The following is a 55,443-nucleotide window of genomic DNA, read 5'->3' on the forward strand; positions in this document are numbered from 1 at the left end:
GCGCGGGCGATGCGCGACAGGCTCTCGCCGTAGTCGCAGAGCCACTCCACGAAGCGGTCGGCAACCCATTGATAGCCGTGGCGGGCGAGGTCCGGGCCCACGCGCTTCTCCCAGGCCGCCCGTGCCTGGGCGCCCGCGTGAAACCGGCCCATCCGGCGGCCCCGCTTGTAGGCCCAGCTCGCCGCATCCTGGCTGCCGATGCTCTTGAAGTTCTGTTCCAGGGCGAGGTAGCTCGCCTGCGCGGCGACGTAGTCCCGGGCGATCTCTTCGCCCACCGCGCCGCCGAGCTGGTCCACCCGCATCCGGGTGCCGTTGAGCCAGGCCCCGGCGAAGCGCGCATGGCGCAGGTCGCAGGTGGAAAGATTGAGCCGCACCAGGCTGGTCTCGGACAGGTCGGCCCCGGACAGGTCGGCCCCGTCGAGCTTCACCCCGGTGAGATTGGCCCCTCGCAGGCGTGACCCGCTGAGCTGGGTCTTCTTGAGGCTGGCGCCCTCGAAATCCGCGTAGGTCAGGTTGACGCCCACGAGCTTGACCTCGTCCAGGCGTGCACCGCGGAAATGCGTGTAGTCGGCATCTGCACCAGTGAAGTCGGCCCCCCAGAGGTCTGCGCCGTCGAAATTGGCGCCGTCGAGGAGCGCCCGGCGGAGCTTGGCGAATCGCATCGCAGCGCCCCCGAAATGCGCATCCTCCAGCATGGCGTCGTCGAAATTGGCTTCGCCGCCGGCAATGCCGGTGAAGCGGGCGCCGCTGAGATCGGCACCGGCGAAATTCGCCTCCTCCACCGTGGCGCCGGCGAAGCCCGCGGAGCGTCCGAGGGCCCCGGCGAGATTGGCCCCCGCGAGGTTGGCGCCGGTGAGATCCGTGTCCTCAAGGTGCGCGTCGCTGAGATCGGCACCGGCGAGGGCGAAGCCGGCCTGCTTCGGGTCCCACCAGGCCGGTGGTTGCGGGGTCTCGCCAAGCCGGGCCGCCAGGGCTTCCCGCCCTAGGGGCAAGCCGCCGAGGTCGCGGGCTTCGCCACCGGAAAAGCCGATGAAGGCTGCGGATTCGAGGCGGGCGAGGAGCGCGTCGACCCGTGCGCGCGCTGCGGCAGTCTCCTCGGCGTCAGGCTCCATGACCGACCTCCCGGTGGGCCATGCGGGCACCATTCCGGCCCTGGGACGTTTCGCAACGCTCGGCCACGGCGTGCCGGCGACGGCACGGGAGGTGAAGTGTGGCGGGGACATGGATGGCACTGGGCATGAAGGCCTTCGGCGTGCTCCTCGTGGCGGCGACGCTCCTGCCGTTCGTTCCGAGCAATTCCGGCTTCATCCGCACCTTCGATTTTCCGCGACTGCAGATTGCGGCCCTGATCGTGCCGGTGATCCTGGGCCTGCTTCTCGTTGCCCGCGATCCCCCGGGGCTGATGCTCGCCGTGGGCCTCGTGGCAGCCCTAGCCTACCAAGTGGCTTGCATCTACCCGTTCACGCGTCTGTCCTCGCCGCAGGCCGTGGCCGCGGAGGCCGGCGCCTGCCGCTCCGACGCCGGCGTGTCGATCATGATCGCCAATGTGCTCGAGTCCAACCGTGCCTACGCACCGATCCTCGATCTCATCGCCGCTCAGGACCCCGACCTGCTGCTGCTGGTCGAGACCGACGCAGCCTGGGCGCAGGCGCTCGAACCCCTGCGGGCCCGCTATCCTCACGTGCTGGCCCAGCCGCAGGGCAACACCTACGGGCTGATGTTCTATTCGAAGCTCCCCCTCACCGACCCGCAGGTGCGCTTCCTCCTGGAGGACGACGTCCCCTCCGTCCGCGCCGGCGTGACCCTGCGTTCCGGCGAGACCTTCACGTTCTTCGGCGTGCATCCGCGCCCGCCCCACCCGGGCCAGAGCAGCGCCGCACGCGACGCCGAGCTCGTCCTGGTGGCCCGCGAGGTGAAGGCGGAGGGGCGTCCCGCCGTTGTGGCGGGGGATCTCAACGACGTCGCCTGGTCCAAGACCAACGACCTCTTCCAGCGGATCAGCGGGCTCCTCGATCCGCGCATCGGGCGCGGTCTCTATCCGACCTTCAACGCGAAGTGGCCGCTGCTGCGCTGGCCCCTCGATCATATCTTCTTCAGCGCCGACTTCCTGCTTGGCCGGATCGAGCGCCTGCCCCATATCCAGTCCGACCATTTCCCGATCCTCATCAGCCTGTGCCGCAGCGATCGAGCTCCGGACCTGCAGGAGGCACCGGAGGCTACGGTGGACGATCACGCGGACGCTCGAGAAGCCCTGGAGGCCGCGCCCTGATGTTCGGCGCCGCCTGTAGGCTCAATGCTGGGCGACACCCGCCGCCATGTTGATCGCCAGCGCCAGGACGCTTGTGTTGAAGACATAGGCATAGATCGTCTGCACCGTGGCGACCCGGCGCATCGCCTTGCTGGTGATGTCGGTGTCCGAGGTCTGGGACGTCGCCCCGATCGTCGCGGAAAAGTAGAAGAAGTCCCAGAAGTCTGGGTTCTCGTCGCCGTTGAAGTCGAGGCCGCCGCGGGACGTGTCGGCATCGGCGCCGTAGTAGAGGTGCGCGTAGTGCACCGTGAACACGACCTGCACGAAGAGCCAGGCACAGATCATCGTGGCGGCCGCGAGGGCCAGGTGAGTCAGGCGATAGGCTTCGCTGCCGTTTCCTCCGAGAACCAGCATGGCCACGGCGCCGAAGCTCGCCGCCGCCGCCAGGATCGCGAAGAGCGTGACCGTGAAGGCGCTGTCATCGAGGCGCGAGGCCTCGGCCCGCAGGGAATCCCGTGACTGGCGTGCGGCCTTGCCGACGATGAGCCCGCAATAGACGAGAACCCCGAGACACCAACCGATCGGAAGCCGGACCGACAGGTCGGCGAAGGGCAGGATCAGGGCGAGCACTAGGGTGAGCCCGACGCTGACGAGGAGGCGCGGCCGGAGCCAGAAGGCCTGGATGGGATTGAGCATGCGCCGCCTCGCAGAAGTGAGCTCCGTCCCCGCTCCTGCGCCCACGCGCGCCCTATCCGCAAGCCTTGTCGCAGCGTGGTCCACCGCCCCGAACGCGCCGGGCGATCCAGGGCCGCAACGGCAGAAAGAGGCGGTAGGCGAGCTCGCCCAGACCGAGCACGCCCGGTAGGCGGGCGAGCCACGCGAGGAAGCGCCAGCGCGGCAGCACGGCCCAGAGCGCGACGAATCCGGCGGCCCCCGAGACCAGGGCACCATCGGGGCGCCGAACGTGGAAGCGCGCCCGGGCCGCACCCCGCGTGAGGCCGGGTCCGAGTTCCGCAGGGCCTTCGGCCCCGACATCGACCCAGGCGATGCGCTCGGCCCCCTCGGAGCGCCGGTACAGCCGGATTTCCGCGGCACAGAGAGGACAGGCGCCGTCGTAATAGACGGTCAGCGCGGGGCGCGCGGTCTGGGAGGTGGACATAGACGAGACATAGGGCACGGCCTGCAACGAAACACGGCCGCGAAGGACTTCGCGGCCGTGTCGGATTCACTCAGGCACCTTTGCAGGCGCGCTTGCGAGGCCTTCAGCGGCGTGCGAGCGCCTTCAGGGCGTTGCGGCCGGCATAGAGCGCCTGCGAGCCGAGGCCCTCCTCGATGCGGATCAGCTGGTTGTACTTGGCCAACCGATCCGAGCGGGCGAGCGAGCCGGTCTTGATCTGTCCGCAATTCGTCGCGACCGCGAGGTCGGCGATGGTCGAGTCCTCGGTCTCGCCGGAGCGGTGGGACATCACGGCGGTGTAGCCGGCGCGCTGGGCCATATCGACGGCCGCCAGCGTCTCGGTGAGCGACCCGATCTGGTTGACCTTCACCAGGATCGAGTTGCCGGTCTGCTCGGCGATGCCCCGCGAGAGGCGGGTGACGTTGGTCACGAACAGGTCGTCGCCCACGAGCTGGCAACGGTCGCCGACCCGGTCGGTGAGCAGCTTCCAGCCCTCCCAGTCGTCCTCGGACATGCCGTCCTCGATCGACAGGATCGGATAGGCATCCACGAGGCCGGCGAGGTAGGCGACCTGTGCCTCGATATCGCGGGTCTGCCCCTCGCCCTCATAGTGGTAGGCACCGTCCTTGAAGAATTCCGTCGCGGCGCAGTCCAGGGCCAGGACCATGTCGGTACCGGGCTTGAAGCCGGCGGCCTGGATCGACTGCATCACGAAGTCGAGGGCGGCCTCGGCCGAAGGCAGGTTCGGGGCAAAGCCGCCCTCGTCACCCACGTTGGTGTTGTGGCCGGCCTTCTTCAGGGCGCCCTTCAGAGTGTGGAACACCTCGGCGCCCATGCGAACGGCCTCGGCGAGCGACGATGCGCCCACCGGCATGATCATGAATTCCTGGAAGTCGATCGGATTGTCGGCATGCGCGCCACCGTTGATGATGTTCATCATCGGTACGGGCAGCACCCGACCCTGCGTTCCGCCGATGTAGCGATAAAGCGGCAGTCCGGCCGTCTCGGCAGCAGCCTTGGCGACGGCCAGCGAGACGCCGAGGATCGCGTTGGCGCCGAGGCGGCTCTTGTTCGGGGTGCCGTCGAGCTCGATCATCGCTTCGTCGATGGCGATCTGGTCCTCGGCATCCATGCCGCCGATGGCGTCAAGGATGTCGGACTGCACGGCGTTGACCGCCTTGCGCACGCCCTTGCCGCCGTAGCGGCCCTTGTCGCCGTCGCGCAGCTCCATCGCCTCGTGCGCGCCGGTGGAGGCGCCTGACGGCACGGCTGCGCGGCCGAAGGATCCGTCTTCGAGCAGCACGTCGACCTCGATGGTCGGGTTGCCTCGGCTGTCGAGGATCTCACGGGCGGCGATGTTGGTGATCGCGGTCATGCAGGCGCCTTCCGGACGTTTCGGCTTGTCGAGGCCTCAATCACGTGAGGCCGGGCCCCTCCCGGACGCCGCCATTTGGCCGCATCGGGGATGGGGTGATCCCGCCGAGGCTTATCCGCCAACGCTTCGCGTCCGGCAAGCGCCCTCGGTAACCCGCTGCCTTCGGGCCACAGAATCTGCCGCGTCCCGTCTGGACCGGATCGCGTCAGCGGTCTCCGGCGCCCGACAGAAGCAACTCGATCTGGGCCATCCCGTTCTCGCGCGCCTTGGCTTCGGTGGGATGATTGCGGTCGGATCGCTGAATCAGCTTCCCCTTCCGGCGAATCGCCCACTGGTATGGACTGCCCGGCGCCTTGGGCGGCTGGATCTCCAGGGTGTAGGGGTAGGTAGCCGTGTTTTCGTCGCTCATACGTTCCATATGGCACGCGGACCCCGCGCCTGCCACTCGTCGGTGACACATGACTGGCGAAATGATTGGATTTCGTCATAAGGCCTGACGCCTGCGACGTGGTCCGCTCCTCGTCTTCGGAAGATTTTGCCCATGACGCCACCGCCTTCAGGCGCCGAGAGCCTGCAACTTGGACAGATGACGCCCCCGCCGGGCAGCCCGGACGAGGCTCGACTCGACCGGGTGCCGAACCCACATCCGACCACCGACTATCTGGCCCGCTTCACCGTGCCGGAATTCACCTCCCTGTGCCCGGTCACCGGCCAGCCGGATTTCGCCATCCTGGTGATCGACTACGTACCGGATCAGTGGCTGGTCGAATCGAAGTCGCTGAAGCTCTATCTGACGGCCTTCCGCAATCACGGAGCCTTCCACGAGGATTGCACGGTGGGTATCGGCCTGCGCCTCACCGAGTTGCTGGCGCCCCGCTACCTGCGCATCGGCGGCTTCTGGTACCCACGCGGCGGTATTCCCATCGACGTGTTCTGGCAGACGGGCGAGCCGCCGAAGTCCGTCTGGCTTCCGGATCCCGGCGTGCCACCCTACCGGGCCCGCTGAGAACCGTTCCCTTGAGAGCGGCCTCGGCTCAGGCCGCCATCGTCCGCGTCTCGCTGCAAGGCCAGGCTGCCTGTGCGGCCAGACGCAGGCGCAAGGCGCTGCCGATCCGGCAGCGCGCAGCCTCGACGATCGGACCGTCGAACGCCACCGGACGGCAGCGACCGAACAGCGGACTGGCGGTCCCGTCGACGTCCCTCCACCAGCCCTGCCTGGTGTCGCTGCCGAACCAGGCGCGCGCGCCGCTCTCGAAGTACGATTCGGCCGGCAGGCCTTCCGCCAACAGGATGTCGTGCCGGTCGAGCTCCACATGCCAGTAGGTCACCCGGTCCACAGCCTCCCGGCAGATCGCGATACCATCGATGAGGTTCATGATCGGCACCAGCACGCCGCCCGCGTTCGCCGCATCGGCGCCGATCAGCACCGGGTGTCCGGGCGACAGGCGCAGGTCTCGGGCCGGGACGGCCTGACCGCAGGCATCCGTGCCGAACGCTCCGGCCAGGATGCGTACGGGCCATTGCGTCGCAGGCACGGGATACGTGTCGGGCAGGACGTCTCGTCGGCCGATCCAGCGGATCGAACGGCGGCCGCCCGTGGCAGTCACCGCCACATCGGTCAGGCGCAGATCCTCGATCGACACCTCGCCGACGACGCCGTCCCGGACAACCGCGAGGCGCGTTCCGGTGGTGAAGCAGACGGGATCGACGAAAAAGATGTTATCGATGTTCGTCAGCGTATCGACGGCGCCGGTGGTCTTGTCGGTGACGATGGCACTTGTGGCGCTGGTCCGGTCGATCGTGAAGTTCGCGCTGGAGCCCGTGATCACGAAGGCGTTGTTGCCGCCGCCGCCGTCGATCACGTTGCTGTTGTTGTTGCCATAGATGACGTCGTCTCCGGCACCGGTGACGGCCTTGTCGATCCGCGTGCCGAACGAAATGCTGATGTTGTTGGTGACGGCACTGTTGGCACTGGCAGTGCTGAAGGTGCCGGGATTGAGGTTGATCCGAGTGTCCGTGCTGAAGACGGAGACATCGAGGGTGTTATTGGTGCCACGGTTGTACAAGTTGACGAAGGGGGTACTGTTCTTGGTAAAATCAAAATAGTCCCGCGAAGCGCCAGTGATGTTCGTATTGAAGCCGTAGGTCTGTCCACCGGCGAAGGTGCTGGTCTTCGACTCACCGTAGTAGCGCTGGCTGGCCAGAACATCGATCGCCATCGGCGTCTGGGCCCACCCGCCTTGCCAATCTGCGTTGACGGGAGCTTGCGACGCGAAGGTAGCGTTCGGATCACCCGTTCCGATGTAGGACATCAAGGTCCACAGATTCTGGTCGTATGGTCCCCGCTGCCCTTCGAAGGTGCCGCCATTGTAGTATCCGCCATGGCCCAGACCGAGGACGTGACCGATCTCGTGGGCGGTGTCGCTCATGATCTTGGAGCGACCGAGCTCGAAGCTGCCCCATATGTTGTCCGGCGCCTCGAGGGCGATGCTCGCTTGGCCGCCCCGAGCGAGAGGCGACGTCTGCGAAGGAATATCCCCGCTGCCGATCGGCGTCTTACCGTTGTTTGGTATGAAAGTCGCTGCGCCGCCCTCTCCAAATGTCGTAAACAGGAGATTCGCGGACTTGGCATCAGGGACATATTCGAACTTGATATCCGCAATATCAGACCAGAGCGACAGGGCGGCCGTATAGGCAGGCTGCGCAGCGACCGGCAGACCGGCGCTGAAGGAATAGGTAACCGTTCCGCCCGGTGTCCCGGCTTGGCTCGTGGTGGCGAGAGGAGCGCCTTTACTGTCGTTGTACCACTTGTTCATCCAGACATCGGTCGTGCTGAAATCTTTGTAGTTCCAAGTGTAGTAGGTATCGCCTCCGATCCGCCCATTCTCGTCGAGGCCCGACAGGAAAGTGACCTCGTCGCGCTGTCCCGCGTTTAGGTCCGTCAAGATGGCCATTCCACATTCCTCGCAACCGTGGGGATCGGACGCGAACCCCCTTGCGAAGCTTGTGGGACGAGGCGCAAAAATCGATATGCCCGCGAGCGCGCGAAGCGGAGCGGTTCGCAGTTCCGGGGGGGTCCAAACGCAAGCAGGGGCGGCCAACTTTCGTTAGCCGCCCCTGCTTGCGTTTGCGTATCGGTCTTCGGTGTCAGACGATGAAGAGCTTAGTAGCCATAACCGTAAGCGGGAGCGCCGTAGCCATAGGCAGGACGCGCATAACCGTCGCGATAATAGGAATCCCGCGCGGCGCCCGCAGCGATTGCGCCCGCCGCGAGACCGGCAATGCCGAGACCGACGGCCGCGCCGGTTCCGATCCCACGACGACGACCGCCATACGCGTAGCCGCGACCATAGCCGCGATGGCCGTAGGCATGGCCATGACCGTAGCCCCCATGACCGTAACCATGGCCACGCGGCCCGGCCTCGGCGGAGGTGGCAGCAGCGAGACCGCCGAGCGAAAGGGTAAGGGCAGAAATCAGAGCGAGCTTGCGCATGGTATCCTACAGCATTCGAGAACGAATTGGATATTCCAACGTCAGGATGTCCCGATCGTTCCCGTCCGCTTTCCCAGATGAACAAAGCGCAACATGGTTCATCGTCCTTGGTGAATCGCTTCAGCCGTCCGGAGTTGTCGAGCCCGTGCCTGGACTTGCCGGATCTAGATCGACGGTTTTCCTCGATCTCAGGGGGCCTGGCCGACGATCCGCGCCTTGGCGAGGCGATCGAAGGCCTGCAACTCGGCGAGCAGCGCCGGCATCGCCGTCAGGGGCACCATGTTCGGTCCATCCGAGGGGGCCTGGTCCGGGTCGGGATGCGTCTCGATGAACAGGCCGGCGACGCCCACCGCTACGGCCGCGCGAGCGAGCACGGCGACGAACTCCCGCTGACCGCCCGAGGTCGCGCCCTGACCACCCGGCTGCTGCACCGAGTGGGTGGCGTCGAACACCACTGGGGCGCCGTGGGTCACCTGCGCCATGATCGGTAGGCTGCGCATGTCGGAGACGAGGGTGTTGTAGCCGAACGAGGCGCCGCGCTCGGTCACCAGCACGTTGGGATTGCCTGCCCTGGTCACCTTCTCGGCCACGTGGGCCATGTCCCAGGGTGCGAGGAACTGACCTTTCTTCACATTCACAACTCGGCCGGTGGCGGCGGCCGCGAGAAGGAGGTCGGTCTGCCGGCAGAGGAAGGCCGGGATCTGGAGCACGTCGATCACCTCGGCCGCAGCCGCGCATTGCGCTGCCTCGTGCACGTCGGTCAGGACGGGCAGGCCGAAGCGCTCTTTGATCTCCGAGAAGATCGGCAGGGCCCCGGCGAGGCCGAGGCCGCGCGCGGTGGTGCCGGAGGTCCGGTTGGCCTTGTCGAACGAGGCCTTGAACACGAGGCCGATTCCGAGGCGGTCAGTCATCGCCTTCAGGGCATCGGCGATCTCGACCGCGTGATCGCGACTCTCGAGCTGGCACGGCCCGGCGATCAGCGCGAAGGGTAGGTGGTTCGCGAACGCGACCGAACCGGCCATCACGATGGGAGCGGTGGAAGACGCGGTCTCGGATGAAGCAATCTGAGGCATGGCGCCGGTCTAGCCCGCCTGCGCTGCCACGGGAAGGCCGGCATGGCGGCGAAGCACGCCCCGGGTGCTGGGGATCAGCACGCAGAGGGTCCGCGGCGACACGAACGGGTCGGTATCGGGCGCCGTCTCGCAGCGGAGCGCAGCGCGGCCTACAACGCCCTCCTGGGGGCGTCCCGTGACCAGGGCGCCCTGGTGCAGACTGAGGGCGAGGGTCTCGACAGCCTCGGGTTTCGCGCCGGTGAGCGCCCCGGCGGCGAGGCCGATCAGCGCGTAGTAGCGGCGAGCCGGCTCCCGTTCCAGGGCGGAGAAGACCATACGGTGCGCCCGGCAATCGAGGCTCATCCGCTCGGCATCGGCTGCGCGGAATACGGCGCGCGTCCCCTCGCGACCGGCCAGGGAAGCCCCGGTGGCGCGGCTCATCCGTGCGGCGAGGGCATCGCAGCCATCCGCCGCCGCCGGAGCCGCAGCGTACAGCATCGGGGAAAGCAGGATCGCGGCGAGCCGGAAGGAAAGCGTCATCAGTCCGATCTAGCGCAGGAGACGGACCGCGCCCACCACTTACCGCCGCGGGGTGATCGAACCCGTGGTGTCGCCGTGGCAGGCCTCGTGAGCATGGGAGCGCAGGACCCGCGGCAGGGACACCGCATGTGCGCCCGCCTCGTCCTCGAAGGTGCCGGTGAGAGCATCTGCGCCGGCGACGCCCTGGAAGTGGAGCGGCCCGACCTCCGTCTCAACCGCGAAGCGGATCGCCTTGGTGGCGTCGTCGAGGGTGACGTCGGCGGCAGCGCGGGGGCCACGCTGCTCGGCCCCCTCGTAGGTCAGCCCGTCCCCGTTCGGTGAGTGCCGCAGGGTGATGCGCTGGCCGCTGCGCGTGCCGGTCTGCGGCAGGGTACAAAGGTCGGCGTAGACGAAGGTGCCGGACGCCCAGGCGGTGCGCGCCTGGGCCGGGGCCGCCTCGGCCATGAGGATGCAGAAAGCCAGGCCGGGCAAAACATGAGCGCCGGCGCGTTGCAGCGTTCTCGGGGTCAACGTCCTCAGGGCCACCATCGCGTTGCCTCCCGGATAGCCGCCGCATCATCCGGCGCCGACGTTTCCGGATTGCGTCAGAGGGGTCAGGCCGCCGAGCGCGCGCGGGCCCGGTGCTCGGCCTCCAGGGATGCAAGAAGAATGCAGAGGGCGATGCCCTCGGCTGCCTTCGTCACGTCGCCGAGGCTGGGAAAGGTCGGCGCAAGACGCAGGACGCTGTCCTTCGGGTCGCGGCCATAGGGCGAGGTCGCTCCGGCCGGTGTCAGGGCGATGCCCGCTTCCTTGGCGAGCCGAACCACCTCGGTGGCGGTGCCTTCACGGGCTTCGACGGTGATGAAGTAGCCGCCCTCGGGCCGGGTCCAGCGCGCGGCTCCGGTTCCGGCCAGGTGCCGCTCCAGGGCCTCCTGTACGGCCGCGAACTTCGGCGCGATGAGGGCCCGGTGGGCGTCCATGTGGGCCTGGAGTCCGGCGGCGTCGCGCAGGAAGCGCACGTGGCGGAGCTGGTTCAGCTTGTCGGGGCCGATGGTCTGCTTGGCGGCACGGGCCAGGAACCAGCGCGTGTTCTCGGGCGAGCCGGCAAAGACCGCGAGACCGGCGCCCGCCAGGGTGATCTTCGAGGTCGAAGCGTAGAGAAAGGGCCGGTCCGGATGGCCGGCCTCGGCGCAGGCGGCGAGAATATCGCGTACCGGGTGGCGATCGGTGGTGAGGTGGTGCACCGCGTAGGCGTTGTCCCAGAACAGGCGGAAATCGGGAGCGCCGGTCGTCATCGTGGCGAGGCGCCGGACGGTCTCGTCGGAGAAGATCTCGCCCGACGGGTTCGCGTATTTCGGCACGCACCACATGCCCTTCACGGCGGGGTCGGCGACCAGCTGCTCGACCACGTCCATGTCGGGCCCCTGCCCCGTCATCGGCACGGGGATCATGCGGATCCCAAACTCCTCGCAGAGGGCGAAGTGGCGGTCATAGCCCGGCACCGGGCAGAGGAAGACCGGCGTCTCGCCCTGCGACCACGGCCGCTCGGAGCCGGGCACGCCCTTCAGGAGCGCCCACACGATGGTGTCGTGCATCAGGGCCAGGCTGGAATTGCCGCCGACCACGATCTGATCGGCCGGCGCATCGATGAGGTGGGAGAACAGGGCCCGCAGCTCGGGCAGGCCCTGCTGACCGCCGTAATTGCGCGCATCCTCTTTCGCCGCGGTGGTGTAGTCGCCGTTGCCCGGCAGCGCGAGCATGCCGTTGGAGAGGTCGAGCTGCTCGGGCGCCGGCTTGCCGCGCGTCATATCGAGCTTGAGGCCCCGGGCCTTGAAGGCGTCGTAGGCGTTGCGAGCCTGCGCGTACAGGTCCGCGAGGTCGGCCGTGCTGCGGTCGGCGATCGTCGTCATGGTGGGCTCAGGTCCGGGTGGGGCCGCGCGGGCGTTCAAAAAGCGCGCGCACCATGACGTCTCGCGTCGCCCGCGTCACCCCGCGCGGGCGCGGGGCTCCCGGTCTCAGGGTTGCGTGGCATGCCAGGTGGCTCGGATCCGAGTCCATACCTCCGATGTCGGCTCGGCGCGTCCAGTCCGTGCGCCTGGAAGAACCATAGCGAACGGCGGCCCGCAGGGTGGGCCGCCGTTCGGTCTCGTTCGATCCCCCTCGGAGGAGACCCCGGATCAGCCCGCCTTGCTCAGGGCCACCGCGACGAAGCGGGTGACGCCCTTGGCGCTCTTGACCCGCATCAGTACCGCCTTGCGGCCGCTCGACTCGGCGGAGCGGACGCGCTCGGCCACCTCCGAGGGCTGCGAGACGCTGGAGCCCGCGACATCCAGGATGATGTCACCCTGCTCGATGCCCTTGGCCGCAGCCGGACCGTCGGGATCGACCTCCATCACCGCCACGCCTTCGGAGCCGGCACCGACCTCGGAGGCCGGGGCGAGGCTGAGGCCCAGCCGCGGCTGTCCGTTCGCCGAGGAGCCGCGGTCGGTGCTCGCCACCTTGGTGTCGTTGGGCAGCACGCCGAGTTCCACCGTTGCGGTGTCGGTCTTGCCACCGCGCAGGTAGGTCAGCTCGACCTTGGCCCCCGGCTTGATGCCGGCGATCTTGCGGGACAACTCCTTGGCGTCGTTGATCGGGGCACCGTTGACCGATTCGATCACGTCGCCGGACTTCAGGCCCGCCTTCGCCGCCGGAGTCCCCGCCTCGGCATGATCCACGAGGGCGCCCTTGGCCTTGTCGAGACCGAGGCCGTCGGCGATGTCCTTCGTCACCGGCTGGACCTGTACGCCGAGGTAGCCGCGGGCCACCTTGCCGTCGGCCCGGAGCTGGTCGACCACCGCCTGCACGGTCTCGGCCGGGATAGCGAAGGCCAGGCCGACGCTGCCGCCGGAGGGCGACGCGATGGCAGTGTTCACGCCCACCACCTCACCGCCGACGTTGAAGGTCGGGCCGCCGGAGTTACCTTTGTTGATCGGCGCGTCGATCTGCAGGAAGTCGTCGTAGGGGCCGGCGCCGATGTCACGGCCGCGGGCCGAGACGATGCCCGCCGTCACCGTGCCGCCGAGGCCGAACGGGTTGCCGATCGCCACCACCCAGTCGCCCACGCGGGGCGCCGACTTGCTGAGGGAGACGTAAGGGAAGGTGCCGCCCTCGGTGATCTTGAGGAGGGCGAGGTCGGTCTTGGGATCCTTGCCGATCACCTTCGCATCGAGGGTGCGGTTGTCGTCCAGGGTCACCTGCACCGACTTGGCCTTGTCGACCACGTGGTTGTTGGTGACGACGTAGCCGTCCGCCGAGATGATGAAGCCCGAGCCCATGGCGCCGCGTTGACCCTGGCGCTTGGGCATGCCGAAGCCCTGGCCCTGACCACCCTGACCCGGTCCGCCCTGGCCGAAGCGCTTGAAGAATTCGCGCAGCTGCGGCGGGACCTGCTGTCCCTGGCCGGGGCCGTCCTCGTCGTCGGAATCGGCACTGTCGTCGAGCTTCACTTTCACGGCGACGACGCCCGGTTTCACCTTGTCGACGACGCTGGCGAAGGAGCCCGGCGGATGATCGGGGGTCTCGATCGGGTTCTTGGAAAGGGACTGGGCGTAGGCCGGCGCGGCCGGCTGGGTCAGGCCGACACCGGCCGCGCCGGTCGCCACGAGGGCGGCCACGGCGACGGAGGCGAGGGCGTTGCGGCGCAGACGGTTGGGCTGAGCGGTCATAGGGGTCTCCGGATCGGGGGGCCGCCATTGGCGGGCCGTGATCCGGTTTGTAGAGGGCGCCGCCTGACCCGGGCGTGGCGTGAAGATTACGGTTTGGACAGGTTCGCGGTTGGCGGCTGAGGGGCAAGTCCGGACCGCCAGTGCAGATCGAGGAGGAGGCCCGCCGGGTGGGTATCGAGGACGGGAGTGATGGGTAGGCCTGCGGCGTGCAACAGGCGTGCCGCCCAGTGGTTGCAGACGTTCGCGTAGGAGAAGCGCCCTGCCCCATCGTAGAACAGGCTCGGCCCGTAGAGGCCCGGACCGCCCGCGGCCGGCTGTCCGTCGACGAGGCGGAAGCTTCCTTCCAGGCGAGCGAGAAGGCGCGCGAGGCCGGGCTTCGAGACCCGCAGCGGCACGAGGTCCGAATAGGGAAAGCTATCACGCACCGGCCGCTCGAGGCCGACCACCTGGACCACCCCGGCCCGTCCGCCCGGCGTGAACAGGGCTGCGAGCGCGAGGCCGAGATCGAACTGGGCCAGGGTCGGCGTCGCCCGGTAGAAGCGGGCCTCGCCCCAACCGAACTCGATCTGCGGATAGGCGCGGAATTGCGTTGCGATGCTGGCGAGGGCCGGCCCGCTCCCCGCTCCCGTCAGAGCGGCCCGCGGCAGCACGAGGCCGGAATGCCAGCCGTGCGACACCAGCGCGATGCCGATACTGTCCGCGTCCGCCGGCGGATAAAGGTCCGGGTCGCCCCGCTGCGCCGTCAGCAGCGCTGCGAGGACGACGAGTCCGACCAGGGTGACGATCAGGGCGGCGAGGCCCGCGACAATTCGAGCGAGTCCCCACCGACCCGTGCGCATGGCTGCGCGATCGGTCAGGGCACCTGCCAGACCTGGCCGTGATAGTCGAACCGGTCGGGCTGGCTTGCGAGGGCGGCGAGGCCCGTCAGCGCGGGGTCGTGCACGGCGATGACGCTCGTGGGGATCGCCTCCATCTGCGCCACGAAGGGGGGCTTGTACTCGAAGGCCGCGCGGAAGGCGCCGCGCCGGAGCACGTCGATGATGCGGGGCGCGATCCCGCCGCCGATATAGACGCCTCCGGTGGCCAGGAACGTGAGCGCGAGGTCGCCGCAGACGCGGCCCAGGAGTTTGGCGAACAGGTTGAGGGCGGCCGCCGCGTCCGGGTCGGCGCCGGTGAGCCCCGCCTCCGTGACCGCGGCCGGGTCGAGGCGCGGGCCGTCGGCGCCGGTGCGCAGCCGGTGCAGGCCTGCATGGAGCCGGGTCAGGCCGGGGCCGGAAAGGAGAGTTTCGACGGTGATGCGGCCCTCGACCCGCTCCAGATGCGGCCACAGGGCGAGCTCGGCCGGCGAGCTCGGCCCGAAATCCACGTGGCCGCTCTCGGTCGAGACGATGACGAGGCGCCCGCCCACCGGCAACAGGGCCGCTGCACCGAACCCGGTGCCGGGCCCGAGGACGAGGCGCGCCCCCTGGTCGCCGGCCCGGCCCTCCTCCCGGTTCGGACCGATGGGCGTCAGCTCGGAGGGGCTGATCCCGGCAGCACCTGCCGCCACGGGTACGTAGTCGTTGACCACCACCGAGCGCGACAGGCCGAAATCCTGCCCGATCCGCGCGCCCTCGATCACCCATTGGGCATTGGTGAGTTGCACCGCCGGCCCGTCGACCCGGGCCGCCACCGCCAGGATGGCGGAGCGTGGGGCGGTGCCGTTCCCCTTGGCCAGGGAGGCGCGGATGGCGGCACTGGGATCGGGGTGGCCGGCCGTCTCCTCGTGGGAGAGGAGGACCGGCTTCGCCCCCGCCTCGGGGACCAGGGCAAAGCGGGCGTTGGTGCCGCCGATATCGCCGACGAGGACGGGAAATTCGAACATGCGCGTCGCTTCCGTCTGGGCCCCGGGGAACGGGGATTAGGGATCGGTCGTGGGACGCCGCTCAGGCGGCCGGCAGGGCGTCTGGGTCGATCTGTGCTCCATCGGCCCAGGCGTAGAGCAGACGGCGCACATCCTCCGGATCGATGAGGCGGCGGGACGCGATCGTCTCGGCCCCGCCGATACGGACGCTGACGCCACCGGTCTCGTTGATCACGGCGAAGGCCTTCTCGTCGGTGAGGTCGTCTCCGAGAAAGATCGCCCGGCGGCCGGCATAGGGCGGGTTTTCGGCGAGCGCCCGGATGGCATGGCCCTTGGTGGCGGAGGCGGGCACGATCTCGCCTACCGCCTTGCCGAGCTGGAGCCGATAGGCGGATCCGAGGGCGGTGGCGGCGGCCTTCACGGCCTCCTCGGCCGCGGCGGCATCGCTCGGGGTGGCGAGGCGCCAATGCACCGCCACGGAGGCGCCCTTGTCTTCGATCAGGACGTGCTCGAGGGCGGTGACCGCCGCATGCAGGGTCGGCACCTGGGCCCGTAGGTCAGGGTGATCCTCGGCGGAGCCGCCCGAGACGATGCCGTCGACCCGCCGTTCGACGCCGTGAAGGCCGGCGACATCGAAGCGGGCGGGGACCAGGAAATCGTCGATCACCCCGATGGGCCGGCCCGTGACGATGGCGAGGGCGCCCCCGAGCCGGGCGCGCAGACGCTCCAGGGCCGGAGCGAGGGCGGGATCGACCCGGACCTGGTCGGGCTTGGGCGCGATCTCCACCAGGGTGCCGTCGAAGTCGAGATAGAGGGCGAAGGCGGTCGGGTCGGTCACGCAGGTTGTCCCTTCGTCTGATCCGGGCCTGCGCTAGCATGCCCTGCGCCGGGGGAAAACGCGGGATGGGGAAATCGGGAGGCCGGAAAACAGGGCGGGCGCAATACCCTGCCCTATCTGTCCGACCTTCCGATCCCTGTGAGGCAAGGTCCCGATCGCATGTGGCCCACCCCGATCCCGCCCGGCCCGAACGAGGAGAGCGTCTGGGACTACCCGCGCCCGCCCCGCCTCGAGAGGGTTCCGGAGCGGCTGCGGGTCGTGCTCGACGGCCGGACCATCGCCGAGACTGGTGCCGGATACCGGGTGCTGGAGACCAGCCATCCGCCGACCTACTACTTTCCGCCCGGCGATGTGGTGGCCGGCGTGCTCGGGCCCGCTCGCCGGGCCGGCATCTGCGAGTGGAAGGGGCGCGCCGTCCTGTACGACGTCGCGGCGGGCGGCTTTCGCGCCGAGGGCGCGGCCTGGGCCTACCCCGCCCCCACGCCGGACTTCACCGCGATCGCGGGCTACATCGCCTTCTATGCCGGTCCGATGGAGGCCTGCTTCGTCGGCGACGCGCGTGTGACGCCGCAGCCCGGCGGCTTCTACGGCGGCTGGATCACGCCCGCCATCGTCGGCCCGTTCAAGGGCGGCCCCGGCACCATGGGGTGGTGAAGCGCGGGCTGGGCCGAAAGGCATCGCCGCCGATCCAGGCCCCGTCGGACTGCCTGCGCGACGCCCGGTATCCGTGCCCCCTCAAGACGTGCGGCGCAGGGTGATGCGGGTCAGCTCGGACGGGCGGCCGAGGCGCAGTGCGAAGCCGGCCCACAGGCCCGTCCCGTTGCTGACGTAGAGGGTCATGCCGCCGACCTGGTAGGCGCCGGAGACGAACCCGTTGTTGCCGCGCGCCACGAGCCGGTCCAGTCCGATGATCATGCCGCCGTGTGTATGGCCGGACAGTTGCAGCGCCACGCCGCGCGCGGCTGCCCGAGGGGCATTTGCCGGCTGGTGATCGAGGAGCACGATCGGCGCATCCGTGGGCGCACCCGCCAGGGCACCGTCGAGGTCGGGCCCCGGATGGCCGATGGCGGGCGCCGAGCGATCGGTGACTCCCGCCAGCACCAGCGCGTCGCCGCCGCGGGTCACGACCGCATGGGCGTTGGCGAGGATGTGCATCCCCATGCCGGCGAAGTGGCGCATCCAGGTCTCGACGTCGAAGAAGTATTCGTGGTTGCCGGGGATGGCCCAGACGCCGTCCCGCGCCGTCAGGTCGCGCAGCGGCTCCACGTCGGCCTGCCGGGCCGCGAACGAACCGTCGATGAAATCCCCCGTGACGAGGATCACGTCCGTGCCGAGCCCGTTGGCGCGCGAGACGACCGCCTGTGCCCAGGTCGCGGGGAACAGGCGGCTGATGTGCAGGTCGGTGAGATGGAGGATGGTGTATCCCTCGAAGCCCGGCGGCAGGTCCCTGACCGCGACCGTGACATCCTTCAGGGGCGGCACGCGCACGGCCTGCTGCACCGCGACCACCGCCAGGACCGCGACCGCCAGGGCCGCCCCGATGCGCCAGGCGCTGGAAACCGCCCAACCGCCGCCGGGCAGGGCCAGGGATGCCAGGGCGACGGCGTCGAGCGCGAAGAGCAGCACCGCCAGCAGGATGATCGCACCGAACGCCCCGCTGAACAGCATAACGATGGGCCGCGGAAACTCGGGCGAGAAGACGGACCCGGAGGAGAGGCGGCTCCACAGGTGGTACTGCGAGGCGACCAGCAGGAGGGCGGCGAGACCGAGCTTGAGCGCAAGCGGCCAGGGCAGCGGCCAGACGCCCCGGGTGACGACGTACAGGCAGGGCAGGCTGAACATCAGGTGGATCATGGCTGCTCCATGGACCGTGGCAGGGGCCCAGCGCAAAGTTTTCTGCTCGGCGTTGCGGAGCCCGAGGGACGCTTCGGGGTCGCCACCGACCCGCAAGGGAGGCGTTGGGAGGGAAGCGTTGGGAGGGGAGCGCCGGGCGGCCTTCGAGGCGGGACGGAGCGTCGGGTGATCGCGTCGGCGTTCCGGCGCAGGCCAGGGTTTGCGCCGTCCGGCCGCGCCGCTATGCCAGGGCCGGTCGGCAGGGCTGGTGGCCAGGGACGGAGCAGGTGTGATGCACGGTGAGATCGCAAGCGAGCCGCGGGCCCTCGGGCTCTGCCCGGACCGCCTGGAGCGGATCGACGGCTGGATGCGGCGCCTCGTCGACGACGGCAAGGTCGCGGGCCTGTCGGTGATGCTGGCCCGCGGTGACCGGACGGCCTTCTTCCGCGCCCATGGCCGGGCCGACATCGCGCGCGACGCGCCCTTCGCCCCCGACACCATCGCGCGCATCTACTCGATGACGAAACCGCTGACCTCGGTGGCGGTGATGATGCTTTATGAGGAGGGCCGCTTCCAACTCGACGACCCGATCACCCGCTTCCTGCCGGAATTTTCGGATCTGCGAGTTCTCACCGGCGGCAACCGGGCAAAGTTCGACAGTGAGCCGGCCCGGCGCCCGATCACGATCCGCGACCTTCTCACCCATACCTCCGGCCTGACCTACGGTTTCATGGAGGCGACCCTCGTCGATGCCCTCTATCGCCATAACGGCGTCGATTTCGGCGAGGCCCAGGAGGCGAGCCTCGCCGAGGTGGTGGCCCGGCTCGCCCGGCAGCCCCTCCTCGCCCAGCCCGGCGCCGAGTGGAACTATTCGGTGGCCACCGACGTCCTGGGACACCTCGTGGCCGTCGTCTCCGGCCAGGACTTCGCCGATTTCCTCCGCCAACGCGTGATCGGCCCCCTCGGCATGGTCGACACGGACTTCTCCGTGCCTGCCGACAAGCTGCCGCGCCTGGCAGCCAATTACAGCCTGTTCCGGGACCGGACGCTGAAGCTCTACGACGATGCGGTCGGCAGTCGCTTCGCCCGCCCGCCGGCGGTGGCCTCGGGCGGCGGCGGCCTCGTCTCGACCGCGTCCGACTACATGCGCTTCTGCCGCTTCCTCCTCGGGCGCGGCGAACTCGAGGGCACCCGGCTCCTCGGGCGCAAGACCGTCGACCTCATGCTGATGAATCACCTCGACGGGGACTTGGCGGCGATGGGCCAGCCGCGCTTCTCCGAGACCGCCTATACGGGGATCGGCTTCGGCCTCGGCTTCTCGGTGATGCTCGATCCGGCCCGCGCCCAGATCGTCGGCACGCCGGGCGAGGTGGCCTGGGGCGGACTTGCCAGCACCGCCTTCTGGGTCGACCCGGCCGAGGATCTTGCCGTGGTGCTGCTGACGCAGCTCATCCCCTCCTCGGCCCTGCCGCTGCGACGCGAGTTGCGCGTGCTGACCTACGCGGCCCTGGTGGATTGAGGCCCCTGGACACGTGAAACGCCGCCGGCCCGAGGCGGGACGGCGGCGTTTCACGACCCCTCGCGTGCGGCGCGGGACTACTCGGCCGGTGCCGCCGCCGGAGCGGCACTCGGCTTGGCCGCCGGCTTGGGCGCGGGCGCCTTGGCCGTGCCGGTCGCGGCGGGCGCACCCGCTCCGGCGCTCGGCGCCGCCTTGGGGGCCCATTCCGCATCGGCGCGCGGGCCGCCCGGGCCGTTGGTCGGGCCGGTGAGCTGCCCCGGCACCACGTCGTTGACCCGGTTCCAGGTCTGCGAGCCGCAGAGGAAGCCGAGGAGGCAGCCGCGCACCGACAGCTCCGTCGGCTGGTCCGACCACATCGTCACGTCGTAGAACTTACCCTCGTCGGCGTTGTAGATCTTGCCGCCGTAATGGCCGTCCGGCTGCGGCTTCAGGCCCATGATCAGCTGAAGGCCCAGGGAGGGACGGGACTGCTTCTTCGGATCGGGATTCTTGAAGTCGATGCGGGGCTGACCCTGGTCGTTCAGGGGCACCTTCAGCCAGACGACGTAGCCGCACAGGTTGGTGTTCTGCGGGCCGCACCTCTCGGTGCGGATGCGGGCGCGCCCATCCTCGGTGAGCCAGGTGCCGCTGGCATCGTTGGGGGCGGCAGCCAGTGCGAGGCCCGGCAGAACGGCGGCAACGAGCCCGGCCAGGGGCGCCAGCCGGCGCGCGGCGCCCGCCATGGTGGATCGATTCGTCATGCTTCCAACAACCCTCATGCGCTCGCCCCGTGGCGATCCGCCCTCGTCCGCAGGACGGCAAGCGCTTGTCACGTGATGCCTCGCCATCCGACGTGAAGGTGACGGGATCATGGCCGGCACGCACCGAATCCTGCAGATTCGTCGTGACGACGTGGCCTTATCTTCGTGGCCGAGCCCGGCCGAGGGCGAAGTCTTGATGTTCGCTGGATCGTGCCGGGGTGCCACGGCGAACCGGCCCTTCGGCCTCTGGCGCGGAGACGGACCGCCGGCGCCCGCGATCGCCGGCCGTGCCGCGAACGATCCGCCTGGGACCGCGTTTACGGCCGTGCTTCTCGGGGATGGCGGACGACGTGATGGCGGATGGATCGGTCGGGATGGGTCGGCGCCTCGAAGCGGCGGACATCCGTCTCGGCGTCTCTCTGGCGCGTGCCAAGGACACCCGCCGGGTGCGGGCCCTGGCGGCGGCCAGCGAGGCGGGCGGCTGGAAGTGGCTGCTGGCGCTCTCCAGCGGAACCCTCGCCCTCGGCGTGCTGCGGCGGGACCCGCGTCTGGCCGAGGCCGGCCGGCACATGCTCCTCGCCGGAATCCTGGCGGCGGCCACCAAGACCACCGTGAAGCGGGTCGTGCACCGGACCCGGCCCAACGTGCTGATGGATGAGGGCCTCTACGAGAAGGGCTGGTTCGGGCCGAATGTCGGGCCGTGGCAGTCGTTTCCGTCGGGACACTCGGCCCTGAGCGTCGCGGTGGCGACGGCGGCCGGCCGGGCCTATCCCGAGATCCGCGGCGTCGCGACGGCGGCGGCCCTCGGGGTCGTGGCCGTCCAGGTCCTGCGTGGCGCGCACTTTCCGGTGGACGTCGCCGCCGGGGCGCTGATCGGGCTTTCGGCCGAGGCGGTGGACCACCGGATCGCCCTCGGGCGGGACGGCGTCGCCGGTCTGGCGGTGCGCGGTATACCCGGATGATCGCGGCGAGGTCGCGCGGCATCGCGTGCCGGGAACGCCGCGACGCGACCTCCGGTTGACGCGTCATTCCATCGGAGACGCCGCGTGACCGACAACCCCCTGACGACCTATCCCAGCCCGCCCTTCGCGGGCCAGCCGCAGAGCTTTCCCGGCAAGACCGGCCGGATGGTGCCCGAGCCGGATCACGGCGAGGCGAGCTACCGGGGCTCGGGCAAGCTGACGGGCCAGGCGGCGCTGATCACCGGCGGCGATTCCGGCATCGGCCGGGCGGTGGCCATCGCCTTCGCCCGCGAGGGCGCCGACGTGGCGATCGCCTACCTGCCGGAGGAGCAGGCGGATGCCGAGGCGGTGGCCGGCTGGATCGAGAAGGCGGGCCGGCGCGCCCTGCTGCTGCCGGGCGACCTCAAGGACCCGGCCCATGGCCGCGACCTCGTGGCGCGTACGGTCGCCGCCTTCGGCCGCCTCGACGTGCTGGTGAACAACGGCGCCTTCCAGCAGCCGAACCAGGGGCTCGACGCCATCGAGGACGCGGTCTTCGAGGACCATTTCCGCACCAACGTGTTCGGGCCGTTCTACGTGACCAAGGCCGCCCTGCCCCACCTCAAGCCCGGGGCCTCGGTGATCTTCACCTCCTCGGTGAATTCGAAGCACCCGATGCCCTCGCTGATGGCCTACAGCGCCACCAAGGGGGCGCTCAGCAACATGGTCCTGAGCCTGGCGCAGCTGCTGGCCGAGAAGGGCATCCGGGTGAACGGCGTGCTGCCGGGGCCGATCTGGACGCCGTTCATCCCCGCGGGGATGAGCGAGGACGCGGTCAAGTCCTTCGGCAGCCAGGTCCCGTTCGGGCGCCCGGGCCAGCCGGCGGAGCTCGCCTCCGCCTACGTGATGCTGGCCTCGGCCGAGAGCAGCTACACCTCCGGCGCCCTCGTCACCGTCGCCGGGGCGATGCCGGTCCTCTGAGGGACCCTGCCGACCCCGGCCTCGGCGCCGGGGTCGTTCCGAAGGGTTCGCCCAACGGTTCGCCGAACGGTTCGGCCGGTTCGCGCGTTCCTGTGGCCTCGGAGGGGGAGAAGCAGGATGCGCACCTGGAGGGCGATGGACCGGGCCCCGCATGACGGTCGCTGGATCATCGCGATCCACCGGTCCGACCCGGACCGGCGCGCGGTGATCCGCTGGGACCCGGCGGGCCTGGGCGATCCTCGGCCGTGGCACGTCGCCTCCTGCCAGCACAGCTACCCGGCGGAGGCCTTCACGGACTGGATGGACTTCCCCGAGTGTCCGCCCGCCGCCGCGGGCGTCGAACCCGGCACCGCAGGAGGTCACGATGGCGCGCGAAGCGATGGGTCCCCTCACCCTGGAGGTTGAGAGCTGCCCCGAGGACGCCACCCGGTACCGCTGGACCGTGCGGGAGGCGGACCAGGTAGTGCGGAGCGCCCTCTATTCCCTGCCCGACGCGGAGGCCGCCCTGCGCCAGGGCCGCGAGGCCATGGCCGAGGCGGCCGCCCTCTGCCGCGACACGCGGGGGCGCGCACCGGGGTGATCCGGCTCGACGAGGCCGGGTTCCCCGGGCGTCGGGTGCCCGGGCGCCGTGTGCCCCGTCAGGCGAGGTCCCGATGCTCGGCGAGGCCGTACTGGAGATAATGGGCGAGCGGGTCGATCCCCGCGGCGGCCACGTCCGGGTTGGCGGCGAGGTACGCCTTCGTGTCGAACAGGGCGGAGGGGTTGCGGCCCTCCCGCCAGCCGTAGGCCTCGTAATGGAGCAGCGGATTCAGCCCGGCCTCGGCCACGTCGGGATTGGCCGCCAGATAGCCCGTCGTCGAGAAGTAGGCGTCCGGGTCGCGCCCCTCGGCGGCCCCGTATCGCAGGTAATGCGCGAAGGCGAAGCTGTCCGGATCACCGCCGGCGGCCGCCGCCGCGCGGGCCACGTCCGGGTACTGCGCGAGATAGTAGGTGGCATCGAATGCGCCATCGAGGTGGTGGGGGGCGGGCCCCGCGGGCGGGACGGGCAGGGCCGTGCGGCCCTCGACTTGCCCGTATTCCAGGTAGTGCGCGAGGGGGTCGATCCCCGCCGCCGCGACATCCGGGTTGGCGGCCAGGTACGCCTCCGTATCGAACGCCGCCGAGGGATTGCGTCCCTCCTGCCAGCCGAACCGATCGTAATGGGTGAGCGGATCGACACCGGCCGCGGCCACGTCCGGATTGGCCGCCAGGTAGCCCGATGTCGAGAACTGAGGGTTGGGATCGCGTCCTTCGCGCCAGCCCCATTCGGCATAGTGCCGATCGGGATCGACGCGCGCCTGCCAGACATCGCGGTTCTGGGCGAGGTAGAACAGATCGTCCACGAGGGGGGATCCGTCGGCCTCGTCGATCGTGCCGTCGGTGAAGTGAAGGCGGCCGATGCCGGTCACGTCCTGGACCGTGCCATCCGGCCCCGTCAGCACCGCCGCCCCGTTCTGATAGGTCAGGGTCGCCTGCGTGAAGGCGAAGGCGAAGGTCGCCTCCGCAGCGGGGCCGTGCGCCGCGACGGCGGTGGTGAGGGTGGCCGAGGCGGTGGCGCCGTCGCTGTCGGCGATGGTGTAGGCGAAGGAATCGGCCCCTGGGCTCCGCCCGAGATAGGCGTAGCGCCCGTCGGCGCCGATCGTCAGGGCCCCGTGGGGGCTCGCGAGGGTGACGGTGCCGCCGGCCGGTACGGCGGTGGTCGCGCCGTCCTCCGTGCGCACGGCCGTGACGTGCAGGGCCGCACCGCCGAGATCGACGTCGTTGGCGAGCACGTTCCCCATCGCGAAGGTGTGGGCGTCGAGGGCGGCCGTATCCGCCGCCGCGATCGGGGTGCCAGCCACCGTGAAGCTGAAGCCGACCGGATCGGCGGAATTGCCGGCCGCGTCCGTCGCGGTGGCGGTGAGGGTGTGGGGCCCGAGGCCGAAGGTCTGGCCCGAGGCGACCACCGTCGTGCCCTCGCGAACGGTCACCGGGTCGGTGCCGTCGACCGCATCCGTGGCGGTGGCGGCGAAGGTCACGGCGGCCCCGGCCGCGGAGGTCGCCTGGATGGTGGCCGCCGGGGCGGAAATGGCGATGACGGGTTTGGCGGTGTCGGCCACCGTGAAGCTGAAGGCGACCGGATCGGCGGGATTGCCGGCCGCGTCCGTCGCGGTGGCGGTGAGGGTGTGGGGGCCGAGGCCGAAGGTCTGGCCCGAGGCGACCACCGTCGTGCCCTCGCGAAACGTCACGGGGTCGGTGCCGTCGACCGCATCTGCGGCGGTGGCGGCGAAGGTCACGGCGGCCCCGGCCGCGGAGGTCGCCTGGATCGTCGTCGCCGGGGCCGTGACGGCGATGACGGGTTTGGCGGTGTCGGCCACCGTGAAGCTGAAGCCGACCGGATCGGCGGAATTGCCGGCCGCATCCGTCGCGGTGGCGGTGAGGGTGTGGGGGCCCAGCCCGAAGGTCTGGCCCGAGGCGACCACCGTCGTGCCCTCGCGGAACGTCACCGGGTCGGTGCCGTCGACCGCGTCCGTGGCGGTGGCGGCGAAGGTCACGGCGGCCCCGGCGGCGGAGGTCGCCTGGATGGTGGCCGCCGGAATCTGGGTCAGGGCCAGGGACGGGGCGGTGGTGTCGATGGTGAGGGTGCCGGGCATGGCCGTKGYGAATCCGGCCAGGGTGACGGGGCTGCCGTCGGTCCCGGCCAGGGTGGCGTTGGTCAGGTCGATGCCGGTGACGGCCAGGTCCTGCGCGGTCTGGCCGGTGAATCCGGCCAGGGTGACGGGGCTGCCGTCGGTCCCGGCCAGGGTGGCGTTGGTCAGGTCGATGCCGGTGACGGCCAGGTCCTGCGCGGTCTGGCCGGGGGCCACGGTGTAGGTGAAGCGCAGGGTGCCGGTTCCCGAGCCGCCCGCATAGGCGGCGGTGGCGCCGGTGTTCAGGGTCAGCACGGGCGTGCCCGTCACGGCGACGGCGTCGGTGAACTGGACCGCGAGGGTGACGGCGGCGCCGGCCTTGAGCAGGCCGTTGCCGCTGCCGTCGATGCCGGGCCCGCTGTCCGCGATGGACTGGACCGCGATCGGGCCCGCCTGGGTGACGGCCTGGGAGACGGCGAGGCCGCGGGGGTCGACCCAGAGGGGCAGGTCGTTGTTCAGGGTCAGCACGGGCGTGCCCGTCACGGCGACGGCGTCGGTGAACTGGACCGCGAGGGTGACGGCGGCGCCGGCCTTGAGCAGGCCGTTGCCGCCGCCGTCGATGCCGGGCCCGCTGTCCGCGATGGACTGGACCGCGATCGGGCCCGCCTGGGTGACGGCCTGGGAGACGGCGAGGCCGCGGGGGTCGACCCAGAGGGGCAGGTCGCGGTCGTCGTAGATGGCGGCGCCGATGCCGGGCTGTCCGGGCAGGGCGATGCGGGCGCCGCCCCATCCGTAGAACAGCTCGGTGGCGGCGGGGACGTCGCGGTCGAAGGTGAGGCGCAGATGGCTGGCGTCGACGAGCTCCGCCCTGGTGGCGAGCGCCTGGCTGGCGGCGGCGTTCCAGTCGGCGCGCAGGCTCCAGCCGGTGCCGGCGGCGGCGACGCTGTCGAGGGCCTGGAGGGACGTGGCCTGGTCGAACGCGACGGTGAGCAGGAGCTGGTCGGGGGCGCCGGCCACGCGCTCGGCGCGCACGACCCGGGGGCCGTCGTCGTCGATGTCGCCGGAGGCCAGCGCCAGGGGCGAGCCCGGCAGCGCCGAGGCCCGGAACGTCTCGGCGACCGACAGGGCGATCCGATCGAAGATCTGAGTCGCGTCGGCGCGGCTGAAGTGAACGCTCCCCGGCTGTCGGGTGATGCCGTGGCCATCGACGTCCATGTCGACGTCGCTGGCCTGGCGCGCGGCGTAGCCGGCGTTGAAGTCCTTGTCCTCCGTCAGCTCGGCCTGCCCGACCCGGATGGCCTGGTTCTGGACCGGCTGCGTGGACTGCACCGCGGGCGTCTGCGCCGGGAACGGAATGGCGTTGACGAACAGGTAGGGGACGGTGGCGGCATCCTGGCCGAGCACGCCGCGCACGAGGCCGGCCTCGTAGCGCACGGCGCTCTCCCACATGGCGGGCGTGAGAGCCGCGTTCTGGCTGTCGTTCTCGTTGTGCAGCCAGACGACCGCGGTCGGCGCGGCCTTCTGCGCCGCGGACCATTGCCCGATCGTGCTGAGAAGGCCGATTTCCTGGGCGTTCGCCGTCCATCCGTTGCGGTAGTCGCCGTTGACCGGGCTCAGCCAGTCGGTGAGCATCCCCGTGCCCGGCCATTCCGTGTTGGCGCCGTCGGCGTTGTCGCGCGTGCCGATCACGTTGACCTTCTGGCGGACGCCGTCGAACCCGAGCTGGGCCTCGATGGCCGCCTCGAGCTTCGGCAGGTCGCCGTACAGCGTCGGGAAATAGGTGTTCGACTGGCCGCGCAGGACGACGTTGAGGACCGTGGCCGTCGGAATCGCGCCGGTCTTGTCGAGGACCGGATCCGGCGCGAACCCGACATTCAGCTGCGCGTTCGCGGCCCCGCTGGCGAGACTGCCCGTCGCGAGGGTCGTGGCGGTGGTGCCCTTCAGGCCTTCCGGGGTCGCCACGGTGACGCGGTAGCTCCCGGCCGTCGTCCCGAAGCTGTAATGCCCGGCGGCGTCGGTGACCGTGGTCTTGAGCGCGAATCCGGTGGCCGCATCGCTGAGGAGCACGCTGGTGCCGGCGAGGCCCGCCTCGCCGGGGCCCTGGCGCCCGTTCCCGTCTCCGTCGGCGAAGATCGTCCCGGACAGGCTGACCGTCGGGGGATTGTTCCGGACACCGAAGTTCTGCGACGCAATCACCGCGCCGCTGGTGACGACCTCCTTCAGCGTGGTCACGCCGCTGGTGACCTTGCCGTCCGGGGCGGTCACCGCGACCGTATAGGTCCCCGGGGCGAGGTTCTGGAAGCTGTAGACCCCGTTGGTGCCCGGCTTGAAGGGGTCCTTGTTGCTCGACGTCGTGCTGGCCAGGAGGACGCCGATGTCGTTGTACAGATCGACCGAGACGCCGTTCGTCAGCACTTCGCCCGCGTTGAAGACGCCGTTGCCGTTCGTGTCGTTGAAGATGATGCCCGCGATGCTTCCGGTCTTGTAGAACCCTTCGTCGACGGTCGTCTTCGCGTCGCTCGGGACGCTCACGTTGGTGACGAGCGTCTGGCCGCTCGCGTTCGTCGTCCCGGCGCTGCCCCGGTATCCGGCCGCGGCCGGCGTGAAGCGCATCGCGTAGGCGCCGCCGGCGAGAGCGGTGAAGGCGTAGGCCCCGGTCGCATCGGTGCGGACCGTCGCGAGGGCGGCCCCGCTCCCGTCGGCGGCGAGCAGGTCGACCGAGACGCCCGTGAGGGCCGTCTCGTTGGCGTCCCGCGTGCCATTGCCGTTGGCATCGGTAAAGACCGCCCCGGACAGCGTTGCGCCAGCCATGCCCTTCCCCCCTGATCGCTGACGACGCTTTGCCGCGTCGCCGCTTTATCAGTCTATGGTGAGGCCTCTATTGCCTGGAGGCAATGGACTATAGTGACAAAGAGCTATCTTTGTCGAAATCATGTTGCCATAGACCGGAAGAGTCCGGCCCATCGATCAGCACAGGCGCGTCCGGGCCTCAAGAGCAGGGCGCGAGGATGTCGGCGCGGGCGTGGAAGATCCGGAGGCGATGATCGCGTCGCGGGGGGCGCGGCGCCCCTACCCGAGCCGCGCCCTGCGCCGCAGGCGGCGCCAGCCCAGCACCACGCCCGAGAGGGCGATGGTCGCGCCGAGGCCGTTGAGGAGCCACATCACCGCGTCCCAGGCCGGGCGGGCCTGGAACAGGTTTCCGAAGTCCAGGCGGTGGGGTGCCTCGAACAGCCAGCGCTGGAGCCGGCCGCTGGCATCGAGGCGGTCGAGGAGCGCGCCGGTCTCGGGGTCGAGGTGGAGCCAGGTCGCGGCCGGGTCGTCGAAGCGCACCCGCAGCACCGGCAGCGGCCGGGTGTCGTGGTGGGGATACCAGTAGGCGTCGTAGGCGGTCAGCGTCTCGGTCGCGGCGATGCGGGCCTCCGGCAGGGCGCGGGCGGCTGCGGCGCGCAAGATCGCCTCCGTGGGCGGCGGGACCGCGACCCGGCGGCCCCGGGCATCGGCGGCGACCAGCACGGGCCGGCCGTCCACCTGCGTGAACCGGACCTCGACGATCCCCGGCCGCGCCAGGCCGTCGAGGGCCGCGCGGCCGACCGCGGCCGGGGGCCCGGCATAGGCCGCCTGCAGGGCCGCCGGGGGCGTGCGGGGCGAGAACCAGTGGTTCGGGTTCATGGAGAGCCAGCCGCTCGCCACGAAGCTGAGGAGGCTCAGGCCCCCGAGGGTGCCGAGGAGGTGGTGCCAGCGCCCGAGGCCGCGATAGGGGCTCGCCCCCGCGGCGTAGGGCCGGCGCAGGCGCAGGCGCCAGATCCCCAGGGCGAGGCCGCTCAGCACCCCGGCGGTGGCGAGGCCGGAGACCCAGAGCACGGTGCCGCGCCAGAGCTCGCCCCGCGCCCGCAGGGGCGTGGGGTAGAACCAGTGCGGGATCGCCCCGAGCCAGTTCCACAGGCGCTCCCGGCGGGTGGTGTCGAGGACGATCGCGCCCGTACGGGCCGAAACGTAGAGCTCGGTGCCGGCCGCGTCCCCGAGCGCCACCACGTGGAAGGGGCGCACCGGGTCGTAGCGGTCGCGCACCGTCCATGGGTCGCGGCTCACCGCCCGCACGGTGGCGCCCTCGCCGAACGACGCCCGGGCGGCCGCCCCGTCGATCTCGCCCAGGGCCTGCCCGGTCTCGGCCGAGACCGTGTGCCGGGCGTCGTCGCGGGTGGTGACCTGATAGACCGGCGCCCCGCCCCGCATGGACAGGCTGAGGCCGCCGGGGGCCGGGTCGAGCCCGGCCCGGGCCAGAGCCGCGTCCGGGCCGAGGAGGACCCGGTCCCAGGCGAGGGGCGCGAGGCGGGACAGGCGCTCGGCCTCCGTCAGGGCCGGAAACGCCACGTAGAGCATCACCAGCCCCGACAGCACCCAGGCGGCGAGGAACAGCCCCGTGGCGATGCCGAGCCAGCGGTGGCCGAGGATCAGCCCGCGCTTCAGGGGCTTCAGGAAGGCCCGTTTCGGAGAGGCCCGCATCAGAACCGGACGCTGTAGGCGACCTCGACGGAGCGCGGCCGGCCCAGCAGCCAGTTGGTGCCGACCCCGTTCACCGCGTTGCCGCTGATCGCGTAGATCGTGTCGAACAGGTTGTAGGCGCGCAGCGACAAGCGCGAATCCGGCGTGACCTGGTGGTCGAGCCCGGCATTGACCAGGGTGTAGGCCGGGCGCTTCGCCTGGTTGCCGAAGTCGCTGAAGGTCTCGCCCACGTGCTGCAGGCCGACCCGGGCCTCCCAGGCCGGGGCGAAGGCGTAAGTGACCCAGAGGTTGCCGACGCGCTCCGGCACGTCGATGGGCTGGCGCCCGGCATAGGACACCACCGCCCCGCCGACCGCCTGGTCGAAGGTGTCGTACTGGGCGTGCAGCAGCGCCAGGTTGGCGTCGATGCGCCAGGCCTCGGAGAGGTGCAGGCTCAGGGCCGCCTCGACGCCGAGGGAGGATTGCTGCCCGACCTGGGTCGAGAGCGTCGGCTGGCCCGGTACCGCCGAGATCAGGTTGTCCTTGACGATGCGGTAGCCGGCCAGCGTCCACTCGGCCCGGCCGTCCCAGGCCACGCCCTTGGCGCCGACCTCCACCTGCTCGCCGGTGGAGAGCCGGAAGTTGGCGAGACTCTGCGACAGGGAGATCAGGCTGCCCACCGGATCGGTGGCGGTGGCGTACTGGGCATAGAGCGCCAGCAGCGGCGTCGGGTTGTAGACGGCGCCGAAGCGGTAGCTCAGCGCCCGGAAGTCGCGGTCGAAGGTGTTGCCGGTGACGAGGTCGGTCCGCTGCAGCACCGGCGCGTCGTAGCGCACGCCGGCCAGGAGCGAGACCTGGTCGGACAGGATCAGGCGGTTCTCGGCGAAGACCGAGGCCTGGCGCGTGCTGGTGGCGTAGGCGGGCCGGGCGCGGCCGTCGGCCGGGAACAGGCCCGGGTCGTAGGCGAAGGGATCGACGCTGGTGGTGGTGTCGAAATAGAAGTTGTTGGTGTGCCGGAAGGCGATGTGGTTCACGTCGAACCCGGCCAGGAATTCGTTGCGGAAGCCGAACAGGGTGCCGCGGAAGGTGGCGTCGAGGCGGTTCCCGATCTGCTCCTGCTGGTGGTAGATCTCGAGGTAGTCGGAGCGGTCGATCCGCCCGGTGCCGCGGTTGAAGGCGTATTGCTCCACGTCCCGCCACTGGCGCCGGCTCTGGAGCCGGTAGGCGGTGTTGCGGACCGTGACGTCGGCGCTCGGCGTCCACTCGGCGCGCAGTTGCGTCCAGTTGTCGGTCCAGAGGATCTGGGCGTCGCGGACGTTGTAGTTGTTGAACCGGAGAGCGTCGCGGATGCGCCCGTCGACGAGGGGCGTGCCCCAGTAGCGGGCCGGCTCCTGATAGCCGAAATCATGGCTCAGGGTGACGGCGAGGTCCGGCGTCGCCTGCAGGGTCAGGGCGCCCGAGACCGCGAGGTTGCGGAAGCTCCCGTCCGGGGCGATCCAGCCCTCGGCGCGGTTGCCGCTGATGTTGAGGCGGTAGGCGAGCGCCTCCCCGATCGGGCCGCCGGAATCCAGGGCCAGACGCGCCAGACCGTCCGAGCCGACCGCCGCGCGGGCCTCGTTGAGGGGCGTGAAGACCGGCTTCTTGGTGACGACATTGATCACGCCGCCGATGGCGCCGTCGCCGTAGAGCACGGAGGCCGGCCCGCGCAGCACCTCGATGCGCTCGACGTTCCAGGTGTCGAACGGGAAGGTGACGGTGCCGGCGCCCACGAACAGGCGGGTGCCGTCGTAGAGCTGCTGGATCGAGTTCGGGCCGGAAAAGCCCCGGGCCGTGAAGGCGCCGTTGCCGTTGCCCGGCGCCGCCACCGTGGTGATGCCGGTGGCGTTTTGGGTAACGGCCTCCGCCACCGTGTTCTGGCCGCGCAGCCGCGTGGTCTCGCCCGCGATCACGTCGACGCTGGCGGGGGTCTCCAGGGCCGTCAGGCCGAGGCGGCTGGCGCTGCGGCCGGGGCTGCGCAGGTTGAGCCCCTCGGCGGGCGCCGGGCCGCCCCGCCCGGAGCCCGCGACCTCCAGGGTCTCCAGGGTGACGGCCGGCGGGACCTCCCGGGTCTCGGCGTCGGCGGAGATCGGCAGCAGGCCGCCGAGCAGGGCCGCCAGGGGCAGGACGTGTCGCGACGGCAAGGTCGGGCCTCGCCGCGACCCGCGCGCGTTCGCGGTTCGGGACGGGATGGGGGCGACGGGCATAGGGTAACGGGACGTGGGGTAACTGGACGTGGGGCAACCGGACATGGGGCAACCGAACAAGGGCGCGGGCATCGGTCGGGGCCGACCTGCCGTCTCCGCTAGACTGAATGTTATAACATTACAATTGGCAAGCGGGGCCCGGGGCCGGCGTGTCCGCGGCGCAGCCGTCACCGGGCCGCGTGGGGCGGCCGGAGGGAGCATGCGGGAGCAAGACTTGCGGGCGAGGACGGGCATCGACGGGACGGCTGACGCGACGAGTCGCGCGGAGTGGCACGTCACCGCGAAGAGGTCGGTCCGTTCGCGGCAAGCGAACGCCCCGACACCCACCAGGACACCCCGCCCGATGCGTTTCGCGTGTGACCACGACTGACGGCAGGTCTCCTGGCTCGCGGGTCACCGCCCTCCCATCGTCTTCCCAGGCCCGGGTCCTGACGGACCGTTCACCCAGTGACGTGTTGATGAGGAGCTCGCCGCTTACAGTTGCGGGGGCAGCCGCGGCCTCGGGCTCTCGCCCTCACCGCGTTCCCTTTTGATCCTCGTTAAAGAGGAACCGTCGCGGGTAAGCTAGGCCGTTTCCGGCGCCGCCGTCAAATCCCCCGGGGTTCGGCAGTCTGCCCTGCGAAGGGGGCGACCGGGGCGGCCTTGTGCGGATCGGGGGACAAATCCCGCCGTGGAGCGTTGGCCCCGCAGGGAGAACCGGGCTGTGACGCTGTGACCGAGACTGAAGGAGCAGAGAGCACGATGTCCGAGGATGGGATCACGTTCGAGCGGATCCGCGAGCGCGCCCATGAGATCTGGGAGCGCAACCACCGCCCCGAGGGGTTCGAGGTCGAGTTCTGGCTGATGGCCGAGCGGGAGCTGCGGGCCGAGCGCGCCCGCAACGCCCCGAAGTCGGCCGCACCGGCGCAGGAGGACGCCGCCTGTCCCTGACGGCGCCGGGGACGGGCTCGGGGGCGGGTCGCCTCAGTCGCTCGCCGCCACCGCGTCGTGGTCCGCGAACAGGATCGCGTGGGTGAGCGGGCCGTCGACGCGCATCGGGTCCCGGACGAGGGCCTTGACGGGGACGTCGCGGACGGCCGCCCAGGCGCGGTAGCAATTCGGTGGGATCCGCCCGCGTCCGGTCTCCAGCTGCGAGAGGACGGTGTCGTATTCGGCCCCGACCACAGTGGCGAGCGGGCGCCGGCATAGGCCGCGCGCCGCGCGCAGGGGCTTCAGGAAGCGGCCGCCCTCCCGGCCCGGTTCCGACACCCCCGCCGAATCCGGGCGTTGGCGGTGAGCAGACACGTGGGACATCCCTCCTCGGACAGCATGGGGAGGGCGCGATCACGGCAGTACCGCAAATCCCTCGGAGAGCAGGACCCGGGCGCCTGATCGGAGGGCGCGGGCCCGGCCGGCGCCGCCGCGACGCCGCGCGCGGGGGCGCCGTTCGACGCGCCTGATCCGGCGGCGACCGCCGGGCTAGTCGGAAACAGTCCGGACTGCGCCGTGATCCGTGGATCGGGACTTTCCGTTCGGGAACGCTCCGTTCCCGCGTCGCCTGCGCCCGCACCGGATGTGCCGCGCGCCATGAGGGCGCGGGCGACGCGGTCGGTGCTGAGCGACGGCTTAGGGCGCGATACGGCCCGTGCGGGCGACGGCGATCGCCTTCGGGTTCTTCATCGAGCGATTGCCGGAGAAAACCAACGATCCCGAACCGCGTGTCGACGGGCCCGCGATCCCGCCGCGGCGGGCCGCCTTCCGCCGCGCCGGGCACGGGGTCTCGACCCTCATGGTCCTGGGGCTGGGGTTCGGACTGACTCTAGCCTGGGTCGTCTTCCTCTGTTGGGTCGCTCACGGAGTGCTAAGGTTGATAATAGACTAACGACCGCAGTGCAGCTGAAATTGTGCAAAGCACAAAAGTGCTGTTTATTTCCGCTTGTGTCCTCTCAATACCTAGGTAGTCTGCCTTCCGGTGTCGTTGGTGCGCAAATGCTTTTGATCTGTTTTGCCTCGCTCGGAGCTGCCGCAAGCCAGGCCGTGCGCCTGCCGGGTCTTCTGGTGATCGTATCGCTGCTGGCGGTGGCGATCGGCATCGAGGGGGCCCTGGAGCAGCGTGCCCTCGCGATCGTCCTGACCGATGCGGTCTGGATGCTCGTGGCGGTGGAGGCGTCCTATGTCGCGGCCTCGCTGCTCTGGACGTCCGAGGCCTCGCCCGCCGAACCCCGGAAGGCGTGAACCTTCGGGGCGTCCGGCTGAGCCGGCGCGCCCTACCGGAACGGGGGCTCGGGCTTGAGCAGATAGCGGGCGACGATCGTGCCGCCCAGCGCGCCGAGGAGCGCGCCCGATCCGCTGGCCATAGCGTCGATGACCTGCGCGGTCCGGCCGGGCACCCAGCGCTGGCCGATCTCCATGACGACCCCCAGGACGGTGAGCGGCACGCCGATCCGCCACCAGCGCAGCCCGGCACCGTAGCCGAGGACGAACAGGCCGGCGGTCCCGCCATACGCGATGGCGTGCTCGACCTGACCCGGCAGGGAGGTGCGCGCCTCCCAATCCCGCGGAATCCAGGAGAGCCAGACCAGGGTCCCTACGCTCAGCCAGGCCGCCGCGCGGACGAGCCTCGAAAGGGCGGTCAGACGTGGCGACATGCGTGTTTCGAACCTTTCCGATCTGGCCCCCTGCCCCCACGGGCCGTCCCCGGGGCGGGCGGCGGGGGCGACGGAACCCTGCCGCCGGCCGGCGCCGACGCGGGCGCGCGTTTTTCCCGATGGGGTCCGGTGCCGCTGCGCCCCTACGGGCGGTCAACGGGCCGGGTGGTTGCCCGGCGGTTCGCCTTGAGAAGCTTGCCGATCACGATGCCGGCCGGGACGGACAGGAGGGTCCAGAGGCGCAGGACGTGGAGGAGGCGGAAGACCATCACGCGCCCTCCCCCGCCTTCACGGCGGCGTCATACCCCGCCATCCACTGGGCGTGCGCCTGCGTGCCCTCGGCATAGGGGCAGTCCTCCCGGCGCAGGCCCTTGCCGGGGGCGTAGAACCCCAGCGCGTAGTGATCCAGGTTGTCGTCCGGGGGCTCTGTCATGGGCGGGAAGATAGGGCGCGCGAAAGGGCCTCCAAGAGCCCAACGCGTCCACGCCTCATCGGCGCGACGGAGTTCCGCCGGCATTCACATCACGCTGTCAGGTAGGGAATTTGTCTTTCCCAGCAAAGGCTTTGGAAAGAAATGGCGCGCCCGAAAGGATTCGAACCTCTGACCCCCAGATTCGTAGTCTGGTGCTCTATCCAGCTGAGCTACGGGCGCCTGCGACCGGTGGGGGTTGGTGCCGCCCCCGGTGTGAGCGGGTGTTTAGAGGCTCCTTTTTGCGCTGGCAACCCTGGCCGGACAGATTTTTCGCGGCGGTGCGCTTCGCCGTCCGTTCGGGGAGGGCGCGCGCGGGCACGACGTCCGGCCTCCCGGCGGGCGATCCCCTATCTCGTTCTTCGAACGCAGGCTCGTCTCGGTCGGAAGGTGTTCTTTCGCGGTGAAGGGCAGATCTGATGCCGGGATGCAGCGTATGCGTCGATCAAAATTGGTTTTTTGTCGGCTCGTGATATTGTCGTTTCATCCCGTCATCACTGTCAGGGCAAGGTGGAACATTTATGACAACGCTTCGGCTTGGCCGTTTGAACCGGGATTGCCGGTTTCCATCTTGGAACGCTTTGCGGTCCTCGGGAATTGAGAGGGTCTCTTGCCCGTCCTAGACTTATTCAAGGAGAATGCCGTGAAACGGTCCCTGACCACCCTCGCCCTTCTGACGATCCTCGGTGCGGGTTCGGCCTCCGCCCAGACCACCGTCACCGGCACCCCGGCCCCGGACGCCAAGTCGAGTGCCACCTCCGGCGGCCAGGAGGCCGTAACCCGGCCCAACACCGACAAGCCGGACGCCACCAAGCCGGCCACGGCCAAGGCGGCCTCGAACGCCAAGCTCGAGGAAGGCGCCAACAGCTTCACCGAGGCCCAGACGCACCACCGCCTCACCGAGGCCGGCTACAAGGACGTCAAGGGTCTGACCAAGGACGACAAGGGCATCTGGCGCGGCGAAGCGGTGCTCGACGGCAAGCCGGTCAAGGTCGGCGTCGACTTCAAGGGTAACGTCGCGGCCCAGTAGGCTGCCACCGCCCACCCCTCCCCTCGCCCGCACACAGGAGTTTCCCATGGCTCATCAGACCATCACCGCCCTGTACGACGATTACGACGCTGCCAGCACGGCCGTCTCCAAGCTCGAGGCCGCCGGCGTGGCGCATGCCGACATCAGCATCGTGAGCAGCAACGAGGGGGACCGGCATGCGGGGCGCGTGCGCTCCGCCTCCGACCTGGATGCCCCCGTCCACGGTGACACCCCGGAGAAGGCGTCCAGCGGCGCCGGAGCGGGCGCCACCGTCGGGACGGTCCTGGGCGGCGCCGCCGGTCTGCTGACCGGCCTCGGCCTGCTGGCGATCCCGGGCGTCGGCCCGGTCGTGGCGGCGGGCTGGCTCGTGGCCACGCTGACGGGCGCGGGCATCGGCGCGGCGGCGGGCGGCCTCGCCGGCGGCCTGACCGGCGCGGGCCTCAGCGAGACCGACGCCCATACCTACAGCGAGGGCGTGCGCCGCGGCGGCACCCTGGTGACGGTCCGGGCCGACCAGTCCCAGGCGGCCCGGGTGATGGACATCCTGGAGGAGCACGGTTCGATCGACGTCGACGAGCGCGCCCAGAACTGGCGGGCCGAGGGCTGGACCGCCCCGCAGGCCGCCGCCGCCACCTCGCCGAACGCCATCCCGGGCAACGCCCTGGGCGGGACCGTCGAGGGCCGCAACCGCGTGCGCGCCTACCCGACCACGCCGGTCTGATCGCCGCCCCACGGCCGCCCTCCGCGTGGGGGGCGGCCCTCGCAACGGCGGACACCCCGGCGGCCCTCGGCCCCGGGGTTTTTCGTGCGTGGACTGGGGGAGTCGTCGAGGCGCGGTCGCGTTGGGCCTCTCCGCGTGTACGCGGGCCACGGTCTCGCGACGGTCTGGGATGATCAGGAAAGGGTGGGTCCCGGAGCCGAAGCTCCGGGTTCTGTTTCGACGGTTACCCTACCGCAAGATGCTTACGCCGCGAGGCGGGCATCCATGACAACGTTATCGTTGGCATTTAGAGTTTTGGCCAAATGCTCGAAACAGGGGTTGCCTGCGTCGAACCGGTCGAGTCCTTACCGACAGCCGCATCGTCCCGCACCGAAGTGAGAGCGAACTCGCGATCCCTTTACCGCCCAGTCGATCCTATTTCGCCCCCATCAGAAGACCACCCGCCGACGTGGATGGGCTTGTGGTGGAGGCGCCGGAGTACTGCCCTCCGGGTCCTGAAACGTTATTACGAACCGGTCATCAACCGCAGATCCGATATAGGCGAAATCGCCGCGCGGGTCCAGTCGGCGCGCTATCCCGCCGCACCCGTCTCCCGAGCGAACCAATCGGCGTAGGGGGTGGTGTGGGCCATGTGCCGGTTGAGGTCGGGCGCGCCGTCGTCCCACCAGACGGGGCCGCGCTCCCCGAGGCCGCACTTGGCCGCGTCGACGGCCCGGCGGGCCTGCGCGACCGCGTCCGGATTCCCGGCCGCCTTGCCGGCCTTCACGGCCCGGCGCGCATCCATCAGCGCGGCGACGAGGGCGTCGCGCGCGGCGGGGTCGAGGTCGGGACGGGTCCGGCGCCAGAGCCGGCCACGTACCACGAGGTAGCGTCCGTCCGGCGTCACGAGGGGCGGTGCCGTTCCTGTTCGTGGCGGAGCCTTACCCCGTGGCGCGGCCACGGCGATGCGCCTGCTCCTCGATCAGGGCTTCCACGGCCGCGATCGTGTTCTCGAGGTCGGCCACGCGTCGCAGGACGCTGTCGGGCGGCAGCATCTCGATCTTCGCGGCTTCGGTGATGAGGGTCCTCTGAGCGTCCTTGAGGCGGTCGAGGAGGGATTCCAAGTCTGACATTGTCCGGCTTTAGCGGATGCCGGGGGCGACCCGCAATGCACATCGGAGCAAGAGGGCCGAGATATCCTTGGCTGATCTCCATGGCTATTGTCCGGCCGCGCGTCGAAATCCCGCGCGCGGCGCGGGCTCTGACTTCGGCGATCCTGCCCGGTCTTGACGGTCGCGGCTCAGGTAGAGTGGAAAACCACCGTCACACCGCCCTCCGTCTTGTCACGGAAGGTCTTGTCGCGATCAGGGCCGGCGGCGAGGTCGGTCGACCGCTGCGTCATCGGCGAGGTCCTGTCGAACCGGCCCGCCTGGATCCGAGCCGCAGATGGCGCCGTTCGCCGCCTCGACGATCCCGTTGCGGATCTCGGGGGCCGCCATGGCCGCCCCTGCTTCCCGGGGACCCGGCCCGTGGAACGGCGGCGGCATCGATCCCGTTGGCTCCGCGGTCCGTGCCGGAACCGTCTCCGGCCGGACGGCCCGTCCGGGAAGGCCGCATGCTGCTCCTCCTCCTGTCCCTCCTGCTCCTGGCGACCGTCGTCCTGATGGTGGTCCGGCGGCGCCACATCGGTCGCCTCACCTCCTTCGCGACGCTGCTGGCGGCCGTGATGCTGATGATCTGGATGCAGAACACCGGGCTCCTCCCGGGGAGCCAGGGGCGCTACAGCGACGACCGTCCCCGGACGAGCCTCGATCCTCCGGCGCCGGCGCCGCGCGCCCCCTGAGGGGCAAGCCCGTCACAGCACGACGCCTGTGTCGCTGGATCGCGTGGGATGCCATGGACCGTTCCGGCCGATCGCGCGTTCACCGCTCGGCCCGCGCACGTGTCTTGCTCGGGGGGCTCGTGTATCGGGGGCTGGGTCCCGTGCGGACCGTCCGGGGTTACGACAGATCCGGCGGCATCGGGTCCGAAGACGATCGAAGGATATTGGGGCGATGGCGAAAATTCTTCTGGTGGAAGATCACGAGGAGATCTGGGACTTCCTGTCCCGCCGGCTGAAGCGGCGCGGCTACGACGTGATCCTCGCCCATGACGGCGAATCCGGCGTTCAGCAGGCCCGCACCGGGCAGCCGGACGTCATCCTCCTCGACATGAACCTGCCGATCCTGGACGGCTGGTCGGCCGCCCGCGTGCTGAAATCCGGCAGCGACACCAAGGGCATCCCGATCATCGCCCTGACCGCCCACGCCATGTCGGGCGATCGCGACAAGGCGATCCAGGCCGGCTGCAACGACTACCATCCGAAGCCGGTGGACTTCTCCAAGCTGCTGACCCAGATCAACGCCGCCGTCGGTCCGCAGGCGCCCGCCATCGCCTGAGGCGGCCCGCCCGGCCGCGCGCCCCGCGCGCCCGATGCCGTCGCATCGGCTGCCGCGTCGCTCACCCCAACGAGACCGATCCATCCATGAGCGACGATCCCATCACCGCCCGCCTCCTGCGGCAGGCGATGCCGGTCTTCACGACCCTGGCCTCCTGCCTCCTCGTGATCACTATCGCGGCGGCCCTGTATCTCGGCCGCGACGTCTTCGTACCGGTGACCCTGGCGATCCTGCTCAGCTTCGTCCTGGTGCCCGGCGTGCGCCTCCTGCGCCGCATCCGGGTCCCGCGGGCGCTCGCCGTCCTGGTCGTGGTGCTCACCGCCTTCGGGGCGCTCCTCGGGGTCGCCCTCCTGATCGCCAACGAGACGGCGCAGCTCGCCTCCGACCTGCCCCGCTACCAGGTGACGATGCGCGAGAAGATCGCCTCCCTGAAGGAGGCGACCGCCGGCAGCGGCACCCTCTCGCGCATGGTCGACATGGTGCAGGACCTCAGTGCCGAGCTGCAGCCGGACCCGAACGCGACCCCGCCCGAGGGCAGCGCGGGCAGCCTCGCCCATCCCCTCCACGTCCAGATCGCCTCGGCCAAGGCCGGGCTGCTCGGAACCCTCGGCGCCGTCGCCGGCCCGATCCTGCATCCCCTCGCCACCACGGGCCTGATCCTGATCTTCACGATCTTCATCCTGCTGCAGCGAGAGGATCTGCGGAACCGCGCGATCCGGCTGGCGGGCTCGGGGGACCTGCGCCGGACCACGGCGGCCATCGACGACGCGGTGGCCCGCCTCAGCCGGTTCTTCCTGGCCCAGCTCGTCCTCAACATCGCCTTCGGCCTCGTGATCGGCCTCGGCCTGTGGTGGATCGGCGTGCCGAACCCGATCCTGTTCGGGGTGCTGGCCGCGATCATGCGCTTCGTGCCCTATATCGGCGCGGCGATCAGCGCCCTCCTGCCCCTCATCGTGGCCGCCGCCGTCGATCCGGGCTGGAGCATGGTCATCGCCACCGCGATCCTGTTCGTGGTGGTGGAGCCCATCGCCGGCCACGTGGTCGAGCCTCTGCTCTACGGCCATTCCACCGGGCTCTCGCCCATCGCGGTGATCCTGGCCGCCACCCTCTGGGCCTTCCTGTGGGGACCGATCGGCCTCGTGCTGGCGACCCCCATCACCGTCTGCCTCGTGGTGCTGGGGCGCCACATCGAGCGGCTCTGGTACCTCGACGTCATCCTGGGCGACCGCCCCGCCCTGTCGCCGCCGGAGATCTTCTACCAGCGCATGCTGGCGGGCGACCCCGAGGAGGCGATCGACCAGGGCCGGATGTTCCTCAAGGCCCGCGCCCTCGTCACCTATTACGACGAGGTGGTGCTGGCCGGCCTGCTGATGGCGCAGGAGGACCTCTCCCGCGGCACCCTCGACCGGACCCGCCAGGACGAGGTCGGCACCGCGCTCCGGGCCGTGGTCGCCCGCCTCGGGACCGTGCCGGCGGGCCGGACGATCGGTTCCTCCGCCTCGGCGGGCAATTCCGAGACCTCGGCGGCCATCGCCGCCATCGGGCCCGACCGGCAGGTCGCCGCCGTGGTTCTGCGCCCGGAGGACCTCCCGGCCCGCTGGCGGGCGGCCCGGCCCGTGCTCTGCGTGTCGAGCCGCGGCCCCTTCGACGAGGCGGCCACCGCGATGCTGGGGCAGATCCTCGGCCGGCACGGCCTCGGCGCGCAGGTGATGTCGATGGCGGAGCTGCGCCGGGGCGAAACGCCGGACGATCTCTCGGGGATCGCCCTGGTCTGCTTCTCCTACCTGGAACCCGTCAGCCTGTCGCAGATCCGGCTGAACGTCCGCCAGGCGCGGCGCGCGATTCCCGGCGTCCGGGTCCTCGTCGGCTTCTGGCGCGAGCGGGATCCGGCCTCCCTCGACCGGCTGCGCCGCACCCTCTCCGCCGACGTGCTGGTGACCACCCTGAACGGGGCGCTCGACGCCGCCCTGACCTTCGCCAAACGGGGGTGAGGCCGGGCCGGGCCAGGGGGGCCATTTGACATCCCCCTGGGCTTGACCCACTTCTCCCCCGCGCCGACCCCCTCTCCGGACGGGTGGCGACGCCCCCGCACAATCTGCGCATGGACGTTGCTGCGGGTCAGGCCCTGACGAGAGGCTAGTACCAGCACATGAAAGTCGTCGTCGTCGAGTCGCCGGCCAAGGCCAAGACGATCAACAAGTATCTCGGCCGCGACTACGAGGTTCTCGCCTCGTTCGGCCATATCCGAGACCTTCCGGCCAAGGACGGCTCCGTCGATCCGGAGGCGGACTTCCACATGCTGTGGGAGCTCGACGATCGCGGATCCAAGCGCGTCTCCGACATCGTCAAGGCGCTCAAGGGCGCCGACGGCCTGATTCTCGCCACCGACCCGGATCGCGAGGGCGAGGCGATCTCCTGGCACGTGGTCGAGGCGCTCACCGCCCGCCGCGCCCTCAAGGGCATGCCGGTGGAGCGCGTAACCTTCAACGCCATTACCAAGACGGCGGTGGAGACCGCCATGCGCCAGCCCCGGCAGATCGACCAGGCGCTGGTCGACGCCTACCTGGCCCGCCGGGCGCTCGACTACCTCGTGGGCTTCAACCTCTCGCCGGTGCTGTGGCGCAAGCTGCCCGGCGCCCGCTCGGCCGGGCGCGTGCAGTCGGTCGCGCTGCGCCTCGTCTGCGAGCGCGAGCGCGAGATCGAGGTCTTCAAGCCGCGGGAATACTGGTCCCTGGTGGCGACCCTGGTCACGGAGACCGGCGCCAGCTTCGAGGCCCGCCTCACCGGCGCGGACGGCAAGCGCATCCAGCGCCTGGACGTCGGCACCGGCGAGGAGGCGGCGGCCTTCAAGCGCGACCTCGAGCTCGGCACCTTCTCGGTCGGCAGCGTCGAGGCCAAGCCCGCCAAGCGCCACCCCGCCCCGCCCTTCACCACCTCGACCCTGCAGCAGGAGGCCTCCCGCAAGCTCGGGATGGCGCCGGCCCAGACCATGCGCGCCGCCCAGAAGCTCTACGAGGGTGTGGAGATCGACGGCGAGACGGTGGGCCTCATCACCTACATGCGGACCGACGGCGTCGACATGGCGCCCGAAGCCATCGCCGACGTGCGCCGGGTCGTCGCCCAGGAATACGGCGAGCGCTACCTGCCGGGCGCGCCGCGCAAATACAGCGTCAAGGCCAAGAACGCCCAGGAGGCGCACGAGGCCGTGCGCCCCACCGACATGGGCCGTCTGCCCAAGGCGGTGGCCCGCACCGTCGATGCCGAGCAGGCCAAGCTCTACGAGCTGATCTGGACCCGCACGGTGGCGAGCCAGATGGAATCGGCCGAACTGGAGCGCACGACGGTGGACGTCGTCGCCCAGGTCGGGCCGCGCACGCTGGAGCTGCGCGCCACCGGCCAGGTGGTGAAGTTCGACGGCTTCCTCACCCTCTACCAGGAGGGCAAGGACGACGAGGAGGACGAGGACGGCCGGCGCCTGCCGCCCATGAAGGCGGGCGACCCGCTCAAGCGCGAGCGCATCGCCTCGACCCAGCACTTCACCGAGCCGCCGCCGCGCTATTCCGAGGCCAGCCTCGTCAAGCGCATGGAGGAGCTCGGCATCGGCCGGCCCTCCACCTACGCCGCCGTGCTGCAGACCCTGCGCGACCGCGAATACGTGCGGATCGACAAGAAGCGCCTCGTGGCCGAGGACAAGGGCCGCCTCGTCACCGGCTTCCTCGAGAGCTTCTTCAAGCGCTACGTCGAGTACGACTTCACCGCCGATCTCGAGACGCAGCTCGACCGGGTCTCGAACGCCGAGATCGACTGGCGCGAGGTGCTGCGCGACTTCTGGCGCGACTTCTCCGCCGCGATCGCCGGCACCAAGGAGCTGCGCGTCGCGGAGGTGCTCGACGCGCTCAACGACCTGCTCGGCGCCCACATCTTCCCCGAGAAGGCCGACGGCTCGAACCCGCGCACCTGCCCCACCTGCGGCTCCGGCCAGCTCTCCCTGAAGCTCGGCAAGTTCGGCGCCTTCGTGGGCTGCTCGAACTATCCGGAGTGCAAGTACACCCGCCAGCTCGCCGCCTCGGGCGTCGAGGGCGACGGCGAGGGCTCGTCGGAGAACGGCGGTCAGCCCGGCACGCGGGTGCTCGGCAACGATCCCGCCTCCGGCCTGCCCGTGACGGTGCGCGACGGCCGCTTCGGTCCCTTCGTCCAGCTCGGCGAGGCCGCGGCCGAGAAGGAGGCGCCCAAGCCCAAGCGCTCCTCGATCCCGAAGGGCACCAGCCCGTCCTCGGTCGACCTGGAGATGGCCCTGAAGCTGCTCGCCCTGCCGCGCGAGGTGGCCCGCCACCCCGAGACCGGCGAGCCGATCCTGGCCAATCTCGGGCGCTTCGGGCCGTACGTGCAGCACGGCAAGATGTACGCGAATCTCGGGCGCGACGACGACGTGCTGGAGATCGGCGCCAACCGGGCCATCGACCTCATCGTCGCCAAGGAGCAGGGCGGCGGCCGGCGCGGGCCGGCGGCCGATCCGGGCCGGCCCCTCGGCGAGCACCCGGAGACGGGCAAGCCCATCGTGGTGAAGTCGGGCAAGTACGGCCCCTACGTCACCGACGGCACCACCAACGCGACGCTGCCCAAGACCATGGCGGCCGAGGCGGTCGACCTGCCCCAGGCCCTGGAGCTGATCGCCGCCCGGGAAGCCGCGGGCGGGGGCAAGAAGAAGGCTCCGGCCCGCAAGGCGGCGGGCGCCAAGGCCCCGGCGAAGAAGGCGGCGGTCAAGAAGGCCCCTGCGGCGAAGGCCGCCGGGAAGACGGCTGCAGCGGACGGGGACGAGGTCTCGGCCAAGCCCGCCGCGAAGGCGACGGCCGCCAAGAAACCGGTGAAGAGCACCAAGGCTGCGGCCGAGAAGCCCGCCGCCGCGGCACGCCGGAAGGCTTAAGGATCGGTGGCCGGGGCACCGGCCGCTGTCATACCGGTGCCATGCGGGCGGGGTAGCGGGGACGGTCGTCAGCCCGCGCCCCGCACCGGACCCGCCACGCCATGACCGCATCGAACCAGAACCGCTCGCAGGCCGCCGAGGCCGCCGAGGATCGCGGGTCGAACGGCAGCCGGAATCCGACTTTCGGCGACGTGGTGGCGGCGCGCTTCGACCGGCGCGACCTCCTGCGCGGTCTCCTCGGCGTCGGCGCCATCGCGGCGGTGGTGACGCCCCGCGCCCTGGCCGCCGGCGGGGCGCGGGCGGCCGACGCCGCGTCCCGCCCCGACGCCCGCTTTCCCTTCGCCGAGATCGAGGCCGGATCGGATGCGCACCACCACGTCGCCGCCGGGCACGATGCCGAGATCCTGATCCGCTGGGGCGACCCGGTGCTGCCCGGCGCACCCGCCTTCGACCCGCGCAATCAGTCCGCGGCGGCACAGGCCCAGCAGTTCGGCTACAACAACGACTTCGTCGGCTACTTCCCCATGCCGGGGGCGGCCGACCCGGCGGCGCACGGCCTCCTCGTCGTCAACCACGAATACACCAACGAGGAACTCATGTTCCCCGGCCTCGGGCGCCAGGACGGCAAGGCGGTGGACTTCCAGGGCATGACCCGGGCGCTCGTCGACATCGAGATGGCGGCCCATGGCGGCTCGGTCCTCGAGATCCGGCGCCGGGACGGCCGCTGGACGGTGGTGCCGGATTCCAAATACGCCCGCCGCATCACCGCCACGACGCCGATGGCGCTGACCGGCCCGGCCGCCGGCACCGACCGGGTGCGGACCGGCGCCGATCCCAGCGGCCGGTCGGCCCTCGGGATGATCAACAACTGCGCCGGCGGCACGACCCCCTGGGGCACGTGGCTGACCTGCGAGGAGAACATCAACTACTACTTCTCCGGCGCCCTGCCGAAGGACTCGCCGGAGGCCGCCAACCATAAGCGCTTCAACCTGCCGGCCAACGCCTATGCCTGGGGCCGCTTCCACCCGCGCTTCGACCTCGGCCGCGAGCCCAACGAGCCGAACCGCTTCGGCTGGGTGGTGGAGATCGACCCCTTCGACCCGACGAGCGTCCCCAAGAAGCGCACGGCCCTGGGGCGCTTCAAGCACGAGGGCGCGGCCGGCATCGTCGCGAAGGCCGGGCAGTACGTGATCTACCAGGGCGACGACGAGCGTTTCGACTACGTCTACAAGTTCGTCACCCTGGGCCGGGCCGACAGCGGCGACCGCGACCTCCTCGATTCCGGCACCCTGCATGTCGCCCGCTTCGACGCCGACGGGCGCGGCACCTGGATGCCGCTGGTCTTCGGGCAGGGTCCGCTGACGCCCGAGAACGGCTTTGCATCCCAGGCCGACGTGGTGATCGGCGCCCGGCTCGCCGCCGACTGGCTCGGGGCCACCAAGATGGACCGGCCCGAAGACGTCGAGGCCAACCCGAAGACCGGCAAGGTCTACGTGATGCTGACCAACAACGGGAAGCGCAAGGCCGATCAGGTCGACGCCGCCAACCCGCGGGCCGACAATCGGTTCGGCCATATCGTCGAGCTCACCCCCGACGACGGCGACCATGCCGCCACCGGATTCACCTGGGAGATCCTGGTCCGCTGCGGCGATCCGAGCATCGCCCAGGTCGGCGCCACCTTCTCGTCGGCCACCACGACGAACGGCTGGTTCGGGATGCCGGACAATTGCTCGGTCGACGGCCTCGGCCGGCTCTGGGTCGCCACGGACGGCAATGCCCCATCGCGCACCGGCCGCAACGACGGCATCTGGGCGGTGGAGACCGAAGGGGCGGGCCGCGGCACGGGCAAGCACTTCTTCCGCGTGCCCCACGGCGCCGAGATGTGCGGCCCCTATTTCACCCCCGACGACACCACCTTCTTCGTGGCCGTGCAGCATCCCGGCGAGGCCGACGAGGAGGACCCGAAGGCGGTGCCCGCCACCTTCGAGGCGCCCGCCACCCGCTGGCCGGACTTCGACCCGGCGATGCCGCCCCGCCCCGCCGTGCTGACGATCACCCGCCGCGGGGGCGGCCGCGTCGGGACCTGAGGCGGCCCACGGGCGCGGCGCCCGGCGCGACGATCCACGGATCACGCCACCGTCAGGCCTTCTTAACCACCCCCATACCATGTCATGGGGTGGTACGCCCTGTGCGGCGGGGGCTTCCGGCTCCCGCCTCTCGGAGCGGGAACCCCTTTCTGTTTCCGGTTTGTTCCGGTATGGTGAGAGGATGAAGGCGAATGCTGCACGGTCTCCCTCTGCGATCCGGCCCGCGAAGCCCGCGGCTGCCCCCTCACCCGCGCGAGGCGCTCCGGTGAGCGACCCCGCACGCGATCTCTTCGCCGGCGGCAAGGCGCCCCTGCCGAAGACCGCCGAGCGGCGCAAGCTCGACGCTGTGGCGCCGCTTCCCCCCGTCTCGGCGGAGGCCGGTTACGACGCCTCCACCATCGAGGTGCTGGAGGGGCTGGAGCCGGTGCGCCGCCGCCCCGGCATGTATATCGGCGGCACCGACGAGCGCGCCCTGCACCACCTCTTCGCCGAGGTGATCGACAATTCCATGGACGAGGCGGTGGCGGGCCATGCCAGCTTCATCGAGGTGGAGCTGGAGGAGAGCGGCCACCTCGTCGTCACCGACAACGGCCGCGGCATCCCCGTCGACCCGCACCCGAAATACCCGAACAAGTCCGCGCTCGAGGTCATCATGACCATCCTGCACGCGGGCGGTAAGTTCGACTCGAAGGTCTACGAGACGTCCGGAGGCCTGCACGGCGTCGGCATCTCGGTGGTCAACGCCCTCTCGGACGAGCTCGAGGTCGAGGTCGCCCGCAGCCAGACCCTCTACCGCCAGACCTTTTCGCGGGGGCATGTCCAGGGTCCCTTGGAAACCGTCGGCCGGGTGCAGAACCGGCGCGGCACCCGCGTGCGCTTCCACCCCGATGCCGAGATCTTCGGGGCGCTGAAGTTCGATCCCCGCCGCTTGTTCAAGATGGCCCGCTCCAAGGCCTACCTGTTCGGCGGCGTCGAGATCCGCTGGCGCTGCGCCCCCGCCCTCCTCGAGGGCCTGGACGACGTGCCGGCCGAGACCGTGCACCGCTTCCCCGGGGGCCTGCGCGACTATCTCGCCCGCGATCTCGAGGGCAAGGAACTCGTCACCGACGCGATCTTTTCCGGCAAGATCACCAAGCCGGGCGGGCACGGCTCCCTCGAATGGGCCGTCGCCTGGATGGTGACCGACGACGGCGTCTCGGCCTCCTACTGCAACACCATCCCGACGGCGGAGGGCGGCACCCACGAGAGCGGCCTGCGCGTCGCCCTGCTGCGGGCCCTGCGCGAGCATGCCGAGCGCGTCGGCCAGGCCAAGCGCATGACGGCGGTGACCACCGACGACGTCATGGCGACCTGCGCCTCGATGCTCTCGGTCTTCATCCGCGAGCCCGAGTTCCAGGGCCAGACCAAGGACAAGCTCGCCACCGTCGAGGCCTCGCGCATCGTCGAGACCGCGATCCGCGACGCGTTCGACCACTGGCTCGCCGCCTCCCCGGCCCAGGCCAACAAGCTCCTCGACTGGGTGATCGACCGGGCCGAGGAGCGCCTGCGCCGGCGCCAGGAGAAGGAGGTCGCGCGCAAGTCCGCCACCCGCAAGCTGCGCCTGCCCGGCAAGCTCGCCGACTGCTCCAAGGCCGGCATGGCCGGCTCGGAGATCTTCATCGTCGAGGGCGACTCGGCCGGCGGCTCGGCCAAGCAGGCGCGCGACCGCGCCACCCAGGCGATTCTCCCCTTGCGCGGCAAGATCCTCAACGTCGCCTCGGCCAGCCGGGACAAGCTCGGCGCCAACCAGCTGATCTCGGACCTGACCCAGGCGCTCGGCTGCGGTACCGGCACGGGCTACCGCTCGGAGGACCTTCGCTACGAGAAGGTGATCATCATGACGGACGCCGACGTCGACGGCGCCCACATCGCCTCGCTGCTGATCACGTTCTTCTACCGGCAGATGCCCAAGCTCATCGACCGCGGGCACCTCTACCTGGCGATCCCGCCGCTCTACCGGATCAGCCAGGGCGCCAAGACGGCCTACGCTCGCGACGACGACCACAAGGCGCAACTGATCAAGACGGTGTTCAAGAACGGCAAGGTCGAGATCGGCCGCTTCAAGGGCCTCGGCGAGATGATGCCCGCCCAGTTGAAGGAGACCACCATGGACCCGAAGAAGCGCACGCTCCTGCGGGTGGAGGTGCTGGACGAGGCCCGCGACTCCACCGGGGACGCGGTGGAGCGCCTGATGGGCAACAAGCCCGAGGCGCGCTTCACCTTCATCTCCGAGCGTGCCGCCTTCGCCGACGGGGCCGAGCTCGACATCTGAGACGGCGATCGCCCGCGCCTTCGGAAGACCGGACGCGCGGGCGACGATCGACGGGCCTCGAACGGACGCCCGTCTTGAAGAGGAGCCCAGACGCAAGAAAGCCCGGCCGCGAGGCCGGGCTTTCTTGTTGGCCGGGGCCCGCGCGACCGGATCGACCGCGCGGGAGGCCGTGGGTTCAGATCCTAGTAGGAGCCGAACTTGTAGTTCAGGCCGGCGCGGACGACGGCGAACTCGGTGTCGCGAACCTGGCGGCCGCCGCTGACGAGCACGACGCCCGGGCTGGTGGTGGTGATGACGGTGCCGACGTTGTTGACCGCGAAGGCGCCGTTGTTGCGGTTGCCCTGGTCGAGGTTCACGTACAGCACGACGCCCGGGCTGGTGGTGGTGATGACGGTGCCGACGTTGTTGACCGCGAAGGCGCCGTTGTTGCGGTTGCCCTGGTCGAGGTTCACGTACAGACCTTCGAYCTTCAGCGTCACGGCCGAGGASYKGAAGAAGTTCAGGAACGAGTCGGTGGGSAGCGCGTACTCGATACCGCCGCCGGCAGCCCAGCCGGTCTGGAAGTCGTCACGGCTGCGGTTGGTCAGACCGAAGTCGCGACCGCCGCCCGAACCGTAGGCGAAGCCGCCGGTGCCGTACACGAGGGTGCGGTCGAAGGCGTAGCCGAGGCGACCGCGGACGGTGCCGAAGTAGTCGAGGCCCGAGACGCCGGCCGGGTTGAASACCTGCTGGGCGGCCAGCGGGCCGGTAGCCGAGAAGCGGTTCCGCTCACGACCGAAGTCGACGTACTGGGCATCGGCCTCGATACCGACGACCACGCCCGAACCCGGGGTGAACTGGTAGTTGTAGCCGATCTGGCCACCGCCGACGAAGCCGTCGTTGCTGCGGCCGGCATCGGCCTCGATACCGACGACCACGCCCGAACCCGGGGTGAACTGGTAGTTGTAGCCGATCTGGCCACCGCCGACGAAGCCGTCGTTGCTGCGGCCGTTGCCGAAGGCGATGGCAGCGGTGGTGCCCGGCAGGACCAGGGTGCTGGCGCCGTTCACGCCGATGACGGTCGCCTGGTTGTTGCTGGAGGCGTCGAAGCCGTAACCGGCGTTGAAACCGGCGTAGAAGCCGGTCCAGGTGAACACCGGCACCGGCACGAACACCGGGGGAGCCGCGCGGCGCGGAAGGTCGCCTGGTTGTTGCTGGAGGCGTCGAAGCCGTAACCGGCGTTGAAACCGGCGTAGAAGCCGGTCCAGGTGAACACCGGCACCGGCACGAACACCGGGGGGGCCGCGCGGCGCGGAAGGTCGGCGGCAGAGGCGGCGCCGGCGAGGAGGGCCGTGGCGGCGCTGGCGAGGATGAGGGTCTTGATCATGTCTGGTCTACCGGGGGAAAGCTGCCGCGCACTCTCGGTGCGGTGTGAAGAGACCTTACCGACAGGGCAGGTCTGGCCACTAGTGCAGACGCGCAACACCTAGATCAGAATGATGAAGCTCGGATTGGTCAAAGAATGCGTTAGGGTTTTACTTACCATAATATTGGCGGTGGCCCTAACGCTCGGCCCGGCTCTTGGTTCCCGGAAAAACGGCCCGCGGGCCGTTAGGCCGCGGGCTGTGCGTGGGCATCGTGCGATCCGAGGATCCCTCGGGGCGGATCTGCCGTCCGAGGCCCTCCCCGGACGGGTTCTGTCGGCCGAAGGAAACGACGCGCCGGGTTGGACATGGATCGACCGGCCGGTGCGCAGCGGGGTCCGTCAACCGGCCAGGGCGCGCATCTCCGAGACACCATCGTGGAGCACGTAACCGCGGCCCCAGACGGTCTCGATGTAGTTCTTGCCCTGGCTGGCGTTGGCGAGCTTCTTGCGCAGCTTGCAGATGAAGACGTCGATGATCTTCAGCTCGGGCTCGTCCATGCCGCCGTAGAGATGGTTGAGGAACATCTCCTTGGTCAGCGTCGTGCCCTTCCGCAGGGCCAGCAGCTCCAGGATCTGGTACTCCTTGCCCGTGAGCTTCACGTAGCTACCCGCGATCGCCACCGTCTTCTCATCGAGGTTCACGATCAGGTCGCCGGTGGTGATCACCGACTGGGCGTGGCCCTTCGAGCGGCGCACGATCGCCTGGATGCGGGCGACGAGTTCGTCCTTGTGGAAGGGCTTGGTCAGGTAGTCGTCGGCGCCGAAGCCGAGGCCCTTCACCTTGTCCTCGATGCCGGCCATGCAGCACCTCGTAGCCCGAKATGTCCGGCAGGGTCAGATCCAGCAAGATGATGTCGTAGTCGTAGAGCTTGCCGAGATCGATCCCCTCCTCACCCAAATCCGTGGTGTAGGTGTTGAAGCTCTCGGACTTGAGCATCAACTCGATGCTCTGCGCGACAGAGGCGTCGTCCTCAATCAGCAGCACACGCATGGGCCAGGATTGAACGCGCATCGGCAACAAACCGTTAAGGTTGCACCGCCGCTCCACAAAACACCGGCCTTGAAGCCCCGATCATCCGGATGGTGGTTCATGACGCAGCCCCGCCGCCCGATCTGTTCACGGGCTGGCGGGGAGGATCGTCCATCTCACGGGCGAGCCGGTACGCAACGTGGCTCGCCGTCAGGATGCCGGCCTTCGGTTACCCGAAGGCTCACGGCCAATCCTCGTCCCGCGTGTCGATGTGGGACCGCCACATCGGGGATGCGCGTCCGTCCCGCGCTGCGGGTGCCGTGGCGGCCGAACCCTGCGCCGTTCCCTGAGCATAGAACGTCGCAGAGCGTCTGATTCCGCCGTCGCCGGCCCGTCTCGGCTGTCGCCGACCGTCGTGAAGCGACCGGCGACCGCGCTGGCGGGCCGCCTTGCAGGCGATTCAGGGCTACGCGGCCTTGCCACGCCCCTTGGCCGTTGGCTGTGGCGCCTCGCTGCGATCGCCGACCCGGCCGAGGCCGATCGACTTTGCCAGGGCCGAACGCTGGGCGGCATAGTCCGGCGCGACCATCGGGTAGTCCGCCGGCAGGCCGTAGCGCTGACGGTAGCTGTGCGGATCGAGGCCATGGCCGGTCAGGTGACGCTTGAGCGTCTTGTACGTCTTGCCGTCGAGGAAGCTGACGATACCGGCCGGCGTCACCGACTTGCGGATCTGTGCGGGCGTCGCCTTCTCGGGGGCCTCCTCCGGAACGGGCTCGGCCACCCCGGTGGTGAGCCGCGCGAGCGCCGCATGGACACTCCGAATCAGCCCCGCCAGCTCGGATGTCGGAAGCGAATTGTTCGCGACATAGGCGGAGACGATGTCACCGGCGAGGTCGACAAGATCGGAGTTCTGGTTGTCTGCGCTGTCCGTCATGCTACCATCTGGTTGTAATAAGCTCAGATAAAGGCATGATAGATCTAGGACTGATATTCAAGAGGGATGTGGTCTGCTTGCCCCGTTCGTACACACGCTATGACCTATAGCCTTTCCGAACGCGCTCAAGCTGTGCCATTAGGATCGAGGTACGAAAGGCCTTGGATCAAATATCCGAGACGCGATTCTGCGATGGTCGCGATCGGCCGATCCTTGAAACAAAAACGGCGGGGCTTTCGCCTCGCCGCTGGTCGCATCACAGAGGTGGAGGCTCAGCGAGCCGCGCCGCCCGAGGTCTGACCGTACTGCTGGACGGGGAAGCTCGGCTGGTTGGCGTTGCCCTCCTGGGCCGAGTCGTGGCCACGCACGGTGCGGATCGATCCGGTCGTGATCGCGTCGTAGCTGCGGCCCTCGAGTCCACCGGGCGCCGTCACGGTGGGGATGCCGGCGGGAGCGGTGTAACTCTGGGCCAGGGCGGGCGAAGCCATCGCGCCGACGCTCAGGACGACAGCAGCAACGGCAGAAGCAAGACGCATGTTCATGGCACAATCCACTTGGGTTTGCGCGGTCTCCGTCAAATGGCGGCGGGCCGTGACTTGTTCGGTGACCTTGATTTAGGCCTGCCTCGTCTGGAATGTCGTGCCGTTTGGCACTCAGGTATCGGACCCACCCTTCGGCCTCGGGAGTACGCCGTCATGATCCGCCCACGAACGACCGTGCCGTCCTCCGCCGCACCGCACAGTCCGGCGGCGCCGCCTGCGCCCCCATGGCAGGAGGCCATCGTACCGATCGTGAAGGCCTTGCTGGATCTCGTCGCAGCGGTCGAGAGCGGCCCGACGGCCGGACCCGCGGTGAAGGCCTTCCAGGCCGCGATCCGGCGGAAGGGCGAGGACGCCTCGGCAGCCGGCGGCCCCGAAGCCATGGAGGCCGCGCTGCGCTGCGTCGCCGATGCCGCTCGGGACCGTGCCGCGCGACGCGAGCACATCATCGACGAGGCCTGGGCGGGCTTGACCGGCTGGCGGCCCGACGGTCGCTAGCGCGGAGGCCCGCAGTCGCCGTCGGAGAATCGCCACGGGCGGTCGTCCGGGTCGCCTCCACGGCGGCCATAGCCTGCTCCGTCGCCGTACGGCCGTCCCTCGTCGAACCGGCGAGGTCCGCATGCCGGGACGCTCGGCGCCGACTCCCTCGTGGGCCGGACAGGCCACCGGCACCGGCCGGCGTCATCCGGCGTGAACCGTCAGAACGACTGAAGCCCGGCGGAGGGGTCGCGGGTTCTCTCGATCGCGGCCTGGATGAGATCCCGAAGCAGGTCGGGCGCGAGCTCCGGATCGTCCTGCGGGATGTCGGCCGCTTCCGAGGCCGACGTCAGACGCTTCAGGACGAGCCCGACGCGTTCTTCGACATGCCCGTTGAAGAAGGGATCGCTCCGGACGTGCTCGCTGATCCAGTCGCGAACGAAATTCGATGGGTTCTCAGCCATGATATGCCTTTGCTGGGCCGAGGGCGGCCCATGAGAGATCGAGGCCGGGCTCGGCGGAGCGTGCACGACCTCCGCTCAGACCGTCGACATTGCGTGGGATTGGAAGAACCGGAGCATCTCACGGCTGGCATCCGGGCCGGCCGGGTCCGTGTAGGAGCCCGCAGGGTTGCCACCCGCCCAGGCGTGACCGCCTCCGTGGAGGACCCATTGTTCCGAGGTCCAGGGGCCGTCGGGCGCCGTCAGGATCGTCCGTGTGTAGGCCATGCCGCCCTCCGATCGCCCCGTGATGGTGCTGGTCTTGAACGGGACGTCCGGCCGAGCCTGCGCCATGGCCTGATCGCCGTTGACGGGCGACACGGTCCTGTCGTTGTCCCCATGGAAGACGATGGTCGGCACTTCATGCGCGAGACGGTGCAGCGCAGGCAGGGCTCCCCGGCGCATCGTCGAGAATGCGGTCGCCATCGACCCCGCCGATCCGCCTGCCAGACCGGAATGAATACCGACCGCCGCGTAAAGGTCCGGATAGGCGAGAGCCATCACGGCCGCCGCGGCGCCTCCCGAAGAGAGACCCGCGACGTAGACCCGTCCGGGGTCGACGCTGAATTCGCTCATGACCTGATGGGTAAGTCCCGCCAGAATGGAGGGCTCACCCCGGTCGCGCTGCTGGTCGCCGTCCCTGAACCAGTTCCAGCTCTTGGCCATGTTGGCGGATCTGGGCTGATCCGGATAGGCGACGAGGAAGCCGTGTTCCTCGGCGAGATGATCCATCCGTGTTCCGATGGCGAAGTCGCGCGACGTCTGCGAGCAGCCATGCAGCATCACCACGAGGGGAAGGGCCGCTTCGCCATAGCTCGATGGCACGAACAGGTCATAGGCCCGGCTGCCGGCCTCGTTGCCGAACCGCCGCTGCAGCGCCTGCGGCCAGTCGATGGCCCGCTCACGGGTCATCGTTGGGGCCGTGCCGAGATATCCGGTCATGAGAATGCTTTCGCCGGCCAGGCCGCGTGAGGTGGTTCCGGGTCGACTACGGCAGGGCGCCGATCATGCCCTTGGCCTCGCTCATGGTGTTCTCGCAGGCGCGTTGCTGGCCCTGGCGATCCTCGCCGGATGCGCGCGCGATCAGGATGCGGGCTTCAGCGATGTGAGAGGCTGTCGAGAGGGTCTCGGGATCGGTCGGTGCATCGAGACGAACGGCACTGATGCCGCGCGGCGAACCCGTGCGAAGGGTGTGACCTTCCTGGAGGCCCGTGATCTGGATGGCTCCGGCACTGTCGAGCCGACGCTCGATCGTGCCGATCTGCTCCCCGCATGAAGAAGCGAGCGCCGGAAGCGGTGCGAGGGCAACGAAGGAAGCGAGGAGGGCGATCACGCGCATCGGGAGGACCTTTCGGGGTCGGCGCAGCATCGTGGGCGTCGCTCGGCGAGCGAACCGTCGATGCCGTCCCTCACCCGTCGATGCGAGGGTAGCGCCCCATCAACGAGCCACAACAACGTATGTTGCGGCGCAACAGGAAACGCAGGTCAGATGCGCGTTTGCCCGTGTGACGTCGAGGGAACGGCCGGAATCCACCCTGAGCAGGTCCCGGCCCCCTGCCTGGCAACGAAAGACCTTTTTCGATCTTCGGCATGACGCGCACGGGACTGGCCGACGACGCGCCGTCTCCCGATCGATGTCGCGCCCTCCGAAGGGCCATCTCGCCCGTCGGTTCTGCGGCTCCTCCGGACCCGGAGGACCAAATCAGCCTTCCCTCTCGGCTTTCTCCTTGGCCAGCCGCAACGCCTTGAGGCGTACCGTTTTGTCCTCGGTGGCCTGCTGGGTCGCGTCGTAGTCAGCGCGGGCCTCGCCCCCGGCGCGCGCCTTTTCCAGGTGCTTTGCAACCTTCGTTTCGCGACGATCCCGGGCGCCGCTGTCGTCGCTCGTCATGATGCTCTGCCTTCCAGCTGGTTCTCGATCGGGACGGGGCTACCGGTGACTGAACCCCGCCGGGCACGCGACCCGGCATGCCTGGCTGCGCTTGCCCTTCGGGACGAGGCGTTCGCCGGCATCAGGGCAGATCACCGCCGCAAGATAGACCCTGAAACCACGACGGCCCCCCAGTCGCCGAACTGGAGGGCCGTGAAAATCGCGTGGCTGTGAGGCAAGGTCACGGCCTTCGACAAGGCATACCGCGCCCTCGGGTGTCAAGGGAGAACACCGAGCCTCCCGTCGGGACATCGCGCCTGGACCCGATGGCGGCCCGCGAGGGACCGAGGCGGCCGCGCGAACGCTCGCGCAGCTGGAAGAGGCGTCGCGTCAGGTCCGGCAGAGGCACGGGGTCACGCCCCTTGAGCGTCCCCGAGGCCCGGATCCTGGCCGAAACGCCCCCACGGGCCTGAAGCGGGCACATCCGGCCGGGCGATGAAGCAAACGAGATCCGCCCGGATCATTC

The 55,443-nt window shown here is 70.1% G+C and carries 51 protein-coding genes, 1 tRNA gene, 1 other RNA gene, 2 pseudogenes and 1 riboswitch (1 of these 56 cut by a window edge); of the genes and pseudogenes, 18 read left to right on the forward strand and 37 right to left on the reverse strand.

The annotated features are described in order from the left end of the window. Positions 1 to 1,112 carry the 5' portion of a pentapeptide repeat-containing protein gene (locus ASG51_RS17620; protein ID WP_056213522.1) on the reverse strand. It extends 265 nt beyond the left edge of the window, so the window shows 1,112 of its 1,377 coding nt (coding positions 1-1,112); it begins with the start codon at positions 1,110 to 1,112; its stop codon lies beyond the left edge, outside the window. A gap of 113 nt (positions 1,113 to 1,225) precedes the next feature. Here ASG51_RS17620 and ASG51_RS17625 point away from each other — a divergent pair, with 113 nt between their 5' ends. After that, positions 1,226 to 2,269, forward strand: coding sequence for an endonuclease/exonuclease/phosphatase family protein (locus ASG51_RS17625; RefSeq protein WP_056382189.1), 1,044 nt, complete (start codon positions 1,226 to 1,228; stop codon positions 2,267 to 2,269). Between the two features lie 21 nt (positions 2,270 to 2,290). Here ASG51_RS17625 and ASG51_RS17630 read toward each other — a convergent pair whose 3' ends face one another. From ASG51_RS17630 to ASG51_RS17645, 4 genes are all read right to left on the reverse strand, one after another. Further along, positions 2,291 to 2,944, reverse strand: coding sequence for a DUF1345 domain-containing protein (locus ASG51_RS17630; protein ID WP_056272056.1), 654 nt, complete (start codon positions 2,942 to 2,944; stop codon positions 2,291 to 2,293). Between the two features lie 52 nt (positions 2,945 to 2,996). Then, a complete protein-coding gene (locus ASG51_RS17635; RefSeq protein WP_056382364.1) occupies positions 2,997 to 3,407 on the reverse strand; it encodes a DUF393 domain-containing protein in 411 nt (136 codons plus the stop codon). Between the two features lie 103 nt (positions 3,408 to 3,510). Continuing rightward, the gene (gene eno / locus ASG51_RS17640) at positions 3,511 to 4,800 is read right to left on the reverse strand and encodes a phosphopyruvate hydratase (protein ID WP_055951092.1); all 1,290 of its coding nucleotides are present in this window, start codon (positions 4,798 to 4,800) and stop codon (positions 3,511 to 3,513) included. A 205-nt stretch (positions 4,801 to 5,005) separates the two neighbouring features. Further along, positions 5,006 to 5,209, reverse strand: coding sequence for a hypothetical protein (locus ASG51_RS17645; protein WP_056183260.1), 204 nt, complete (start codon positions 5,207 to 5,209; stop codon positions 5,006 to 5,008). Between the two features lie 132 nt (positions 5,210 to 5,341). Between ASG51_RS17645 and queF the strand changes: the two genes are divergently transcribed. Next, complete coding sequence (gene queF / locus ASG51_RS17650; RefSeq protein WP_056213513.1) at positions 5,342 to 5,806, forward strand: preQ(1) synthase; 465 nt, start codon at positions 5,342 to 5,344, stop codon at positions 5,804 to 5,806. Between the two features lie 28 nt (positions 5,807 to 5,834). Here the strand turns inward: queF and ASG51_RS17655 are convergent, their stop codons facing one another. The 10 genes from ASG51_RS17655 to otsB all read right to left on the reverse strand — a co-directional run bounded on the left by ASG51_RS17655 (position 5,835) and on the right by otsB (position 16,252). Beyond that, positions 5,835 to 7,754 (reverse strand): Hint domain-containing protein, encoded by a 1,920-nt coding sequence (locus ASG51_RS17655; RefSeq protein ID WP_244480184.1) that lies wholly within the window; start codon positions 7,752 to 7,754, stop codon positions 5,835 to 5,837. A 209-nt stretch (positions 7,755 to 7,963) separates the two neighbouring features. After that, complete coding sequence (locus ASG51_RS17660) at positions 7,964 to 8,293, reverse strand: hypothetical protein (protein ID WP_082487217.1); 330 nt, start codon at positions 8,291 to 8,293, stop codon at positions 7,964 to 7,966. Positions 8,294 to 8,481: 188 nt separating this feature from the next. After that, positions 8,482 to 9,315, reverse strand: a complete 834-nt coding sequence (gene kdsA, locus ASG51_RS17665) for a 3-deoxy-8-phosphooctulonate synthase (RefSeq protein ID WP_200941362.1) — start codon at positions 9,313 to 9,315, stop codon at positions 8,482 to 8,484. Positions 9,316 to 9,375: 60 nt separating this feature from the next. Then, the gene (locus ASG51_RS17670) at positions 9,376 to 9,885 is read right to left on the reverse strand and encodes a hypothetical protein (protein WP_056382195.1); all 510 of its coding nucleotides are present in this window, start codon (positions 9,883 to 9,885) and stop codon (positions 9,376 to 9,378) included. Positions 9,886 to 9,924: 39 nt separating this feature from the next. Then, positions 9,925 to 10,356: a hypothetical protein gene (locus ASG51_RS17675; protein WP_244480185.1), complete on the reverse strand. Its 432-nt coding sequence runs from the start codon at positions 10,354 to 10,356 to the stop codon at positions 9,925 to 9,927. Positions 10,357 to 10,478: 122 nt separating this feature from the next. Next, positions 10,479 to 11,774 carry an aminotransferase class I/II-fold pyridoxal phosphate-dependent enzyme gene (locus ASG51_RS17680; protein WP_056382197.1) on the reverse strand — a complete coding sequence of 432 codons (1,296 nt, stop codon included), beginning with the start codon at positions 11,772 to 11,774 and terminating at the stop codon, positions 10,479 to 10,481. Between the two features lie 267 nt (positions 11,775 to 12,041). Continuing rightward, positions 12,042 to 13,571, reverse strand: a complete 1,530-nt coding sequence (locus ASG51_RS17685; protein WP_056213500.1) for a Do family serine endopeptidase — start codon at positions 13,569 to 13,571, stop codon at positions 12,042 to 12,044. Positions 13,572 to 13,657: 86 nt separating this feature from the next. Next, positions 13,658 to 14,410 carry a DUF2459 domain-containing protein gene (locus tag ASG51_RS17690; RefSeq protein WP_056382198.1) on the reverse strand — a complete coding sequence of 251 codons (753 nt, stop codon included), beginning with the start codon at positions 14,408 to 14,410 and terminating at the stop codon, positions 13,658 to 13,660. 14 nt (positions 14,411 to 14,424) lie between these two features. Beyond that, positions 14,425 to 15,435, reverse strand: coding sequence for a glucokinase (locus tag ASG51_RS17695; protein ID WP_056382201.1), 1,011 nt, complete (start codon positions 15,433 to 15,435; stop codon positions 14,425 to 14,427). Positions 15,436 to 15,496: 61 nt separating this feature from the next. After that, complete coding sequence (gene otsB, locus ASG51_RS17700) at positions 15,497 to 16,252, reverse strand: trehalose-phosphatase (protein ID WP_056382203.1); 756 nt, start codon at positions 16,250 to 16,252, stop codon at positions 15,497 to 15,499. A 159-nt stretch (positions 16,253 to 16,411) separates the two neighbouring features. Between otsB and ASG51_RS17705 the strand changes: the two genes are divergently transcribed. After that, a complete protein-coding gene (locus ASG51_RS17705; RefSeq protein ID WP_056213493.1) occupies positions 16,412 to 16,906 on the forward strand; it encodes a DUF427 domain-containing protein in 495 nt (164 codons plus the stop codon). 81 nt (positions 16,907 to 16,987) lie between these two features. On the opposite strand, the gene ASG51_RS17710 is transcribed toward ASG51_RS17705, so the two are convergent. Beyond that, entirely contained in the window at positions 16,988 to 18,106 is a 1,119-nt protein-coding gene (locus ASG51_RS17710; protein WP_056382205.1) for a metallophosphoesterase, read from the reverse strand. Positions 18,107 to 18,377: 271 nt separating this feature from the next. Here ASG51_RS17710 and ASG51_RS17715 point away from each other — a divergent pair, with 271 nt between their 5' ends. After that, positions 18,378 to 19,604 carry a serine hydrolase domain-containing protein gene (locus tag ASG51_RS17715; protein WP_056382207.1) on the forward strand — a complete coding sequence of 409 codons (1,227 nt, stop codon included), beginning with the start codon at positions 18,378 to 18,380 and terminating at the stop codon, positions 19,602 to 19,604. Positions 19,605 to 19,681: 77 nt separating this feature from the next. On the opposite strand, the gene ASG51_RS17720 is transcribed toward ASG51_RS17715, so the two are convergent. After that, positions 19,682 to 20,344 carry a DUF2147 domain-containing protein gene (locus ASG51_RS17720; RefSeq protein WP_056213487.1) on the reverse strand — a complete coding sequence of 221 codons (663 nt, stop codon included), beginning with the start codon at positions 20,342 to 20,344 and terminating at the stop codon, positions 19,682 to 19,684. Positions 20,345 to 20,697: 353 nt separating this feature from the next. On the opposite strand from ASG51_RS17720, the gene ASG51_RS17725 reads away from it, so the two are divergent. The 3 genes from ASG51_RS17725 (at position 20,698) to ASG51_RS17735 (ending at position 22,846) form a co-directional block, all read left to right on the forward strand. Further along, complete coding sequence (locus tag ASG51_RS17725) at positions 20,698 to 21,306, forward strand: phosphatase PAP2 family protein (RefSeq protein ID WP_244480186.1); 609 nt, start codon at positions 20,698 to 20,700, stop codon at positions 21,304 to 21,306. An 84-nt stretch (positions 21,307 to 21,390) separates the two neighbouring features. Then, on the forward strand, positions 21,391 to 22,266 hold the full coding sequence (locus ASG51_RS17730; RefSeq protein ID WP_056272083.1) for an SDR family oxidoreductase: 876 nt from the start codon (positions 21,391 to 21,393) through the stop codon (positions 22,264 to 22,266). A gap of 364 nt (positions 22,267 to 22,630) precedes the next feature. Continuing rightward, positions 22,631 to 22,846, forward strand: a complete 216-nt coding sequence (locus tag ASG51_RS17735) for a hypothetical protein (RefSeq protein ID WP_056213480.1) — start codon at positions 22,631 to 22,633, stop codon at positions 22,844 to 22,846. 58 nt (positions 22,847 to 22,904) lie between these two features. Here ASG51_RS17735 and ASG51_RS17740 read toward each other — a convergent pair whose 3' ends face one another. The 3 genes from ASG51_RS17740 to ASG51_RS17750 form a co-directional block, all read right to left on the reverse strand. Then, a complete protein-coding gene (locus ASG51_RS17740; RefSeq protein WP_056382211.1) occupies positions 22,905 to 27,725 on the reverse strand; it encodes an SdrD B-like domain-containing protein in 4,821 nt (1,606 codons plus the stop codon). 258 nt (positions 27,726 to 27,983) lie between these two features. Continuing rightward, positions 27,984 to 29,417, reverse strand: a complete 1,434-nt coding sequence (locus tag ASG51_RS17745) for a peptidase (protein WP_056382214.1) — start codon at positions 29,415 to 29,417, stop codon at positions 27,984 to 27,986. Then, complete coding sequence (locus tag ASG51_RS17750) at positions 29,417 to 31,531, reverse strand: TonB-dependent siderophore receptor (protein ID WP_244472503.1); 2,115 nt, start codon at positions 31,529 to 31,531, stop codon at positions 29,417 to 29,419. The genes ASG51_RS17745 and ASG51_RS17750 overlap by 1 nt, the downstream gene beginning before the upstream one ends. A 461-nt stretch (positions 31,532 to 31,992) precedes the next feature. Continuing rightward, positions 31,993 to 32,209, reverse strand: a riboswitch (cobalamin riboswitch). Between the two features lie 171 nt (positions 32,210 to 32,380). Between ASG51_RS17750 and ASG51_RS17755 the strand changes: the two genes are divergently transcribed. Then, on the forward strand, positions 32,381 to 32,569 hold the full coding sequence (locus ASG51_RS17755) for a DUF2934 domain-containing protein (RefSeq protein WP_056213470.1): 189 nt from the start codon (positions 32,381 to 32,383) through the stop codon (positions 32,567 to 32,569). Positions 32,570 to 32,602: 33 nt separating this feature from the next. On the opposite strand, the gene ASG51_RS17760 is transcribed toward ASG51_RS17755, so the two are convergent. Then, a complete protein-coding gene (locus ASG51_RS17760) occupies positions 32,603 to 32,923 on the reverse strand; it encodes a transcriptional regulator (protein WP_082514113.1) in 321 nt (106 codons plus the stop codon). A gap of 753 nt (positions 32,924 to 33,676) precedes the next feature. On the opposite strand from ASG51_RS17760, the gene ASG51_RS17770 reads away from it, so the two are divergent. Then, on the forward strand, positions 33,677 to 33,853 hold the full coding sequence (locus ASG51_RS17770) for a hypothetical protein (protein WP_156389778.1): 177 nt from the start codon (positions 33,677 to 33,679) through the stop codon (positions 33,851 to 33,853). 32 nt (positions 33,854 to 33,885) lie between these two features. Here ASG51_RS17770 and ASG51_RS17775 read toward each other — a convergent pair whose 3' ends face one another. The 4 genes from ASG51_RS17775 to ASG51_RS17785 all read right to left on the reverse strand — a co-directional run bounded on the left by ASG51_RS17775 (position 33,886) and on the right by ASG51_RS17785 (position 34,918). After that, a complete protein-coding gene (locus ASG51_RS17775) occupies positions 33,886 to 34,266 on the reverse strand; it encodes a hypothetical protein (protein ID WP_056272103.1) in 381 nt (126 codons plus the stop codon). 143 nt (positions 34,267 to 34,409) lie between these two features. Continuing rightward, positions 34,410 to 34,535 (reverse strand): hypothetical protein, encoded by a 126-nt coding sequence (locus ASG51_RS25385; protein ID WP_274534723.1) that lies wholly within the window; start codon positions 34,533 to 34,535, stop codon positions 34,410 to 34,412. Continuing rightward, positions 34,535 to 34,699 (reverse strand): hypothetical protein, encoded by a 165-nt coding sequence (locus ASG51_RS17780; RefSeq protein ID WP_056213461.1) that lies wholly within the window; start codon positions 34,697 to 34,699, stop codon positions 34,535 to 34,537. The genes ASG51_RS25385 and ASG51_RS17780 overlap by 1 nt, the downstream gene beginning before the upstream one ends. A gap of 142 nt (positions 34,700 to 34,841) precedes the next feature. Then, a tRNA-Arg gene (locus ASG51_RS17785) sits at positions 34,842 to 34,918 on the reverse strand. A 460-nt stretch (positions 34,919 to 35,378) separates the two neighbouring features. Here ASG51_RS17785 and ASG51_RS17790 point away from each other — a divergent pair. Together ASG51_RS17790 and ASG51_RS17795 are read left to right on the forward strand one after the other, a co-directional pair. After that, a complete protein-coding gene (locus ASG51_RS17790; protein ID WP_056219689.1) occupies positions 35,379 to 35,765 on the forward strand; it encodes a hypothetical protein in 387 nt (128 codons plus the stop codon). Between the two features lie 46 nt (positions 35,766 to 35,811). Further along, positions 35,812 to 36,486, forward strand: a complete 675-nt coding sequence (locus ASG51_RS17795; RefSeq protein ID WP_056219691.1) for a hypothetical protein — start codon at positions 35,812 to 35,814, stop codon at positions 36,484 to 36,486. 200 nt (positions 36,487 to 36,686) lie between these two features. On the opposite strand, the gene ssrA is transcribed toward ASG51_RS17795, so the two are convergent. The 3 genes from ssrA to ASG51_RS17805 all read right to left on the reverse strand — a co-directional run bounded on the left by ssrA (position 36,687) and on the right by ASG51_RS17805 (position 37,598). After that, positions 36,687 to 37,052: a transfer-messenger RNA gene (gene ssrA / locus ASG51_RS23605) on the reverse strand. 5 nt (positions 37,053 to 37,057) lie between these two features. Next, entirely contained in the window at positions 37,058 to 37,372 is a 315-nt protein-coding gene (locus tag ASG51_RS17800) for a hypothetical protein (RefSeq protein ID WP_056348231.1), read from the reverse strand. Between the two features lie 34 nt (positions 37,373 to 37,406). Then, positions 37,407 to 37,598, reverse strand: a complete 192-nt coding sequence (locus tag ASG51_RS17805; protein WP_056219697.1) for a hypothetical protein — start codon at positions 37,596 to 37,598, stop codon at positions 37,407 to 37,409. Positions 37,599 to 38,080: 482 nt separating this feature from the next. Here ASG51_RS17805 and ASG51_RS17810 point away from each other — a divergent pair, with 482 nt between their 5' ends. From ASG51_RS17810 to parE, 6 genes are all read left to right on the forward strand, one after another. After that, the gene (locus ASG51_RS17810; protein ID WP_056382219.1) at positions 38,081 to 38,308 is read left to right on the forward strand and encodes a hypothetical protein; all 228 of its coding nucleotides are present in this window, start codon (positions 38,081 to 38,083) and stop codon (positions 38,306 to 38,308) included. A gap of 211 nt (positions 38,309 to 38,519) precedes the next feature. After that, positions 38,520 to 38,903, forward strand: coding sequence for a response regulator (locus tag ASG51_RS17815; protein ID WP_055955569.1), 384 nt, complete (start codon positions 38,520 to 38,522; stop codon positions 38,901 to 38,903). Between the two features lie 86 nt (positions 38,904 to 38,989). Then, positions 38,990 to 40,894 carry an AI-2E family transporter gene (locus ASG51_RS17820; protein WP_056272117.1) on the forward strand — a complete coding sequence of 635 codons (1,905 nt, stop codon included), beginning with the start codon at positions 38,990 to 38,992 and terminating at the stop codon, positions 40,892 to 40,894. Positions 40,895 to 41,052: 158 nt separating this feature from the next. After that, complete coding sequence (gene topA / locus ASG51_RS17825) at positions 41,053 to 43,827, forward strand: type I DNA topoisomerase (protein WP_056382220.1); 2,775 nt, start codon at positions 41,053 to 41,055, stop codon at positions 43,825 to 43,827. A 101-nt stretch (positions 43,828 to 43,928) separates the two neighbouring features. After that, entirely contained in the window at positions 43,929 to 45,914 is a 1,986-nt protein-coding gene (locus ASG51_RS17830) for a PhoX family phosphatase (RefSeq protein WP_056382222.1), read from the forward strand. A gap of 265 nt (positions 45,915 to 46,179) precedes the next feature. Beyond that, positions 46,180 to 48,225 carry a DNA topoisomerase IV subunit B gene (gene parE / locus ASG51_RS17835; protein WP_056272126.1) on the forward strand — a complete coding sequence of 682 codons (2,046 nt, stop codon included), beginning with the start codon at positions 46,180 to 46,182 and terminating at the stop codon, positions 48,223 to 48,225. A 182-nt stretch (positions 48,226 to 48,407) separates the two neighbouring features. On the opposite strand, the gene ASG51_RS23610 is transcribed toward parE, so the two are convergent. The 5 genes and pseudogenes from ASG51_RS23610 to ASG51_RS17855 form a co-directional block, all read right to left on the reverse strand. Continuing rightward, positions 48,408 to 49,379, reverse strand: a complete 972-nt coding sequence (locus tag ASG51_RS23610) for a porin family protein (protein WP_244480187.1) — start codon at positions 49,377 to 49,379, stop codon at positions 48,408 to 48,410. 50 nt (positions 49,380 to 49,429) lie between these two features. Beyond that, positions 49,430 to 49,591 (reverse strand): annotated as a pseudogene (locus tag ASG51_RS24330) (porin family protein); the annotation flags it as partial. 378 nt (positions 49,592 to 49,969) lie between these two features. Next, positions 49,970 to 50,621: pseudogene (locus ASG51_RS17845) on the reverse strand (response regulator transcription factor). A gap of 445 nt (positions 50,622 to 51,066) precedes the next feature. Beyond that, positions 51,067 to 51,534, reverse strand: a complete 468-nt coding sequence (locus ASG51_RS17850; protein ID WP_056216256.1) for a MucR family transcriptional regulator — start codon at positions 51,532 to 51,534, stop codon at positions 51,067 to 51,069. Between the two features lie 272 nt (positions 51,535 to 51,806). After that, positions 51,807 to 52,076, reverse strand: a complete 270-nt coding sequence (locus tag ASG51_RS17855; RefSeq protein ID WP_056382224.1) for a hypothetical protein — start codon at positions 52,074 to 52,076, stop codon at positions 51,807 to 51,809. 153 nt (positions 52,077 to 52,229) lie between these two features. Here ASG51_RS17855 and ASG51_RS17860 point away from each other — a divergent pair, with 153 nt between their 5' ends. Next, positions 52,230 to 52,571 (forward strand): hypothetical protein, encoded by a 342-nt coding sequence (locus ASG51_RS17860; RefSeq protein ID WP_082514092.1) that lies wholly within the window; start codon positions 52,230 to 52,232, stop codon positions 52,569 to 52,571. 200 nt (positions 52,572 to 52,771) lie between these two features. On the opposite strand, the gene ASG51_RS17865 is transcribed toward ASG51_RS17860, so the two are convergent. The 4 genes from ASG51_RS17865 to ASG51_RS17880 form a co-directional block, all read right to left on the reverse strand. Next, positions 52,772 to 53,014 carry a hypothetical protein gene (locus ASG51_RS17865; protein ID WP_056216251.1) on the reverse strand — a complete coding sequence of 81 codons (243 nt, stop codon included), beginning with the start codon at positions 53,012 to 53,014 and terminating at the stop codon, positions 52,772 to 52,774. A gap of 75 nt (positions 53,015 to 53,089) precedes the next feature. Then, positions 53,090 to 53,992 (reverse strand): PHB depolymerase family esterase, encoded by a 903-nt coding sequence (locus ASG51_RS17870; RefSeq protein WP_056382226.1) that lies wholly within the window; start codon positions 53,990 to 53,992, stop codon positions 53,090 to 53,092. Between the two features lie 46 nt (positions 53,993 to 54,038). Beyond that, positions 54,039 to 54,389 carry a hypothetical protein gene (locus ASG51_RS17875; RefSeq protein WP_056216247.1) on the reverse strand — a complete coding sequence of 117 codons (351 nt, stop codon included), beginning with the start codon at positions 54,387 to 54,389 and terminating at the stop codon, positions 54,039 to 54,041. Between the two features lie 363 nt (positions 54,390 to 54,752). Further along, a complete protein-coding gene (locus ASG51_RS17880) occupies positions 54,753 to 54,938 on the reverse strand; it encodes a hypothetical protein (RefSeq protein WP_056216245.1) in 186 nt (61 codons plus the stop codon). Positions 54,939 to 55,443 lie beyond the last annotated feature (505 nt).

The sequence above is a fragment of the Methylobacterium sp. Leaf465 genome, from assembly GCF_001424705.1.
Classification (GTDB): domain Bacteria; phylum Pseudomonadota; class Alphaproteobacteria; order Rhizobiales; family Beijerinckiaceae; genus Methylobacterium.

What these genes read in the sequence shown, in the direction of transcription:
- ASG51_RS25385 (WP_274534723.1), bottom strand. Translation starts at nt 34,535, where the DNA reads ATGGTCTTCCGCCTCCTCCACGTCCTGCGCCTCTGGACCCTCCTGTCC.
- ASG51_RS17875 (WP_056216247.1), bottom strand. Translation starts at nt 54,389, where the DNA reads ATGCGCGTGATCGCCCTCCTCGCTTCCTTCGTTGCCCTCGCACCGCTT.
- ASG51_RS17865 (WP_056216251.1), bottom strand. Translation starts at nt 53,014, where the DNA reads ATGGCTGAGAACCCATCGAATTTCGTTCGCGACTGGATCAGCGAGCAC.
- ASG51_RS17710 (WP_056382205.1), bottom strand. Translation starts at nt 18,106, where the DNA reads ATGATCCACCTGATGTTCAGCCTGCCCTGCCTGTACGTCGTCACCCGG.
- ASG51_RS17625 (WP_056382189.1), top strand. Translation starts at nt 1,226, where the DNA reads ATGGCACTGGGCATGAAGGCCTTCGGCGTGCTCCTCGTGGCGGCGACG.
- ASG51_RS17870 (WP_056382226.1), bottom strand. Translation starts at nt 53,992, where the DNA reads ATGACCGGATATCTCGGCACGGCCCCAACGATGACCCGTGAGCGGGCC.
- ASG51_RS17810 (WP_056382219.1), top strand. Translation starts at nt 38,081, where the DNA reads ATGCTGCTCCTCCTCCTGTCCCTCCTGCTCCTGGCGACCGTCGTCCTG.
- ASG51_RS17720 (WP_056213487.1), bottom strand. Translation starts at nt 20,344, where the DNA reads ATGACGAATCGATCCACCATGGCGGGCGCCGCGCGCCGGCTGGCGCCC.
- ASG51_RS17655 (WP_244480184.1), bottom strand. Translation starts at nt 7,754, where the DNA reads ATGGCCATCTTGACGGACCTAAACGCGGGACAGCGCGACGAGGTCACT.
- ASG51_RS17725 (WP_244480186.1), top strand. Translation starts at nt 20,698, where the DNA reads ATGGCGGATGGATCGGTCGGGATGGGTCGGCGCCTCGAAGCGGCGGAC.
- queF (WP_056213513.1), top strand. Translation starts at nt 5,342, where the DNA reads ATGACGCCACCGCCTTCAGGCGCCGAGAGCCTGCAACTTGGACAGATG.
- ASG51_RS17690 (WP_056382198.1), bottom strand. Translation starts at nt 14,410, where the DNA reads ATGCGCACGGGTCGGTGGGGACTCGCTCGAATTGTCGCGGGCCTCGCC.
- ASG51_RS17660 (WP_082487217.1), bottom strand. Translation starts at nt 8,293, where the DNA reads ATGCGCAAGCTCGCTCTGATTTCTGCCCTTACCCTTTCGCTCGGCGGT.
- ASG51_RS17805 (WP_056219697.1), bottom strand. Translation starts at nt 37,598, where the DNA reads ATGTCAGACTTGGAATCCCTCCTCGACCGCCTCAAGGACGCTCAGAGG.
- ASG51_RS17830 (WP_056382222.1), top strand. Translation starts at nt 43,929, where the DNA reads ATGACCGCATCGAACCAGAACCGCTCGCAGGCCGCCGAGGCCGCCGAG.
- ASG51_RS17780 (WP_056213461.1), bottom strand. Translation starts at nt 34,699, where the DNA reads ATGACAGAGCCCCCGGACGACAACCTGGATCACTACGCGCTGGGGTTC.
- eno (WP_055951092.1), bottom strand. Translation starts at nt 4,800, where the DNA reads ATGACCGCGATCACCAACATCGCCGCCCGTGAGATCCTCGACAGCCGA.
- ASG51_RS17685 (WP_056213500.1), bottom strand. Translation starts at nt 13,571, where the DNA reads ATGACCGCTCAGCCCAACCGTCTGCGCCGCAACGCCCTCGCCTCCGTC.
- ASG51_RS17850 (WP_056216256.1), bottom strand. Translation starts at nt 51,534, where the DNA reads ATGACGGACAGCGCAGACAACCAGAACTCCGATCTTGTCGACCTCGCC.
- ASG51_RS17860 (WP_082514092.1), top strand. Translation starts at nt 52,230, where the DNA reads ATGATCCGCCCACGAACGACCGTGCCGTCCTCCGCCGCACCGCACAGT.
- ASG51_RS17735 (WP_056213480.1), top strand. Translation starts at nt 22,631, where the DNA reads ATGGCGCGCGAAGCGATGGGTCCCCTCACCCTGGAGGTTGAGAGCTGC.
- ASG51_RS17745 (WP_056382214.1), bottom strand. Translation starts at nt 29,417, where the DNA reads ATGCGGGCCTCTCCGAAACGGGCCTTCCTGAAGCCCCTGAAGCGCGGG.
- ASG51_RS17755 (WP_056213470.1), top strand. Translation starts at nt 32,381, where the DNA reads ATGTCCGAGGATGGGATCACGTTCGAGCGGATCCGCGAGCGCGCCCAT.
- ASG51_RS17855 (WP_056382224.1), bottom strand. Translation starts at nt 52,076, where the DNA reads ATGAACATGCGTCTTGCTTCTGCCGTTGCTGCTGTCGTCCTGAGCGTC.
- ASG51_RS17880 (WP_056216245.1), bottom strand. Translation starts at nt 54,938, where the DNA reads ATGACGAGCGACGACAGCGGCGCCCGGGATCGTCGCGAAACGAAGGTT.
- topA (WP_056382220.1), top strand. Translation starts at nt 41,053, where the DNA reads ATGAAAGTCGTCGTCGTCGAGTCGCCGGCCAAGGCCAAGACGATCAAC.
- ASG51_RS17695 (WP_056382201.1), bottom strand. Translation starts at nt 15,435, where the DNA reads ATGTTCGAATTTCCCGTCCTCGTCGGCGATATCGGCGGCACCAACGCC.
- ASG51_RS17645 (WP_056183260.1), bottom strand. Translation starts at nt 5,209, where the DNA reads ATGAGCGACGAAAACACGGCTACCTACCCCTACACCCTGGAGATCCAG.
- ASG51_RS17705 (WP_056213493.1), top strand. Translation starts at nt 16,412, where the DNA reads ATGTGGCCCACCCCGATCCCGCCCGGCCCGAACGAGGAGAGCGTCTGG.
- ASG51_RS17820 (WP_056272117.1), top strand. Translation starts at nt 38,990, where the DNA reads ATGAGCGACGATCCCATCACCGCCCGCCTCCTGCGGCAGGCGATGCCG.
- ASG51_RS17815 (WP_055955569.1), top strand. Translation starts at nt 38,520, where the DNA reads ATGGCGAAAATTCTTCTGGTGGAAGATCACGAGGAGATCTGGGACTTC.
- kdsA (WP_200941362.1), bottom strand. Translation starts at nt 9,315, where the DNA reads ATGGCCGGTTCGGTCGCGTTCGCGAACCACCTACCCTTCGCGCTGATC.
- ASG51_RS17795 (WP_056219691.1), top strand. Translation starts at nt 35,812, where the DNA reads ATGGCTCATCAGACCATCACCGCCCTGTACGACGATTACGACGCTGCC.
- ASG51_RS17635 (WP_056382364.1), bottom strand. Translation starts at nt 3,407, where the DNA reads ATGTCCACCTCCCAGACCGCGCGCCCCGCGCTGACCGTCTATTACGAC.
- ASG51_RS17670 (WP_056382195.1), bottom strand. Translation starts at nt 9,885, where the DNA reads ATGACGCTTTCCTTCCGGCTCGCCGCGATCCTGCTTTCCCCGATGCTG.
- ASG51_RS17630 (WP_056272056.1), bottom strand. Translation starts at nt 2,944, where the DNA reads ATGCTCAATCCCATCCAGGCCTTCTGGCTCCGGCCGCGCCTCCTCGTC.
- ASG51_RS17680 (WP_056382197.1), bottom strand. Translation starts at nt 11,774, where the DNA reads ATGACGACGATCGCCGACCGCAGCACGGCCGACCTCGCGGACCTGTAC.
- ASG51_RS17715 (WP_056382207.1), top strand. Translation starts at nt 18,378, where the DNA reads ATGCACGGTGAGATCGCAAGCGAGCCGCGGGCCCTCGGGCTCTGCCCG.
- ASG51_RS17775 (WP_056272103.1), bottom strand. Translation starts at nt 34,266, where the DNA reads ATGTCGCCACGTCTGACCGCCCTTTCGAGGCTCGTCCGCGCGGCGGCC.